We start from the raw sequence: 57,671 nt of genomic DNA, 5'->3' as shown, positions 1-57,671 counted from the left end.
TTCCCCGGCTTTTAGTGCAGGCAATTGTTCTTTTACTTTGTAATGCGGCCAGCCTTCTGAATCAAAAAAATCAAATTCATAAAACCCGTAAGGCTCCAGCAATCTGCAGATCGCGATATGCATTAAGTTTAGTTTTTCATCTTTTTTGAATTCACGGTGTATTTTTCCGAGTTCCTGAACTCCAATTAGGTAAATTATGGCATCTAAATCTAAGTCTTCGCCTTGCGAAAATTGATTTGAAAGTATATCGACGAGCTTTTCCCAGCGCTCTTTTAGTTGTATATCTCTAGACATTATATGATTTTAGATTGTTGATTTTAGATATTAGATTGCTGAAAAATCTGATTCTGAAGGGGGCAGAATCGCAATCTGAATTCTAAAATTTGATTTGCAAAGATACACAGTTCAAATTCAAACACGTTAAAAAAATTAAACACATAGAAACATAGATTTTAAATATTAGATAAATCAAGATTAAAAATGGCTGAACCTTTGCAACACCGAGCCTCTGAACCTTAAAAAAACATATATTTGCGCCTTTATTAAACATACCAAAACATGAGTTTTTTTGATATTATCGTTGCCGCGCTTTTAATTTATAGTCTTTATAAAGGAATTAAAAACGGTCTTTTTGTAGAAGTTGCTTCTTTTATTTCGCTGCTATTAGGGATTTATCTTGCGATTAAATTTTCTTCTTTAATAGCTGGCATGATTTCAAAACATGTTTCATGGAATCCAAGTAATATTCAGATTACGGCTTTTGTCCTAACTTTTATTTTGGTAGTAATTGGTGTTTATTTCCTTGCTAAAATATTAACCGGAATTGCTGATTTTGCAATGCTGGGCTGGATGAATAAATTAGGCGGAGGATTTTTCAGAATCTTAAAAACAATCCTGATTTTAAGTATTTTTATTGCTCTGTTTGAAAAAATTAACTTCAATAATACTTTCGCTAAAAAAGAAACTTTAGATAAATCTATTTTCTATAATCCGGTGAAAAAAGTGGCTGCTTTTGTTTATCCTTCTATTGAAAAATGGTACGAAACTTTTAAAGAAAAGCAGACTGAAAAATCTGAAGAAGAAAAAGAAACTGCTAAAGAAGAATAATATCTGTACGAATAATTAAACCTGTCGGGTTTAATCATATTTATCAATTAGAAAAAAACCTTTATAAAAGTTTAAAACTTTTATAAAAGTTTTTTCTTTTCAAGAAAGATTAATAGCCTCCAGTTTTAACTGGAGGTTTGAGAATAGATATACATACAAGGCTTTAGCCAAAATAATGTATTTAGGCTAAAGCCGTTTGTTGTTGAAACTAAAAAACCTCCAGTTAAAACTGGAGGCTATTCATCCGTTAGTCAGGCTGAGCGAAATCGAAGCACTTTTATATTAATCGAGCCTTCGACTTCTCGCTCAGGGTGACATTAGTTTTCAAAATAAGAATTACCAGTTTATTTCTAATTTCTGGCCTTTTTCCAAAGTGATATTTTGTTTTTTATCCCCGAAAACCAACGTTGTTTTTCCTCCTTTTTTCGAAAAAACAATTACTTTTTCCAGTTTCTTATTGTTCCATGTTATTTCTAATTCAAATCCGCCTCTTGCACAGATTCCTTTTACAGAACCTTGCTCCCAGGCATCTGGTAAAGCAGGAAGTAATCTAATTTCATTTTCATTAGACTGCACTAGCATTTCGGCAACAGCTGCAGCTCCTCCAAAATTACCATCAATTTGAAATGGCGGATGTGCGTCGAATAAATTCGGATATGTTCCTCCGCCTCTTCTTGGCGTTTCTGTTTTCTTTCCATCAGGATCAACGTAACGTAATAACTCCCGGAACATTTTATAAGCACGGTTTCCGTCCCAAAGTCTTGCCCAAAGATTGATTCTCCAGCCTTTTGACCAGCCTGTTGTTTCGTCACCTTTTATTTCCAGTGTTTTTCTTGAAGCTTCGGCTAAATCTGGAGTTTTTAAAGGCGTGATATGATCACCTGGAAAAAGTCCGAATAACTGCGATTGATGACGGTGTTTCGGGTCATTATCATCCCAGTCAAAATACCATTCCTGCAGATTTCCTTTTTTACCAATTTGATACGGATGCAGTTTTGAAAGTGTTTTTTCAAGTTTACCCCTAAATTCAGCATCAATATTTAAAATTTTTGAGGCTTTTATCGTTTTATCAAAGCATTCGCGAATCATCGCTAAATCGGCAGTTCCGCCATACATTGTTGCTCCGACAAAACCATCTGTTAGTTTATATTGGTTTTCTGGTGAAGTCGATGGTGATGTAATTAAATTTCCATTTTTATCTGTTACCATCCATCCAAGACAAAATTCAGCGGCACCTTTCATTAACGGATAACCTTCTTTCTTTAAATAAGTCACATCCTGAGTAAAAATATAATGTTCCCAAATATGTGTACTCAGCCATGCGCCAGCCATTGGCCAGCATGCCCACATTGGTTCTTCTTTTCCAAATTGTCCAACGGGATTTGTCATTGCCCAAATATCAGAATTATGCGCCCCCGCCCAGCCTTCATTAACTCCATAAAAAGTCTTTGCCGTTACTTTTCCGGTTACCGAAAGATTTTTAATAAAACTCAAAAGCGGCAGATGCATTTCTGAAAGATTGGTGTTTTCTGCCAGCCAGTAATTTTCTTCTAGATTAATATTCATCGTATAATTACTGCTCCAGGGCGGACTCAAATACGGATTCCAGATTCCCTGCAAATTCGCAGGAACTCCCAATGTTCTTGAAGAACTTATTAACAAATATCGACCGTAATTGAAATAAAGAATCTCTAGATTTTCATCTTCTTTTCCGTCAGCGTAACGCAGTAAACGTTCGTCTGTTGGTAAATCTGGTGCTGTGGTTTTGCCTAAATCTAACGTTACACGGTTGTAGAATTTTTGATAATCGGCAATATGGGACGATTTTAATTTATCAAATGATTTTATAAATGCTTTATTTAAGTTTTGTAACGCAATCGATTTGTCATTTAATCCCTCCGAAGCAGGGTTCTTGTCAAAACCATTAAAACTTGTTGCAATCGAAACATAAATTACGGCTTCTGTCGCATCTTTTACACCAATTGTATTGTTTCCGGTTACAATTGTTCCATCAGTATTTTTGATTTTCATCAAAGTTGTAAATCGTGTTCCTCTTTCTTTCTGCTGAAGAAAAGAAGGCTGAACCTGATAATTCGAGTGTTCATTAATAGGAGCTGTTCCTTTCATTGTCAAAACATTGTCTGTTACGGTAACTTTTGACTGCAGCAGACTGCTTGAATTAATGTCAAAACTTAGAGCTCCTTTTTGACTGCTGGTTAATTTGATAACCACGATTTGGTCTGGCGCTGAAACAAAATATTCACGAGTAAATTTTACACCGTCAATTTCATAGCTGACTTTTGAAACAGCATTAGAGATATCTAACTCTCTGTAGTAATTCAAAACTTTTCCGTTATTGGAATTTTTGATTTCCATTGTTCCAAGCGGAGCATATTTTTCAGAATTTTTGCCTTGAACTTTTTTATTTAATTCCTCCGCAAGCTTATAATTTTCGTTTTTAAGAGCTTCACGAATTGCGGAAATATTTTTGTAAGCTTCAGGATTCATATTGGCATTTACCGGCTCACCTGACCAAAGCGTAATATCATTCAAATAAATTTTATCTGAATTGACTCCGCCAAAAACTGTTGCACCCATTTTTCCGTTTCCTAAAACTAAGCTTTCTTCAAAGAATTCGGCAGGCTGTTTGTACCATAAAACATGTTTCGATTGTGCCGAAATGTTTGTGCAGTAAGAGGTGAAAAGTAAAATGAGAAAAATTTTTATGAGGTTTGAATTCATTTTGCTGCGTTTTAAATGTTACCAATCAAATGTTCCTACGGAACATTATTGAATATTGACTTTTTAACAACAGATTTCATCCGTTGCTACCGATGTATTGTTCCTAACAAACATTTTTAATTTATTTTTCATTCAAACAAGTTTCAAAAAACTGTTCAAAAGACTTTTTACTTCTCACTAATTACTAAGGACTAATAACTATTTACTCACTTTGTAAACTTCATTCGCCGTAATCATTTCCCAATTATCAGTTCTAAATGGTGATGCAGGAAATTTTTCTTTATTGAAAAGATTAATTTCAGTATCATCGTCTGCCCAGCCATAATGAACTGCCGCAGGATTTTGAACCTGATCGCTTGATACAATTACTTTGTTGTTTTTTATTATCGCTTTCGCGGAATGAAAAACTTTGTCGGCACCCGCAATTTCGAATCCTTTTAGATTTTCAGAATTATCTAAAGCTGTTAATCCCGAACCAATATTATCGAAAGTTAAAATAATTTGATTTCCTGCGATTTCCTGCGATTTGTACGTTGGACCACTGTAAACTCGTTTTTTACCGTAAACATTGTTTAAAGCAATTGCCGCCAAACGTAAACCAACGTCTTGTTTGTTAGTTGGGTGAATGTCTTTTGCATTCCCAATATCTGTCGTAACAGCCATTCCTGTATTTGGCAATTTTAACGTTTCAGATTGTGCTTCACGAAGTTCTGCCCAGCGGCTGCCAACTTTGCTGTTGCCATTTTGCTCATTAAAAGTTGACAATTGAACGAAGTAAAAAGGAAAATCACCTTGTTTAAACTTTGTTCGCCAATCTGTAATCATTAACGGAAATGCTTTTTTGTATTGATTGGCTCTCCAAACATTGGCTTCGCCCTGATACCATAAAACACCTTCAATGGCATACGGAACCAGCGGATTTACCATTGCATTGTATAATAACGATGGATAACTGTTTGGTGACAAAGATGTTTTTACGACAATAACTTTGAATTTCCATCTTCCGTCAAGCGGAATATTTTTACTACCTAAACTTAGTTTTAAATCGGCTGCGTCGCCGTAGATTCCGCCGCCGCCGCTGTTGTCGACAATTCTGACTGCGATTACATTTTTGCCTTCTTTTAAAATATTTGCCGGTATTTCGTAAACACGTTTTACATCGTATTGTGTGTTTCTGCCCACCTCGATACCGTTTAAATACGTAATATCTTCATCGTCGATTTTTGAAAGATGAAGCGTTCCTTTGTTTTTAATATCTTCTGCAGAAAGTGTTATCGTTTTTCGCATCCAAACCACTCCGTCTAAATCTTCTAAAGGCTGATTTTCCCATAAACTTGGTGTATTAAGTTCGCCCCAGGAAGCATCGTTGAATACCGGATCTTTGAAAGTATTTTCATTTTCTGTACTTACCGGAGTTCCCTGAACTTTTTCGATTCTTTCTTTCATTTGTTTGGCGTACAATTTCGAAATAGAATCGACATTCACCATTGGAACACCAGTAATCAAGGTTTTAAACTCATCACTTTTTTGGAATGCTTCACGACTTGTCCATGTTTCGACATTAGTTCCGCCCCAGGAAGTATTTATAATTCCAATTGGAATTTTTAATTCAGCATATAATTTTCTGGCGAAATAATATCCTACTGCTGTAAAATTACCAACAGTTTCTTTATTGGCTGCTTCCCATTTTCCGGCTTTTAAATCGTCTTTTGGTTTTCCGCTTAAATCTTGTGCAACTCCAAAATGACGAATCATTGGATAATTTGAATCGGCAATTTCTTTTTCGGCATTTATGGTTTTTGAAACCCGAAATTCCATATTCGATTGCCCGCTGCAAATCCAAACTTCACCAACCAAAACATTTTTTATGGTGATTTTATTTTTCCCGATAATTATTAATTCGAAAGGTCCGCCGGCTTTTTCAGAATTTAGATTTAAAGTCCATTTTCCGTTTTTATCGGCTGTTGTTTTTTGTATTTGTTTGTTAAAATGAACCTCTATTTTTTCATTTGCATCGGCAAAACCCCAAATTGGGATCGCTTTGTTACGCTTCAGCACCATTCCGTCTGAAAACAGCAAAGGCATTTTGACATTTGCGTTAGTTAAAACACTTATTATCAGAAAAATAAATAAGACACTTTTTTTCATTCCTTTCTAATTTGAATTGTTAAAACCACATAAGTGATATAAGTAAAGTTAAGTCAAAAAATAATTATAAACTTAAATTTTCTTATACCACTTATATGGTTTAGCTCTTTTTTTTTACTGTAATCCTTCCTTCAGAGCTGTTAAAGCCTGAGTATCAAAAACGGTATTATCACTTCTTTTAAAAATCCCGAAACCATTATTTCCAATGCTTCCTTCGTCCCAATAAAAAGGTAATAAACCATTTGTTCGAGCTGTTTTTACAACAGTTTTTAAATAATAAGCTCTCGAAGCTAAATGTAAAGTTAAAGCGTCTCCTGTTAAAGTTGTTCTGCGAATTGCTCCAAATTCTCCAAGCAAAACCGGAACTCCTTTATCAACAAACTGTGTTTTCATTAATTTAAAGGTTTTCTCTAAATCTGCTTCTTCTCCCCAAGTTGCATTTCGTTCTGTATCTGTTGTTGAGTGATAATTTGCTCCCCAATAATAAAACATTTTCCCCCAGGTTTCATCTTTAGTCAAACCTCCAAAATTCCAAGGGCCATAATAATGAACCTCCACCATCATACGGCTTGCTGCTGAATCTGTAGGCAGTGTAGTCATTAATTTGTTTGTTTTTTCGATATCTGTTGATGGCCCCTGAACTACTAAAGTACGATATGCATTTTTTCCTCCGGTAGAACGGACTGCATTAATAAAAGTTTGATGGTACGAAGTTAAAACTGCCATTTGCGCTGCATCTTCAACATTCGGCTCGTTTGCACTGGCAAAAAGTAAGTGCTCGTCAAATCCACGTAAATGTGTTGCGATTTGTTCCCAAAAAGCTTTTTGTTTGGCATTGTTTTCTACTTTTTTAGCTTCGGTAATATTATTTTCCAGCCAGCCGCCGTCCCAGTGAATATTTACAAGAACATACATATCATTGTCAACACAATATTGGATAACTTCTTTAACTCTATCCAGCCATTCTGTTTTAAGTTGTGCTGTTGAAGCATTTGCCATATTCTGATTCCATGAACAAGGAATTCTTATTGCATTAAATCCGTTTGCTTTTACTGCATCGATCAACGCTTTTGTAACTTTTGGATTTCCCCAAGCTGTTTCTCCGCCAATTGCTTCCATTGTATTACCAATGTTCCAGCCTAATTTTATTTTTGTCGCTAATTGTACAGCTGTACTTGACATTCCTGATTGGTCTGCCGCAATTGGGTTTGTATTGTAACTTGGGTATAAACTTGTAACTACCGCAGCACCTGCCTGAGTAATCGAAATTTGAACAGATGAAGTTTCACTTGAGCTAATTGTAATAGTTCCGGTTCTTGCTGCTGTATTTGTGTTTTCTGAAGCTGTTATTTTAACGGTAATGGTTCCAGAAGTTCCTCCAGCCTGACTTATCTGGATCCAGCTTGAACCTGGATTACTAATTGCCCACGCCGTAACATTTGTATTGATTTTTATGCTGGCTTCACTGCCTTTGCTTACAAAATCAATTTTATTGGTGTCGACAGTAAGTGTTTTTACTGCTGCTTTTTCTTCTTCTTTATCAGAACTGCAAGCCCAAAGGCTTAAAAAAGAGAAGCATAAAATACTGCTCAACAGGTAAACTTTAATTGTGTTTTTCATTTTATTTGATTGTTATAGTAATTTCTTTTTTAATATCTCTTGAAGAATTCCCCACTTTTAAAGTGTATTTTCCTGGCTCAACTGTCCATTTTTTTGCAGCAACATCGTAGTAAGCCAGCTCTTTTACAGGAACTTTAATTGTAACTGTTTGCGAAGCCCCGGCTTTTATAAAGACTTTTGAGAATCCTTTTAATTCCTGAGCCGCACGGGCTACTTTAGAATCTGATTTTGCAGTGTATAATTGAACGACTTCTTTTCCATCTGCTTTTCCTGTGTTTTTTACTTCAACAGAAACAGAAATTGTTTCATTTGCAGCATAAGAAACTTTATCTGCTTTAGCATTTTCAAAAGCAAAAGCGGTGTATGATAATCCGTAACCAAAAGGATATAAAGGCGCAATATTTTTAGTATCAAACCAACGGTATCCAATCAAAATTCCTTCGGCATAATTTACTGTTTTTCCCCCAGGGAAACTATTTGTGGCATGTGCTGGTGAATCCATAATATTTTTAGGCATTGTCCAAGGTAATTTCCCAGACGGATTTACTTTTCCTAATAATACATCGGCTAAAGCATTTCCTCCTTCAGATCCGTTAAACCAAGACCAGACTACAGCCGGAGCTTTTTTGCTGATATTTTCAATTTCAAAAGGAGCTCCGGCAACAAAAACTACAATCGTTTTTGGATTAACGGCCAATACTTTTTGAATCAATTCTTCCTGTCCAAATGGTAATTTTAAGTTTCTGCGGTCAGATGCTTCTGTTTCGTAATCACGGTTAGAACCAGCAAAAATAACGGCAACGTCTGATTTTTTAGCGGCTTCAACTGCTTCCTGAACTTTTGCCGGATCTAACTGATCGATTGTTACCGGACCGCTTGAAGTAATATTTCCTAGATTTCCTTTATTTTTTTCATCGTAACGTTCTAAATATCCTTCGGCGTAATTAATTTTAATTGATGACGGAAGTCTGTTTTTTAAACCTTCAAGCGGTGTAATTTCTCTTTTGGTTTTTACTCCGGCACCAAATCCGCCAAGAGCGTTTTTCTTTGTGGCATTATTTCCAATTACAGCAATAGATTTAATTCCGTCAAGCTTTAATGGCAGTGCGTTGTTTTCGTTTTTCAACAAAACTACCGCTTCTGCAGCAATTTTATACGCATCCTGATAATGTGCTTCGGTTGCTATGCTTCCTTTTACACGGTCTTTACTGCCCATCGCTTTTACCTGAAATAATACACGTAAAATTCTTTTTACATGTTTATCGATTTCTGCTTCTGAGATTTCTTTGTTTTTCGCAGCGGCGATTAATTTATCTGCAAGGAAAAATTCATTAAAAGGTTTTGGCGTTCCCATTTCAATATCTAAACCGCTTTGAAGTGTTTTTACTGTAGAATGTACCGCAGCCCAGTCTGAAACTACAACTCCTTTAAATCCCCATTCGTCACGAAGGATTTTGTTGAGCATATAATCGTTCTCACATAAATATTCTCCTCTAAATTTATTGTAAGCACCCATGATTGCATATGCATGACCTTCTTTCACCGTTGCCTCAAATGCAGGCAGGTAAATTTCACGAAGTGTACGTTCGTCAATCTGCACATCGACAAAATCACGGTTTGTTTCCTGATTATTTGCAGCGAAGTGCTTCACGCAGGCCATAACATCATTGTCTTGTAAGCCAACAACTAATGGCACTGCAATTTTTTTATTCAAAAACGGATCTTCGCTCATATATTCATAGGTTCTTCCTCCCAATGGTGATCTTACCATATTGATTGCTGGAGAAAGCAGCATGTCTTTATCTCTGGCACGTAATTCCTGTCCAACACTGTTTCCAAAAGTATAGGCCATTTCAGCATTCCATGTTGCGGCTAAAGCTCCTCCTGCCGGATAATACGTTGCAAAATCATTTGTTAATCCTGCCGGAGCCCAATTGTCGCGAGAAATTTCTTCACGTACTCCAAGCGGTCCATCTGCCATTTTTAACTCCGGAATGCCTAAACGTTTTACACCGCCGCTGGTAAACATACTGTTTCCGTGCAGCATTCCGATTTTTTCCTCAAGTGTCATTTGAGAAATTAATTTATCTATTTCGGCATCATGTTCTGAACCGATTTCTTTCCCCTGATATTCTTTCTGAGCTGTTTCAGAACCAGAACTCTGTGCTTCATTTTTACACGAAACAAACAGCATAACTGCCAATGCTGCTGAGAAGTATATAAATTTGTTTTTCATTGATTGTGGTTTTTTAGTTTTTGAGATTTTATTTAGGAAATTACTGTTTCACGAATCTAAACATATAAACATCATTTTCGTTAATTGCAATTTCTCTGTTGAATATTCCTTTTGAATCGATTTTTATTTTTTCTGTAGAGATCAGACAATCGTTATTTTTTTCTTTGAGAAGTTTTACCTGTTCTTTACTAAGCTGCTTTGGACTCTTCATTGCCAGATAATCAGCATAAACATCATGTGTTTTATAACCAACTTTGTAGATTTCTAAATTGTATTTTCCTTTTGCCAGATTGTCTAATTCGATTTTCACAACGCCTTTTGGTTTCGATGGTAAATCCTGAAGATAATAGGTTTGATTTAAAACTTTATCACCCGGATGTGTATTGGTAAAATCCCAGAATAAAAGTTGTACATCGCCTTTTTCGTTTTTACTAACCCATGAAGCTTTGTCTGCATTTTGAAGTTCTGTTTCTCCTAATTTATTCATTAAATAATACGAGAAATAGGCCGGTTTTTTAATTCCCTGCGTGTTCAATAATCCGAAACCGCCGTGAAAAGGTGTAAATCTTGGCCCGGCTTCTTCAAAAATATCGGTAAAAACCCAATATGACATCGAATTTGCTGCATTGCCCACTTGTTTTATTTTCTGCAAAATATACGCTGCGGAATGATAGCTGTCGTGAATTGGATCTGAAGGTGTGTACGAAGCACTCCACTCTGTATAATGCAATTCTAAATTTGGTTTTGCCGAAGCTGCAATTTGTTTTCTTGAATTTAAAATATCGCCGCTTACGCTGAATTCATCCTGACTTAAAATAGTTCCCGAAGTTCCGAATTCGTCCAGATATCCAGATTTTACGCCATAAGTATGTGTTGAAATAAAATCGATTGGAACATTATTCTTAACGCAAAAATCAATTGTTTCAGGAACCCATCCTGCGCCAGCTGTTGCCGGCCCGCCAACTTTGTAATCTCTATTCACACTTTTTACTGCACGTGCGCTATATTCATATAATTTGAAATAATCTGCCTGAGTTCCTGTCCAGAAACCCGGAGATAAATTTGGTTCGTTCCAAACTTCAAAATACCATGTTTTTACTTCTTCTGCACCATAACGTTCTGTAAAATGCCGGGTTAAATTTTGAATTAAATCTTCCCATTTTTTATAATCTTTTGGAGGCGTAACATTTCCTTTCCACCAAAAAATAGTTTCTTTTCCGCTCGCTAAAGCATTCGGCATAAAACCTAATTCTACAAAAGGTTTCATTTTTAAGCTCACTATATAATCGAACAAAACATCAACATATTGATAATTATATTCGGGATTTCCTTTTTCATCTTCACGATAAACGGCCATATCATCTGTCAATAAACCATGCATTCGAATGTATTTAAAGTCACATTCTTTTTTAACTAATGCCAGTTGTTCCTGCCAGTCGGCGCGCAAGCCTTCATTTGCTCGTCCTGCACCAATACATTCTTTAAACATGGTGCTTAGTTTTCCGGTCTCTTTGTTATAGTCAACTTTTATGGTTCTGTTTTCAGAACTGGTTTTTGCAGCATTTATTTCCTGTCCAAACAATTCAACATTGATTAGTGACAATAAAACAAATAATATCGTTAGGTTTCTCTTCATTGTAATTATTTCACTGTTACTTTTTTATTTAAAAGAATATTATCCGATGCGCTTCCTATTTGAATTTCTATACTATTATTTTCTAATTCAAATTGCTGCTTTGCTGTGTTCCAATATTCTATATCTTTAGCTTTCAAAGTCAAAAAAACATTTTTAGTTTCTCCGGCTTTAAAAAAAACTCTCTGAAATGCTTTCAGTTCTTTTTCAGGACGTTCAACTTTTGACTGTAATTGTTTTACATACAATTGAACTACTTCATCTCCATCTTTATTTCCAGTGTTTGTAACCGAAACCGTAATTTTTAGTTCGCCATTTTTAGCAATTGTTTCAGAATTGGTTTCAATAGTATTGTATTTAAAAGTGGTATAGCTCAATCCGTGGCCAAAAGCATACAATGGTTTTCCTTTGAAATACATATAAGTCCTTCCATTTCTGATATTGTAATCCAATAAATCAGGCAAATCGGTAATATCTCTAACCCAAGTTTGTATCAAACGCCCGGCAGGATTGTAATCTCCAAATAGAACATTGGCTAAAGCTGTTCCTGTTTCCTGACTGTTTTGTGTCATATGTACAATTGCTGGCACGTGTTCTTGTGTCCAGTTTATAGCGTATGGAAAACTACTAATTAAAGCAACTGCCATGTTAGGATTAGCTTTATACACCACTTTAATCAAATCTTCCTGTTCTAAAGTCAGCGATTGACGATCAACAGATTCTTTACCTTCGCTTGGAATGGGGCAATCAGCCCAGCCTGCATTACAAACAGGGTGATTTCCAACAATTACAATTACAGCATCTGCTTTTTTTGCTATTTCGACAGCCTTACCATCAATGTTGTTTTTAGCGTAAAGAATTTCAACATTGTTCCCCAGCCTGTTTTTAATTCCTTCTAAAGGTGTAATAACATAAGGCGGTGTGCCGCTGTACCAATCTAAAAGCACTTCATCTGCCCGCTGCCCTATTACGGCAATTGTTTTTAATTTATCTCTTTGCAAAGGCAGAAATTGTGAATCATTTTTGAGCAGTACAATAGATTTTTGTGCTGCTTCTAAAGCAATTTTTTTATGCACTTCGGTTTTCCAAGGATCAATTGTATCTTTTTCTGTTCCAATTTTTGCATACGGATTTTCCTCTGGGGCATCTAACATTCCCAGTTGAATCATTACTCGATAATTTCCCCTAATAACGGCATCAATTTCTTTTTCCTTTAAATATCCACGTGAAAGTGCGCCATAGACTGCTTCTGTATATTCATCTAAAAACTGATTAATTCCTGCTTTTATGGCTGCCGCAGCCCCAAGGTATTTATCAGCGTAGTATTTGTGATCTGAAAGTAATAACGTAAATGCACCTCCATCAGTACAAATAATTCCGTTTTGTCCCCACTCTTTTTGGGTAATATTTTTCAGCATCGGATGTACCATTGCCGGAATTCCGTTTACTTTATTATAGGCTGCCATATAAGCACGGGATCCTCCTTCAAGAACTCCCATTTGAAAAGGCAGGGCATAATATTCGCGCCAAAGCCTTTCATCAAAATCAGAAGAGGTATAGGTTCTCCCGTTTTCATTGCTATTGGCCAGAAAGTGTTTCATTAACGAAGCTGTCTGCCAATATTTTTGATTATTTCCCTGCAGTCCTTTTATGAAAGCAACCGTCATCATTCCGTTAAAAAAAGCATCTTCTCCATAACTTTCTTCAGTACGGCCCCAACGCGGGTCTCTTGCTATATCTGCATTTGGAGCACGAACTACTAATCCGCCGCGATGGTATTTTTGAAAAGCATAGCGTGTTTCATAACCTTCAACCTGTGCCGCTTTTTGAAGCAAATCTACATCCCATGTTTCTCCTAAGCCATAAGCCTGAGGAAAAGTAGTTGTAGTTAAAGGCTGTTTGTTTTTTCCTCCCCATTCTCCCGGCCCTCCCAAGGCTAAACCGTGCAATCCTTCTACATGATCTGTACCTATAACACCTAATCTTTTAATCGATGGATTAGTACTTAAGGCCTGTACTTTTTCATCAAGTGTCATCAGGGATAACAAATTATCAATACGTTTTTCGGTATCTAATTTAGAATCCTGAAAAGGGTATTGCTTTTGCTGTGACAACACCAAATTAATTGACAAAAGAAAAATAATATGCAAAAGCAGGTTTTTCATTTAAAAAAATTGTGGTTATTTAGTAAAGACTCACAGTTGTACGCCTCTGCCTGAAATTTTTATAAATTCTATTTTTTAATCCTAATCGTTATGTTACGCAAACCCGACAGGTTTCAAAAACTTGTCGGGTTTGATAAACTATATCCTATATTATAATTTTTTAAATCTAATTGCTGTTCCTCCGGCTCCGCCTAATTTTATTTTTAGCAAATCGGCAGCTTTTACTGTTTTCTTTGAAATTGCTACTGCTTCAGGATTATGTTTTTGATCTGTTCCTTCTGCATCGGCATAAATCTGCGCTTCGTATGCTGCGTTTTTATCTAAGAATGATAATGAAATTTCAAGATCTCTTGGTTTTTCATTTGTGATACTTCCTAAAAACCAATCGGCGCTGTTTCTGTCTTTACGGGCTGTTGTAATGTATTGACCAATTTCTCCGTTTAAAACTTTTGTATCTTCCCAATCTGTCGGAACATCTTTTAAGAATTGCAATGCCGGTTTTCCTTCATAATTTTCTGGAAGATCAGCCAACATTTGAATTGGAGAATAAGTTGTTACATAAATAGCCAACTGCTGCCCAACTGTTCCCTGAATTCTTTTCCCCGGATATCCTTGTTTTACCTCAACATCAAAGATTCCCGGTGTAAAATCCATTGGTCCTGAAAGTAATCTTGTAAACGGAATTATGCTTAAATGGCTTGGCGGATTTCCTTCGCTCCAGGCGTTATATTCTTGTCCTCGCGCTGCTTCTCTCGAAACCATATTTGGATAAGTTCTGCGTTCTCCTGTATCTTTTATTGATTCGTGGTATAAAACGGCTAAATCGTATTGTGCCGCTTTTTCTAAAATATACCTGAAATAATTTACTCCAAACTGTCCGAAGTGCATTTCTTTCATGTTTAATTTAGAACCTACATGACCAATTTTTACGGTATGAATTCCTAGTTTTTTGTATAAGGCAAAACCTTCGTCAACTTGTTTTAAATAGTTAATCAAGTTTGAACCTGTTTCGTGATAACCGATTAATTCAATGTTCTTTTTCTTTCCATATTCAACCACTTTTTCTAAATCGAAATTGTCTGCATTTTTGGTGAAACTGAACATATGCATACGATTTTCATACCAGCCCGGCGTCCAGCCTTTGTTCCAGCCTTCGATCAATAAATGATTGAAACCTTCTTTTGCTGTAAAATCAATATATTCTTCAGCATGTTTTGTGGTTGCACCTTGTTTGTCACTTTCCCAAAAAGTATATTTCCCAATATGCATTCCCCACCAAATTCCTAAGTATTTGTATGGTTTGAAATAGCTTGCTGTATTTTTTAATTTGTTTGGTTCGTTCAGATTTAGAATCAAATAAGACATAATTAAATCTGCTGGTTTTTCTCCTATTTGAATGGTTCTCCAAGATGAAGTGAATGTATCTTTTACACGAACTTTAACACCGTCTGACCAAGGCACAAGATCGGTTTTAAGTTGTGTACCAACATTGTTTACCAAAGTTGTACTTGCGTAATCAATTAAGTTTGCTTCGTGAAAACTCAAAGCTAATCCGCTTTTGCTTTCTATAGTTAATGGAGTCAAAACGGTATCTAGTTTACTAACCGGTGCCGCTTCAAATAAATATTCGTCGCGGTTTTCTCTGTTTGCCGGAATCCACCATGCTTTTCCATCTTCTTTTAAGTTAAAAGTCGTTTTTTCATCCATAATGAAAATACTGTCTTTTACATTTTGTTTTGGATATACATATCGAAATGCAACTCCGTCATCGAAAGCACGAAACTGAATTTCCAGTTTACGTTTGTTTCCTGTTTTTTGCTGTAATTCAACCGAAAGCTGATTGTAGTGATTTCTAATGTTTTTCTTTTCTCCCCAAACTTGTTCCCATGTTTCATCAAACGTTGATTTTTTGACATTTTTGATTTCGAAATTGGAGCTGAAATCTTCATTTCCTTTCAGTAAAAATCCTAAATCCGATGGTGTAATCACTTCGGTTTTTCCGTGTGAAACGGCATATTTTGGAGCATTTTTTACAAGCTCAAATTTGATTTTATTTTTTCCGTTTGGCGACGCTAATTCATAAGCGTTTTTATTTTTCTGACTGTATCCAATCGAAACTGAAAGTAATAAAGCGGGAAGAATCAGGTGTTTTTTCATGATATTTTTCTTAATTCATTTTTAATAAATCGGGCGTGGCAGGGCTTTCGCCCGATTTAGAAACTCAACAAAAACTTATTTTTATCCTAAGTTGGGATTTATTTTTTTGCCACAGATTACACAGATTAAAATGATTTTTTTTAATTCTGTGTGTTTATTTTTTCACGCAGATTTTGCAGATTTAAACAGATTTTTAATTCTCAATTTTTAATCCTTTTAATCTGTGTAATCTGTGGCATATATCTTTATTTTATCCACTCTGTTTTAAAAGTGGTTTTTCCGTTTAATGGGTTTGCAGTTACGTCAAAATTGTTTCCGTTTTTAGTCACTTTTATTTCCTGAACTGCGGTGTCGTTTGGTAAAAACACTTTGGCTGTCGCCGAAGTTGTTTTATCACTCGCATATACTTTCAACGTTAATTTACTCCAATCCATATCTTTTGTAGACTGTGCTAAACCAATGTGAGGCAATGCTGTTCCATCTTTTACCAAAACCACGATTGGCACTTCGCCGGCTTTTATTTTGTGCCATCCTGATTGGTATACTTTTTTAGTTTGGTAATCAATCCATGTTCCTTCCGGAAGATAAACGTCTCTTTCTGTTACTTCTTCAAAAAGCGGTGCAACTAAAATACTTGATCCAAATAAATATTCATTGTCAACTAACCAGGCTCCCGGATCGTTTGGATATTCTACAAATAAAGCGCGCATCATTGGTAAACCTTTTTGAGAACTTTCTTTTGCCTGAGCGTAGATATACGGCATTAATTCGTAACGCATATTATCTGCTTTTCTAAATCCTTCAAGGAAATCTTTGCTGTATAACCAAGGCTCGCGCGGAGGTTCTCCGTGGCTTCTTACGTGTGAAGTAAACATTCCGAAAGGCGCCCATCTTCTGTATAAATTCTCCGGGGATTTTGTAGCAAACCCTCCAACATCATGACTCCAGAAACTGAATCCGCTTAGACCTAATGAAAGTCCGCCGCGTAATTCTGCCGACATTGCTCCGTTTGAAGTTTCGGCATCTCCACCCCAATGTAATGGATAACGCTGAGATCCTGCCCATGTACTTCTTGCCCAGATTAAAGTATATCCTTTTTCTTTTTGGGTAATTTCGGCAACAGCTTTATTATATCTTAATGGATATAAATTGTGTTCGTAAAATCCTGTTCTTCCTGAATGGTAAATTCCGTCTGGCGGTGCAGCTTCTCCAAAATCAACTTTGAAAACTGAAACACCTTCGTCGAATAATTTTTTCAATTTCCCTTGATACCAGGTTATTGTTTCCGGATTTGAGAAATCTAAAACGGCATCTTCGTAAGGAAGATTTCCTTTTCTGTCTCTTACCGCAAGGTTTTTGTCCATGATTTCAGGGAACAAAGTATTCTTTGGTGTAAAATATGGTAATTGCCATAGACACACATGAAAACCATCTTCTTTTAAATCAGACATCATTTTTGTTGCATCAGGGAAACGTGCTTTTGCAAACTCGTAATTGTTTCTCCAGTCTACATCAAACCAGCCAGTGTCAAAGTGAATAACATCGGTTGGGATTTTGTATTTACGTAAATCTCTTGCTACATCTCTTCCTTCTTTTTCAGAGAAATAAGTAATACGGCTCATCCAAAAACCAAATGACCAAAGCGGCGGCATTGCAGCTTTTCCAGTTAAATTGGTATATTGATCTAAAACATCTTTTGGTTCTCCAATGAAGAAAAACAAATCGGCTTCGTCATCGCCAATATACATTTCGTTGGCACTTCCAAAATATCTTCCAAAGTCAACAGTTATTGGTGTTGAATGATGCATGAAAACGCCATAACCACGGCTACTCATGTAAAACGGAATTGGTTTGTACATCGTTTCATTCTGGATTCCGTTAGCATCATCTGTCCATAAAACTACTTTTTGACCGCGTTTGTTGAATTGTGTAAATGATTCTCCGCAGCCAAATATTTTTTCGTCCGGTTCTAAGCTAAAAGCTGCGCCCATACTTCTTGAATAATCGCTGTTTCTGCGAACATACGAGAACGGAAGTGTTGGTGTATAGGTGTTTTTAAAATCGGTATCGTGAAGTGTACTTGTCAGCAATTTTCCGTTTTCATCGTAGATTTTTACGTGCCACGGTTTTGTCAAAATTTCTACAACTCCATGTTTGCTTGTGTACTTATGTCCGCCTTCGATTTTAGAATATTTCCATAATTCAGGATGATTTGGCGCAACGCCGTCAACCAACATCAAGGATTCTTTTTGTGGGTGAAATTGTGGCCCTGAAGTAGTTTTTATTCTGATGGTTCTATCTGAAACAAACTGAATTTCGAATGGTAATTCTGGCGAAACTTCGTATTCTGTTGTTGGAAATTCATTTGGTTTTTCTACATCAGGTTTCATCATCATATTGTTGAAAGCCTGACGTGTTTTATAATTGTATCTCAGATATTTTATGGTTCCTTTTCCGGTTGCCGGATCGAAAGAAGCCAATTCATCGGCAAAATAAAAAGTGTTCAGGTAATTCTGAAAATCTTTGCTGATATCTATTGGAGCGTTTAATACATCTGCATTTTGAATTTGCGCCGATGCTTTTGGCGTAAGCAGCAATCCAAAAATACAGATTGAAAACAAAGTGGTTAGTTGTGCGTTTTTCATTAGTTAATTTATTCTATTTGTTAGTTCCTCCTGCAAGGTTTTTTCAAACCTTGCAGGTTTAATTTTTTCTTCTATTTAAAATCTAATTATACATTTTATTCATCCTGCAAGGTTTTCGAAACCTTGTAGGTTTATATTTTTTCCTCTATTTAAAATCTCATTATACCTACAAGGTTTGAAAAACCTTGCAGGAACGTTGACGTTATATTATTATTCTGTTGTAATTACTATTGTTGCGGGTTTTAATCCGTTTGCCTTTGCGGTTAGTTCCAGTCTTCCTGATTTATCTCCAGATTGAACGATTACTAAACATTTTCCATTTAAAGCGGTATGTTTTGAACCTTTATACGATTCATGACTTACGGGATCTCCGCTGCAAACGCCTACGATTTTTCCGTTTCCTGTTAATGAAAAGTTGATTTCGTTATTGGCGTTTGGAACCAGAGTTTCTTTACCATCTAAAATATCTACGGTTACAAATGACAAATCATTTTTGTCTGCTTTAATAGTACTTCTGTCCGCTGTTAGTTTTAATTGCGAAGGATTTCCGGCTGTTTTGATTTCTTTTTCTAAAACAACTTTTCCGTTTTTACGAGAAATTACTTTTAGAGTTCCCGGCTGAAAAGGGACTTCCCAAATTACGTGCAGATCATCTCCTTTTTTGCTTCTTTTTCCAGCTGATTTTCCGTTTACGAAAAGTTCAACTTCATCGGCATTATTATAGTATGCCCAAATGTCGACAGTTTGTCCGGCTTTCCAGTTCCAATGTGGGTAAACATGAAGCACGGTTTTGTCTGTCCATTCGCTTTGGTACATATAATAAACATCTTTTGGGAAACCGGCTAAATCTACAATTCCGAAATACGAACTTACCGACGGCCATTCGTACGGAGTTGGTTCTCCGATATAATCGAAACCTGTCCAGATGTACATTCCCGAAAGGAAATCATGTTTTTTAATAATTTTCCAGGTTGCTTCGTGCGTTGAACCCCAGGGCGCCTGTACCTGATCGTAAGCAGAAACGGTATTACCCGGATTTCCTTCTGTAAATTTAAGGTCCCATCTTACCGGCCATTTTTTAATCGAATCAGAAACCGCATCATAATAACCGCGGGTTTCTAAAGCCGAAGTGGTTTCGGTTGCTATGAAAGGAATTCCAGGGAAATTCTTTTGATGATATTCGTATGTTTGATGTGCATAATTGTAACCAATAATATCTAATGCGACAGAGGCTGCTATGGTATTGTATTGAACCTTTGCTTTATCGAATTGTAAGGTTACATTGTCGATATTCATATTTACCGGAGGGTTCATCGCCGCGGTAATAGGTCTTGTTTTATCGTACTGACGTGTAATTGCGGCTAATTCTTTGGCTATTACTGCGCCGCTTTCGTCCCATTGCTGCGGAATTTCATTACCAATACTCCACATAAAAATACTTGGATGATTTCGGTCACGAAGCAGTTGATCGATTAAATCCTGTTTGTGCCATTTGTCCCAATCGTTTCCGTAATCGTATTTGGTTTTGTTTTTTTTCCACATGTCAAAAGCTTCATCCATGACAATGAAACCCATTTTATCACAAAGGTCCAGAAGTTCCGGAGCAGGCGGATTGTGAGAAGTTCTGATTCCGTTTACCCCCATTTCTTTCAGGATTTCTAACTGACGTTCAATAGCTCTTGTATTGATTGCAGAACCCAGCGCCCCTAAATCGTGGTGCATGCAGACTCCTTTTATTTTAACCTGTTTTCCGTTTAAAATAAAACCTTTGTTAACATCAAATTTAAAATCTCTGATTCCAAAATTGGTTTTGTATTGATCGACGATTTTATCATCAACAGAAATTTCGGTAACAGCTATGTATAGTTCCGGTTTTTCAACTGACCATAAAATTGGTGATTCAACTTCGGCGTTTTGTTTTATAGTTTGATTTGCGTTTGCACCAATCGTTATATTTTGAGTAACTGATGTTACTTTGGTTTCGTCTTTAAAAATAGTTGTAGTAATTACTGCTTTTTTTGAAGCTGCATATTGATTTTGAATATTAGTTTCAAAATTAACAGATGCTTTTTCGGCAGTAACTTTTGGGGTTGTAATGTAAGTTCCCCATTTTGCTACATGAAGTTTATCTGTGGTTTCAAGCCAAACGTTTCTAAAAATTCCTGATCCTGAATACCAGCGTGAGTTTGGTTGTTTTGAATTGTCAACCTTAACAATTATTTCGTTGCTTTTTTCCCCATAATTTAGGTATGGCGAAATCTCATATTGGAAACTAATATATCCGTTTGGACGTTTTCCTAAATAATGTCCGTTTACCCATATTTCGCTGTTTCTGTAAACGCCGTCAAAGGTAATTGATATTGTTTTATTTATATCTTCAGATGAAATTTTAAAAGTTTTTTTATACCATCCTAAGCCTCCGGTTAATGATCCACCCCCATATCCTGCAGGGCTTTTTTCATCAAATTTTCCTTCAATACTCCAATCATGCGGAACATCTAAAGTTCTCCATTTGGTTGAAGCTCCAATTGTATCTTTATCTATTATACTATCATTTAAATGAAAACTCCAATCAGCATTAAAAGAGACTTTTCGGTTAACAAAAGCATCCTCTTTTTTGCTGCAAGAACCAAATAATATGATCCCCGCTAACATCAATAATGAAAGTCTGCTTAAATAATTACATTTGATTTTCATAGATAGTAGTTTAATGGATTATAAAACAAATATAAACATACCGACAGGTGTCTGTATCGATCACCTACCGGTAGTTTTCTTTTTTATAATATATTATGGTTTGGGTTTGTAGTGAAAAACAATCAAACAAACGCCTTCACCAGTTCTACTTTTATCTCTAATAACTGCTAAACGAAGTGATGTTGCTGATAACTCTACTACTTTTACACTATACCAGTTGCTTACATCCCCATAATAATCTCCTCCGTAAAGCATTTCAACACCGCCGTTAAAAGTTAGTTTGTTGTTTGCAATATCAAAGTTGTATGTTCCTTGTTTCGTAGTCTGCTGAGTGCTTGAAAGTGCAGTCTGAGTTACACTTGTATTATACCCTCCGTTTAAGTCCAAATGCATTTCACCCCAATCTTTATTTGGCATTACCCAAGAGTTGCTTGCATAATCAGGAAACCAGTTCCAGTTGTCTCCAGATGCTGCCGGATAATCTAAACCTGCCCATCCTACAGGGTCTGCCATGTTTAATACCCATGTTTTACCAGCTACCCCATTTGTAAGCATACCCCATTTTGGATCGCTGAAATATTCTTCATCATTGTTCGTTACCGTTACCTCAACCGGAGCTGCTTCTACAGAACCTCCCCTTGCATAAGCCGTGTAATAAACTGTATATTTTCCGGCAAATGGAAATACAATTTTATCACTGCTTTTGTTAGAATGTCCTAATTCATTTCCGTTACCGTCGACATATTTCCAATATGAAATTACCGACGGATCTGAATTTGTTAAAATAACTTCATTTGTATTGGAAGGATTTTGTGTTACCGAAAACTTAAGCGTAGATGGTGTTAAAGTCACTGCCGGTAAACTGTCGCGGTCTTCTACAGGCTCGCATGAAAATAACATCGAACCAATAGTTACTGCAGCTAATACTATATATAATATACGTTTCATAATCATTTTATTTTAAGGTTAATTCCAGCCTGGATTTTGAGTAATAGTTCCGTTTGAAAGTATTATCTGAGATTGCGGTAGAGGGAACCAGCCTTGCGTTTCTGTTCTAAATGTTACACTAAATTGAGAATCACCAGTTGAATTATCAATAGCAGCTTTTGCTTTATCTACACCTTGTCTGATTAAGTCAAAATAACGTTGTCCTTCAAGTGCCAATTCTAAACGACGTTCTTCCATAATACGCGCTTGTGTTACAGGAAGTCTATGTAAAGCATTTTTAAAAGCACGATCACGAACTCTATCATAATCTGTTTGTGCCAAGGCCGCATTTGTTGTTAAATTCAATTCAGCCGCCATTAATAAAACATCTGAAAAACGAATTATGGCGTAATCCTGATAGTTATCAATTTGGAAATTTCCTCCGTTTGCTTCAACAACTGCGGTTCCTGCTGCATTTGTAATCGGGCAGTATTTTTTCCATGAATATCCAGTGTATTGGCGCTGGTCTCTGGCTTGCTGATCAAAATTTAAACCTTCACCTGCATAATTAATGATAGTAGCATCTCTACGTGTATCTCCATTTTCATAAGCATTGTATAATTTTGGATTTACTGTTGCTCCACCCCAGCCGGTTGCATATTTTCCTATTGATCCGCCACGCGGCGCAATATTAACCTGAAAACGGTTTCCTTCATTTAAGCTCCAATCTCCTTTTCCTGAACCGTTAAAACGAACGGCCCAGACCATTTCTGTATTGTCTTCTCCAACAAAGTTTTCAAAAGAAGCTGCTAACCAAAGATTAGCAAAATCAGCAACTAAACCATGTCCGCTATTGGCAACCACATCATTAATATAAGTTACAGCCTGTGCTTTTGTTATTACACCAGCCAAATCTGCTTTTTTGTAATAATCTGTGTAGAATAAAAAGGTTCTGGCTAAATAAGCTTCGGCAGCCCACTTTGTAATACGTCCGTAATTTGCATTTCCTCTTTGTGAGTAGTTATCATTGCTTAAATTATCTGCAGCAAATTTCAAATCATTGGCAATTAAAGCGTAAGTAACCTCAGCAGCTTGTCTTGGCAGTTGAAATTCTGTAGACGTAATTGTATGATCTAAAGGAACTATATCTCCAAACATTTTTGCTGCCTGAAAATGAAAATGTGCTCTTAAAAAACGAGCTTCTGCTTCGTATCTGGTTTTTAGCGCCGTATCAGATCCCCAGTTTACTTTATCCAGATTTTCTAATAAAATATTAGCTCTGTAAATTCCTAAATAAGCGTTTTTCCAAGCATCAGCATTCATGTCTTTATTAGAGACAAATAAAAATCGGTCCCATTCAATATCTCCCTGCGCATCTGCAGTACCATATCCTCCAAAACAATCGTCAGAAGCTTGTTCGCTAATTAGCAGAGGTCCGCCGTAAGCTTCGCGCTGTAATATATCATAAACAGCAATTAACCCTTGGTAAGCATCAGTTGGAGTTTTATAAAAATTTTCTTCAACCTTAGTTGTAGAAGGCTCAGTGTCAAGAAAATCCTCTGAACAAGCCCCTAAAACGAATAAGCTTGAAACAGCAAATAATTTTATATATTTTTTCATCGTTTTCATAATTTAAAAGTTAACATTTAGTCCCATCATGTACGTTCTTGGCTGTGGATAAAATCCTACGTCAATACCTTTTGCCCAAGTTTGATTACTGTTTCCGAAACCAATTTCCGGATCCATTCCCTGGTATTTTGTAAAGGTGAATAAGTTATTTGCCGCAACATACACTCTAAACTTACTAAAGAAGTTTAACTTATTTGATAATTTCGTTAAGTCACATCCAATCGTTGCATTCTTGATTCTGTAGAAATCAGCATTTTGAACATACAAATCAGAGAATCTGGTATAATTACCATTTGTATCTGCTCCGTAGGTAACTCTTGGAACTCTGTTAGAACTTCCTTCTGTTGTCCATCTGTTTAAAACATCGGTAGTGTTGTTTGTATAGGCACGAGTTGGGTCGTGAATTCCAAAAACATTTTGACTTCCAGCTACTCCATAAGTGTAAATTGAAATATCGAATGCTTTATATGAAAGATCAAAATTTAAACCATACGTAAAATCAGGATTTGGATTTCCAACCTCAGTTTTATCGTTTGCGTCAATTTTTCCGTCACCGTTCAAGTCCACAAAACGCACATCTCCTGGTACTGCATTTGGCTGTACTCCTGCCGCAACTTCAGCAGCATTCTGGAAAATTCCGTCTGTTTTTAATCCGTAGAAATAACCAATAGGTTTGCCTACCTCAACACGGTTCATCTCATCTGTTCCCTGAAATAACAGGTTAGAATCTCCATGAATAATTCCTTCGCTGTTAGCAACTCTAATTACTTTATTTTCGTTGTGTGAAATATTTCCGTTTACAGAGAAATTCCAGTCTTTTCCAAAATTAGTACGATAAGCAAGCGAAAGCTCCACTCCTTTATTTTGAATATCTCCACCATTTATATAAGGAGCTGTTGCCCCTGCATAAGTTGGGATAGAAGCAAGAACTAACCAGTCTTTGGTTTTTTTATCGTAGTAATCAAATGTTACTGTAAAATTGGTAAACAGAGTAGCATCAAAACCAAAATCTAATTGTTCTGATGTTTCCCATTTTAAATTACGGTTTGATAATTGATCCGGGCTTGCACCTGTTTGTAATGTTTCGTCGGTAGTACCAAAATGGTAACTTTTATTGTAAGTACTTATTGTTGACATATAAGAAAAGGCAGGAATCTGGTCGTTACCATTTTGTCCCCAGCTTGCTCTTAATTTAAGACTTTGCACTACTTTATTTTCTGGAAAGAAACCTTCTTTGTCAACATTCCAACCTGCAGAAACTGATGGGAAATTTCCGTATCTGTGTGAATCTGCAAAATTTGATGAACCGTCTCTTCTGATTGTTGCTGTAAACAAGTATTTATTATTGTAGTCATACAACAAACGCCCAAAATAAGATTGAATCGCATAATCTGAACGGTTTCCTTTTACTGTATTTGATGTTTGATCTGTAGCATTGCTTAAGTAAGCATGTGCAAAATCATCAAAAGTTAAGTTTTTACCGGTTCCTTCCATAAAGTCTGAAGTATTCTTTTTAGCAGAAGTACCTACTAATACATCAAAATTATGTGCTCCGTTTAATGTTCCTTTATACTGAACCGTGTTTTCAAAAATCCAGCCTAATGATTTGGTGGCGTTTTGTGTTACACTCGAAACCGTATTATTATCGTTTGATGAAAGAGAATAAACAGGCCTGAATGAACGGTAAGTATTATCGCTCATATCAACACCAAAACTTGTTCTGTAAGTAAAGTTTCTTAAAAATTTTAATTCTGCAAAAATGTTCCCTACGTAACGGTTTATTTTAGTTTCATTAAAGTTATTGTAGTACAAAGATCCTAAAGGGTTACTGATATCAGCTGAAATAACTGAATGAGCAAAATTTCCGTTTGCATCGTAAGCAGCATCAATAGGCGCAGCGTTTAAGAAGCTTCTGATACCATTATTGTAAATTCCCTGATCTGCAACTCCCGAACTTTTAATATTGGCAAAAGAGAAATTTTCTCCAATTTTCAAGTGATTTTCAATAACTTCTGAAGTTGAGTTTACATTAAAAGTAACACGGTTATAATCTGATTGATTGTTAACTCCGCCAATCATTCCTTCTTGTCCGTAATAAGACAATCCTGTAGAAATTGTAGATTTTTTATCACCGCCACTAATTGTAAGAGAGTGATTTTGTTTCATAGCTCCATCATTAAACAAATCATCTTGCCAATCGTGGTCTGGAAAAGCTGCAATTTGTGCTTGTGTATACAATGGTGTTAAACCAGAATTTACACGGGCCTCATTCATAATGGTGGTATACTCCTGAGTATTTAATAAATCTAGTTTTTTTGCTACTTGCTGAAAACCAGTGTAAGTATTAAATGCCACATTCATTTTCCCGTCTTTTCCTTTTTTGGTTGTTACCAAAATAACTCCGTTTGCTGCTCTTGCTCCATAAATAGATCCTGCAGAAGCATCTTTAAGAACGTCGATCCTTTCTATCGAAGAAGGATCAAGATATCCAATTCCGTTATCTACAACAACACCATCCACTACATAAAGCGGCGTACTGTTTCCAGCTGTTCCAACTCCACGAATGTTCACTACCATTCCTGCGCCCGGTTGTCCTGAAGCTGAGGTAACATTTATTCCTGAAGCCTGGCCTTGCAAAGCATTTACAACATCCTGACTAGCTACATTTTGAATATCTTTTCCAGATACTAATGAAGTTGCCGCAGTATTTACCTTTTTCTTTTGTGTACCGTACCCGATAACCACAATTTCTTTAAGTTCTGCAGTTTCTTCCTGCATTGTAACATTAATAGTTTTTTGAGTTCCTACGGTTACTTTCTGCGTTTTGAATCCAATAAAAGTAAATACAAGTACATCTCCTGTTTTTGCTTCTATTTTAAATTTTCCATCAAAATCGGTTGCAGCAGCCGTTTTTGTTCCTTCGACACCGACACTTGCTCCCGGAATTCCCATTCCGTCAACAGCCGATGTTACAGTTCCACTCACAGATCCGGATTGTGCCTGAGCAAAACCCGACTGTATCATAAATAAGCTAAACAACAGTGTCGTGCAAAACGAGAACATTGTTGTTTTAATACAATATTTGCTTTTCATAGTTAATAAGAGTTGGTTTAAATTAAGTTAGTTACTATTTTTATTTGTAATCAAAGTGTAAGTTTCATTTGAATGTTTTCTGCCCGGAGAATATTTAATTTTTAAAACATTTCCTGCCGCATTTATTATCCGTAAAATTGTTCTTTTTAAAACTTATAGTCATATTGAACTTATCTTATGGTAAATTTGACTACAAGTGTAAAACTTTTTTTCTATTTTAGCAAAATATTAAGGTTATTTTTTTTTAATTCTGATTTATATGGATTCATTTTTATTAATATAACAAGAACAAAACAAAAAGTTACAAAAAAAATATTAAAAAAATTACATTATATCATTTTAATAATCAATAGTTTAAAATATTTTTATTCTAAAATTGGTTTTTCATTATAATTTCAAACAATGGATTGTCAATTTTTTGCTTTGTTAAAAAAATATTAAGTAATTAAAAAAGATAGTTATGCATTTTATTTATTTAATTTGTCAAAATTTATTTCGCACATGGATAAAAAAGTAGATGCCGACTCTGTTGCAAAAAGCGAACAAAATGCAATGAATGCAATCACGATTGACTGCGTTGTTTTTGGTTTTGATGAAGGAAGTGTGGAAGTACTTTTGGTTCAGCACGCAGAAGGTATCAGTAAAGGAAAATGGGGTTTACCCGGCGGATGGATTTATAAAAGAGAAAGCACCGATGATGCGGCGCATCGTTTATTGAACGAACTTACGGGTCTTGATAATATTTATCTGGAGCAGTTAAAAGCTTTTGGAGATCCGGATCGTTTCCCGCTGCGACGTGTTATCACTATTGGATATTATGCACTTGTAAAAAGAGAAGATTATAATATTAAAGCAGGTTTTACAGCCTCTGACGCCAAATGGTATAAGATCAACAGTATTCCTGATTTGATTTACGATCATAACGAAATTTTATCTTATAGTATCAAAAATCTTCGTAACCGTGTTCGTCAGGCACCTATTGGATTTAATCTTTTACCGGAAAAATTTACATTATTGCAATTGATGCATCTTTATGAAGAAATTCTTGGGATTGAAATGGATAAATCTAATTTCCGCCGAAAAATTCTGCACATGAAATTATTGGCTGCATTAGATGAAAAACAGCAGGATGTATCGCATAGAGCAGCAAAATTGTATAAATTCGATCCCGAAATTTATAAGAAACTTACTGAAAAAGGATTTAATTTTGAATTTTAATGCCATTTTCATCTTCAAAACATATAACTGAAACGGATACCGTTATAACTGCTGATAAAAAGGTAGTTATAGACGGCATAAGTATCGATTGTGTTATTTTTTCATTTGATAAAAAAAATCTTGAAGTTCTTTTAGTTCAGCATGCCGAAGGAGAAAGTATTGGAAAATGGGGACTTCTTGGAGGAAATTTACAACTTGAAGAAAGTGTGGATAATGCTGCTCTTCGAATATTATATGAACTTACGAGTCTTGATAATATTTATCTGGAACAACTAAAAGCTTTTACTGATCCGGATCGTGTAAAAACAGAAAGAGTTATTACCATTGGATATTACACCTTGGTAAATCGGGAAGATTATAACATTCAAGCCAGCAATACAGTAATTGAAGCTAAATGGCATAAGATTAAAGATGTCCCAGATTTAATTTTTGACCATAATGAAATTCTTGAATTCAGTTTAATGCAGCTCCGTAACCGCGTTCGTCAGGCTCCTATTGGTTTTAATTTACTTCCTGAAAAATTTACTTTATTGCAATTAATGCACCTTTATGAGGAAATCCTGGGAATTGAATTGGATAAGTCTAATTTCCGCCGAAAAATTCTGCATATGAAACTGCTTTTGGCACTCGATGAAAAGCAGCAGGATGTTTCGCACAGAGCCGCAAAACTCTATAAATTTGATGCCGAAATCTACAAGAAACTGACTGAAAAAGGTTTTAATTTTGAGTTTTAATTAGAAAATTAAATTCTACGATTTAACTATCCATCGTACATCATTCCAGAATCCAAAACTTTGCGCTATCTTTGCCCCTTAATAAGAGGCGTTAAAACAATTGTTATAACGCACTGCATCCAAAAAAATACTTTAAACTCGATTAGAGAACTGATATATTAAAATGAAGAAGATACGTAACTTTTGCATTATTGCACACATTGACCACGGTAAAAGTACACTGGCAGACCGATTATTGGGCGCTACTCAAACTGTTACAGCTCGTGAGGAAAAAGCACAATTGCTTGACAACATGGATCTGGAGCGCGAGCGCGGTATTACCATTAAAAGTCACGCCATACAAATGGAATATACTTATAAGGGTGAAGAATATATCTTAAACTTAATCGACACTCCGGGACACGTTGACTTTTCATACGAAGTTTCAAGATCGATTGCTGCCTGCGAAGGTGCGCTTTTGATTGTCGACGCGGCACAAAGTATTCAGGCGCAGACTATTTCTAACTTGTATCTGGCTTTAGAGAATGATCTGGAAATTATTCCTGTTTTAAACAAAGTTGATTTACCAAGTGCAAATCCAGAAGAAGTAAGCGACGATATTATTGATTTATTAGGATGTAAATTAGAAGATATTATTCACGCCTCTGGAAAAACAGGTTTTGGTGTTGAAAATATTTTGGCAGCTATTATTGAAAAAATCCCAGCTCCAAAAGGAAATCCTGAAGAACCATTACAAGCTTTGATTTTTGACTCGGTTTATAATCCGTTTCGCGGGATCGAAGTAATCTTTAGAGTTGTAAATGGTGAAATTAAAAAAGGTCAGAAAATTAAATTCATGGCTACAGACAATGAATATTTTGCTGACGAAATTGGAACTTTAAAATTAAATCAGGTTCCTAAAAATGTAGTTTCTGCCGGAGATGTTGGCTACTTGATTTCTGGAATTAAAGAGGCGCGCGAAGTAAAAGTTGGTGATACAATTACGGATGCAAAAGTTCCGACTACGAATATGATTACTGGTTTTGAGGATGTAAAACCAATGGTATTTGCGGGAATTTATCCTGTTGATACTGAAGATTATGAAGATTTACGTTCGTCAATGGAGAAATTACAGCTAAACGATGCTTCGTTAGTATTTACTCCTGAGAGTTCTGCTGCGTTAGGATTTGGTTTCCGATGCGGATTCTTAGGAATGCTTCACATGGAAATTATCCAGGAACGTTTAGAGCGTGAGTTCGATATGACTGTAATTACTACGGTTCCTAACGTTTCGTACTTGGCTTACACCAAAAAAGAACCGGAAAAAGCTTTGATCGTAAATAATCCTTCTGACTTGCCAGAACCTTCAAAACTGGACAGAGTTGAAGAGCCTTATATTAAAGCTACAATTATTACTAAATCTGACTTTGTTGGAAACGTAATGAGTTTATGTATTGAAAAACGTGGCTTAATTACGAATCAAACTTATTTAACGACTGAAAGAGTTGAGTTGAATTTTGATATGCCTTTGGCCGAAATTGTATTTGATTTTTACGATCGTTTAAAAACGGTTTCTAAAGGTTATGCTTCTTTTGATTACTCTCCAATCGGGATGAGAACTTCGAAATTAGTTAAACTTGATGTTCTTTTAAATGCTCAAACGGTTGATGCGCTTTCAGCATTAATTCACGAAGATAATGCATACAACATCGGTAAAAAAATGACCGAGAAATTACGCGAGTTAATCCCAAGACAGCAATTCGATATTCCGATTCAGGCAGCAATTGGAGCTAAAATTATCGCTCGTGAAACGATTAAAGCACTTCGTAAAGACGTTACCGCAAAATGTTACGGAGGGGATATTTCGCGTAAGCGTAAACTTCTTGAAAAACAGAAAAAAGGTAAAAAACGTATGCGTCAGGTAGGAAACGTTGAGATTCCGCAAGAGGCGTTTATGGCTGTTTTGAAACTTAACGATTAATTTTTTTAGAAGAAAGAATCGAGATAATAGAATATAGATTTAAACCCAATGACTTAATGTTATTGGGTTTTTTATTTTTTTTGTTATGGATTTTGATTGTGTAGACGTGATAGGAATCATTTCTTTGTCGATACACAGGACGTAGACGCACTGCTGTGCGTCTCTACAGATATACTTTGTGGTAATTCATTTCTACCACGCCCTATTTCTCCATACAGAATTGTAGAGACGCACAGCAGTTCGTCTACGCAAAGTATGTCGGCAACAGCAAAAACCAAACGGAATAAAATATGGACTTGGATTGCGTAGACGCACTGCTGTGCGTCTCTACGGATATACTTTGTGAAAATATATTTTTATTACGTTTATTTCTTTACACAAAATATCTCAAAATTTCATAAAAGAGAAAATTAAAACCTTTGTATCTTTGATTCTTTTCAACCGAAAAAAACTTAGCATCTTAGAACCTTAGTAACTTAGCAACTCCAAAAAAATGCTCGACGAAAGCCCAAAACGATTTGACCGAATTGTTGCCATCCTGATTCAATTACAATCTAAAAAAATTGTAAAAGCACAGGAATTGGCAGATCGTTTTGACTGCAGCCTGCGAACTATTTATCGGGATATTCGAACTCTTGAAGCTTCGGGAGTTCCTATTTACAGCGAAGCCGGAGTTGGTTATGCGCTGATGGAAGGCTACAGACTTCCGCCCGTAATGTTTACGCGTGAAGAAGTAAGCAGTTTTATTGCTGCTGAAAAACTGATGCAGAAATTTACTGATCCATCTTTAGGAAGTCATTATGCTTCGGCAATGTATAAACTGAAATCTGTTTTGCGAAGTACAGATAAAGACTGGGTTTCGAATATTGAATCCCGGGTTGTTATGCAGACTGCTGAGCCAATGTTCAACGATAATTCGCCAAATACTTTAGCAGTTCTTTTTGAAGGTATAGCAGAGAAAAAACAAATTTTACTTTCGTACAAGACGTATGAAACAGATGCAATTACACAGAGAAACATAGAGCCTGTGGGTGTTTTTCACGATAATAACAATTGGTATTTTTTAGGTTATTGTCATTTACGACAAGATTACCGTCAGTTTAGAACAGACAGGATTCAGGGCATTCGAAAAACAGATTACGATTTTACAATCGAACACGATGCTTTAGAAACCTATTTGACTAAAACAGAAACCTGTCCTACGACAAAAGTCCGCATCTTAATTGATAAGAAAATTGCAAGATATTTGTCAACTGAAAAAAAATATCACGGCTTTGTTTCTGAAAAAGAAATCGACGGAAAAATAGAAATGACATTTATGTGCCGCGATATTGACAGCGGTTTTCCGCGCTGGTTTTTAATGTTTGGAGATCATGCCACAATCCTGGAACCGGAAAGTTTAAAAACCCGAACTTTAGAATTACTGGAAATTAACAGACAAAGACTTTTATAAAAAAACTCCCGAGAGATTATCTTTCGGGAGTTTTTTGTTTTATTTCTGTTTTACAACATTATAAAAATTATAATCTGTATTTGAGGCGTCTGTAATGCCAATATTTCGGCCCATTGTTACAATCTGGCCTCTGTGATAGGTTCCGTGATTGATAACCTGGATTAAATAATCGGCAATTGGCTGTTCGCATTCAAACCACGGATTAACGATTTTAACTTCTTTACTTAAATCTTCTTCTGACAATGAATTGATAAGATGTTTCAGTTTTGTCGATGAATTTAGTAACCCTGCAAAGATTTCTTCTTTAGACAATTCGGTTTCCGGTTTCTTTTCTGACATATCAGTTTCAGCAATAACAGAAAACCAATATTCTTCTGTAGACCAAATATGATCTAACGTTTTTATAATAGTTGAAAAACTCGAAGGTACTTCTGCATAAAGCAGTTCATCAGATTTCGGCGAAAGCCAATTCACAAATTGCTGGTTTACCCATAAATTATAATCTGCATAATTGGACATTATCTTTTTTAAACTCATAGCCATTAATTTTAGATTTATTCAATAAAGTTACAATTTTATCAGATTATCTTTCCCAAAAAAATGGCGGTTCGATATTTAAAGCTCTTAAATATACATAAGCCTGCCCACGGTGATGAACTTCATTATCAATAAAATACAAGATATTTTGAATAATAGGAAACTCATATTGTCCGAAAAGATTAAATGTCTGGCTGAAATCTTCAATAGATAATTGTTCCCAATATTTATTGATTTCTGCTGTTGCTTCATCCCATTTTTCAAGATACTGTGCTTTAAAAATCAATTTTTCTTCTGCTTCTGTGTAAGGCTTGCTTTCGCGATTTACAATTCCTTTTAATGCCGGAGCAGCGATTGCCAAAAGTTCATCAACTAATTTTGCAAAAGGACGCATACCGCCAATCGAAAATTCAAAGAAATCTTTCTCAGGAAACAATTCAATTAAACGACGTGTAAGGGCACGGTGACCTTGCCAGTGTTTTAACAAATCTTCTGATGTAATTACTTGTGCTTCTAACGTTTTCATAATTTTAAAGTTTTTAAATTTCTATACTTCAAAAGTAAAATGGGCTGGTGACAACAGTTTGTCAGCAGGAAAAAAATATTTTAAAATATTTTTTTCCTGCTGTAAAAATACACCGTAGAGACGCACTGCTGTGCGTCTCTACGGTGTATTCCTACGAAATAAACATGCCAGAAAAAAACTTAGAACCTTAGCGTCTCAGAATCTTAGCAACTTTAAAAAAAACCTTTGTACCTTTGCCCCTTACAAACTTTGGAACTCAAAAAAAATGATCGAAGATAAAAATCCGCAGCGTACCAGTATAGCACAATTAGGCGAGTTTGGCCTAATTGACCACTTAACCCGAAACTTTGATGTAACACAGGAATCTACTTTAAAAAGTATTGGCGATGATGCCGCTGTTCTTGATTTTGCAGCTAAAAAAGCCGTTGTTTCTACCGATTTATTAATCGAAGGTGTGCATTTTGATTTGGCTTATATGCCGTTGAAACATTTAGGTTACAAAGCTGTTGTGGTAAATTTGTCTGATATTTGTGCAATGAATGCGAAACCAACTCAAATTACGGTTTCTGTTGCGGTTTCTAATCGTTTTCCGTTAGAAGCCTTAGAAGAATTATTTGAAGGGATTACGCACGCTGCAAAAGAATATAAAGTTGATGTTATTGGCGGTGATACTACCTCATCTCAAAAAGGATTAATTATCAGCATTACGGCTATTGGTGAAGCAGATGCAGATGAAATCGTTTACAGAAACGGTGCTAAACAAACTGATTTACTGGTTGTAACCGGAGATATTGGTGCAGCATACATGGGATTACAGGTTTTAGAGCGCGAAAAACAGGTTTTTCAGGTAAATCCGAATAGTCAGCCGGATTTAGATCCTTATACGTATTTAGTCGAAAGACAATTGAAACCAGAGGCCAGAACTGATGTTCGTACGCTTTTACACGCTCTTGAAATAAAACCAACTTCGATGATTGATATTTCTGACGGATTGTCTTCAGAGATTATTCATTTGTGCAAACAGTCAAAAGTGGGCTGTAATTTATATGAAGATAAACTTCCTTTAGATCCTCAGTTTATTTCGACTTGTGAAGAATTTAATATTGACAGTACAACTGTTGCCATTAATGGCGGGGAAGATTATGAACTTCTCTTTACAATTGATATTAATGATTTTGATAAAATTAAAGGAAATCCAAACTTCTCTATTATTGGCCACATGGCCGATGAAAGCGAAGGGGTTCATTTAGTAACCCGCGCCAACACAAAAATTGCTTTAAAAGCTCGTGGCTGGGATGCTTTGAGTGAGTAGTTTTCAGTCACAGTATTTAGCTCAGATTCATACTAATTTATAATATCCTAAAAGGCTTAAACCTATTAGGATATTTTTTATAATCAATATGATTTCTTAAATCTAAAATCTGCACTCTAAAATCTAAAATTCTAAAAGAGTCCTTTGCATTTTGCTTCTTTTACTAAATCGTCATCAGAGCCGGATCGTATTTTAAGTAATTCTTTCAGGCTGGTTCTTCGTTTTTCAATTTCGATTAAGGAAATAGGAATGTATTGCGGCATTTCCTGAACTTCTGTTCCTTTAGATAAGTGAAATAAAATCTGTTTATCAAACTCATCAATTTCTATTGAATTATGAGGGGATTGATTGAGCATTTTAACTACAGACTGACTGTAATATTTTTCACTTTTCATTACTTTATCAAATGCAAAAAGCAATTCATCAAAAGTCAGATCGTTTTTAATAATTAATCCGTTTGGGTTAATTGTTCTTATAATGGTTTTGATCTTGAGCAGTTCTGTATACATTGTCAATAAAACAATCTTGCAGTACGGCATTTTCTTCAAGATTAATTTTGCCAGATCTTCGCCGGAAAAAAGATTTTTTTCTTCATAAGCCGGCATACTGATGTCTAAAAAAGCGATTTCAAACTGCGGCGTATTTTCGTCTTCTAACAAGTCATAAGCCGATTTGCAATCGTGTGCCTGTGCAATTACAAAATCATATTCTTTTGGATTATACCGGGTTATTGCATTTTTATACCCTTCGATAATAAAAGGGTGATCATCAACAATTAAGATGTTTGGCTGAATTAATTCCGAATTTGGGGCTTTGAAATTAAGTGTCATTTGTCTGTAGGTTTATTTTTTGATCAATTGGAACTTTCACAATCAGAAGTGTTCCTTCTCCTTTAGCAGATTTTATAACAGCGATGCCTTTGCATTCTGCCGCTCTATATTCAATATTATGCAATCCAATACCTTTTTTGGTGCGTTTGGTATTAAACCCAATTCCGTTATCCATAATTGACAATACCAGATGATCAATTTCGCTTTTAAATTCAACCTTAATCGTATCTGCCTTTGCATATTTATTACAATTTTGAAGTGCTTCCTGAACAATTCGGTACAAATTTATTTTGACCATATTGTTTACAAGCTCCCATTTTATATGCGAATCAAAAGATGTTATCAATTTTGAAGGATATGTATTTCTCTGATTTTCAAATAGTTTTTTTAAAATTACAACAAAGTTATTTATTAATTCAGATTTTTCCCTATTGAGGTCATGCGAAATTTCCCTGATATCTTCTTCGATATGTTTTAGTTCTGCCAAATATTTTTTTCGTTTTGCTGCGGCTTGCTCTTCATCCATTTTATCCAGACTATCAAGACTGATCCGAATACCAAACATTCGTCCTAAAACGCCGTCGTGTAATTCCTGGGCTACTTTTTTCTTTTCTTTAATTCGGGTTAACTCAATTTCATTTTGCTGCGAAATCATTAAATTATAAACATCTTCATTTGCAATTTGCTGCTGTTGTTTAAAAAGTAATTCCCTGTTTTTAGCCTGCTGTGTTTTGTAAACATAAAAAAATAAGCCCAGCAAAGTACAAATACTAAAAACATATATCAATGTTTTATTCTTTTCTTGTAAACTTGAATTTTGATCTTTTATTTCATTGGTCTCATATTCTATACGAGAAAATTTTTCTCCCATTTTTCGTTCTGCTTTCAGCATTTTATCATTAAGCTGAATGTATTCTTTAGAATATTTCGACGCATTTTTAGGATCAACAATAGCTGTTTGTTTAAGTGCTTCTAGTGTGTTAATTAATTTACTGCTTGTACGAGACAATGCTAAGGCTTGTTTTGAAAACTGCAATGCTCTAAAAGTATCCTTTTTAAAAGCAAAATACTCAGACAAATGTATTTTACTTGAAACTACTCCTGACGAAAGGCTTAGACTGTCCCTAATTTTCAAAGATTCATAAAACAAATCAGGTAAGTTATCTGATTCTCTTAATTTAAATTTAGAATAACCCAGATTATCCAGCAAAATTGCATACAGGCTTGCTCTGTCTTCAAATAGTTTATCTTGTTCTAAACCTCTTTCAAAAAAAACTTTTGCTTGTTTATAATTCCCCATTTTCATATATATAAAGCCTACATTATTTAATGAAGCAGCTTTATACTGAAATATTAAGGGTATAGATTTATCTTCTAAAGCCTTTAAAGCTTTATTTTGAAACTCTAAGGCTTTTGTATATTCCTCTCTTTCATTGTATAATATTCCTAATAGATTATAACTTTCATAATAAAGATCATTTACTTTTTGCTGCTTTTTTAAGCTGCTTAAGGCTTTAAAAACAGCAATTTCACTTTCAAAAAAATCGCCTTCGTTATACTGCAGACTTGCTTTATTTAAAAACGTTTTGGCCAGATTGTATTGGTCATCTAATTTTAGATAAAGTTTTTCTGCTTTATAATAATGCATAAAGGCGCTGTCTGAAATAGATTGCGAAGCATAATAATCTCCCAGATAGGTATAGGCTTTCGCCATATGCAATGAATCTTTAGACTTTTGGGTTCTCTCTAAAATTAGTTTGGTGGTTTTTAAATAATCTTTCCAATCGCTCATATTATAGTAACGATTAGCAACTTTAAACAGGTTTACTTTATTAAGCGAATCATCTTTCTGGTTTAAGATTATGCTTAATGCTTTTTGATTATAACTCTGTTTGATGCTTAAAGGCAGATTATTCTCGTTTGCTAATGAAAGATATGTAGAAAGGCTATCTATTGAAGAAATTGTATTTTCGTCTAATTCTGCTTTCTTGGTACAAGCCATAAAAACAAAAACAAGAAGTAATAGTATTTTACAATTTTTTTTCAATTGCGATTTTTGTGTTTCATCAAAAATACTAAAACTATAGACACAAAAAAAGGCTGCCAAAAAATTGACAGCCTAAATGTTTATTCAAAATGTAGTTAATCCACTTTTTTATCTGTACCGATAGATTGATTAACGCTTGCAAAATCTAATTGCTTATTTCCGTTTAGTGATTGATCATTTACTCTTTGAAAATCATGCTTCTTCTGTCCCCCTGTCGCACCTCCGTCAATTGGCAGGACGATACTCAATTCTTCATTTGAAACAATACTTGGAGTTGTTGGATTTGCAAATGAAGTTGCTGCTACTACTAATGAAAATAATCCGAATGTTAAAGCTGTCTTTTTCATAACTTAATGTGTTTAATTTGATTTTTTATTTGGGGCTTTTGATTCCTTTGTCAGCGAATCTGTGTGTAAAACTACCACCATAATCAAAAAAAATCTATACAAAAAAATAGCTTCGTGGTAAAACATACCCAATTGATAGTCAATGGGTATCAAATTTATGTAATTACCTAATTACTAGACCTCTAAATAATTTCCTGCAGAAAAATCAGTGATAATTAAATCAACGTTTGATTTATAGGTTTTTGAAAAAGGAATCTTTTTCGTGGAATTTTTTATGTAACAAACTGAATTTCCGTTATGAATTCTTGCAATGTAGCTGCGATTAATAATATAACTGTTGTGAATTCGAATAAACGGATAGCTTAAAACCTGCTCAAAATGCTTCAATGTTTTGAAAGCAGTTATCATATCGCCTGAATTCAAATAGATATCTGTCGAATTATTATCGGCTTGAAAATAACAAATATCATCTGCATTTATATAACGATGGTCGCCATATGATTTAATACAGATTACAAGCGGTTCCTGTGCCTGCAGATTTATGTTTTGACCTGGAATTGCTGCAGGAATGTTTTCTTCCTTTAAAACAAGAATTTCATTGTTAGTACTAATTTCAGGTTTTGTTTCTATAGATCGCATCTCTTTTGGCTCTAAAAGGTTTTTTTCAAACTTTAAAAGTGTTTTTAGTAAATCTATGTGAGTTAAAGGTTTTAAGATGTAATCAAAAACGTTGTATTGAATGGCTTCAAAAGCCAAATCTTTTCTGGTTGTGGTTACAATGATTTTTGGGATAATTGATAAATACCGATACAATTCGCCAATAAATGAAAGTGATAACTGACTTGATGAATCTTCGGGATCAATTTCTAAAAAAACAAATGAAGGACGGTGTTCTAAAACCAAATTAAGTCCCTGATGGTAATTCGTAGCTGAAGCTATAAAAGTTAATTCTGAAAAACCTTCTGCAACGATTCTGGTTCTCAAAACACTTTCAGCGTCATTGTCAACAATAATATACGAATACTTCTTCAACTCTAATTTTTATTGATTTTTCTTAACTTCCCAATAGCGTTTCATCAATGTTCTTTAAAAAATATTTTAAGTATAGAAAATGCCCAATTAAAATTAAGCATTTCAATTATCTAAACATTTTATTGTTAATACATTAACCAATTATGTTAATACATAAGGATGAAATGCTAAAATAGTCGCCGAAATGCATGGTTTAAAATTAAAAAAATCCCAAACTCCACACAGGAATTTGGGATATTTATATAACGTTAATTAAAAAATTACATTTTCATCAGCCAGTTTTTCATCGAAACTTCGTTTTCAATAATACCTCTTAATTCAGATATCTTAACGCGATCTTGTTTCATTGTATCTCTATGGCGAATTGTTACTGTTTCGTCTTCAAGAGTTTGATGATCTACTGTAATACAAAATGGTGTTCCTAATGCATCTTGTCTTCTGTAACGACGTCCTACTGCATCTTTCTCATCATACGCCACATTGAAATCCCATTTTAAATCTTCGATGATTTTTTTAGAAATTTCCGGTAAACCATCTTTTTTAACTAAAGGCAATACCGCTGCTTTTGTTGGAGCTAAAACTGCTGGCAATTTTAGCACTGTTCTTTCAGATCCGTCTTCTAAAGTTTCTTCCTGCAACGATGTTGCAAAAACTGCTAAAAACATACGATCAAGACCTACAGACGTTTCTACTACGTATGGCACGTAATTTTCGTTTAGTTCAGGATCAAAATATTGCAGTTTTCTTCCTGAATATTGTTCGTGCGCTTTTAAGTCAAAATCCGTACGAGAGTGAATTCCTTCTAATTCTTTAAAACCAAAAGGGAAATTAAATTCGATATCTGCCGCCGCATTTGCGTAATGCGCTAATTTTTCGTGATCATGAAAACGGTAATTCTCTTTTCCTAGTCCTAAAGATAAATGCCAGTTTAAACGCGTTTGTTTCCAATGTTCGTACCATTGCATTTCTTCTCCCGGACGTACAAAAAACTGCATTTCCATTTGTTCAAATTCACGCATACGGAAAATAAATTGTCTTGCAACAATTTCATTTCTAAAAGCTTTACCTGTTTGAGCAATTCCAAAAGGAACTTTCATACGGCCTGATTTCTGAACGTTTAAAAAGTTTACGAAAATACCCTGCGCTGTTTCAGGACGTAAATACAAATCCATTGCAGACTCTGCAGAAGCACCAAGTTTAGTTCCGAACATTAAGTTGAACTGCTTAACATCTGTCCAGTTTCTAGAACCTGTTTCAGGATCAGCAATTTCAAGCTCTTCGATTAAAGCTTTTACATCTTCAAGATCTCCATTCCCTAAAGAACGTCCTAAACGCTCTCTAATTTCTCTTTCTTTTGCTAAATATTCAACTACTCTGGCATTTGTAGTTACAAATTCCTGTTCGTTGAATGCATCACCAAAACGAGCTTTTGCTTTGTCGATTTCTTTTTGTGCTTTTTGGTGAATTTTTTCAGCAAAATCTTCAACTAAAACGTCAGCTCTATATCTTTTTTTAGAATCTTTATTATCAATTAACGGATCGTTGAAGGCATCAACGTGGCCTGAAGCTTTCCAGGTTGTTGGATGCATTAATATTGCAGCGTCAAGGCCTACAATATTTTCATTCATCTGAACCATTGATTTCCACCAATATTCACGGATATTCTTTTTTAATTCGACGCCATTTTGTGCATAATCATATACTGCACTCAATCCATCGTAAACTTCGCTTGACGGAAAAATAAATCCGTACTCTTTTGCGTGCGAAACCACATTCTTAAATATATCTTCTTGTTTTGCCATAGTAATGCAAAAATATAAAAAGTACTTATAAAAAAAAGAAAAATAAAAAAGATTGAAGTTTAAATTTGGTTAGTTTTGTAACTAAATTCTTTCTATTTGTGTTTAATTTTTTAATTGACCTGTTTTTCCCTAAAGTTTGCTCAGGATGCCGTGCGGTTTTAATGACAAACGAAACTGTTTTATGCACGAATTGTCGTCATGAACTGCCTCTTACTCAATATCATTTAGATTCAAATAACGATGCCGTTAAAAAGTTCTATGGCAAAATTGAAGTTGAGCATGTTTCTGCCTTTGTTTATTTTAACAAAAAAGGAATTGTTCAGGAACTCATTCATAACCTGAAATATAAAGGCCATGAGGAAATTGGGGTTGTTTTAGGAAATTGGTATGCGGAGGATTTAAAGGAACTAAAACTCAAAACGAATTTTGATATGGTAATTCCGGTTCCTTTACATCCGCGAAAATTTAAGGAACGCGGCTATAATCAGGTTGCCACTTTTGGGAAAGCTTTAGCCGAAGGTTTGAAAATTCCCTATAATAGTTCGGTTTTATATCGAAAGAAATATTCTAAAACACAATCAAAAAAGAACCTCTTAGGAAGATCTGAAAATATCGAAAATATCTTCGATGTAATTTCAACCGAAGAAAACCATAACAAACATTTTTTAATTGTTGATGATGTACTTACGACCGGAGCAACACTTGAAGTTTGTTCCAGAGCATTATTAAAAATTCCCGGAGCAAAAATCAGTATTGTCTGTATGGCGATGGCGAACTCTTAGAATGAAATTCCAAATTCCAATTAAAACTTGGAATTTGGAATTTGGAATTTAAAATATTGAGATTTAAATTAAAATATTGATTTTTAAAACTTTAGTTTACAATTATTTTCTTAACTGTTCTTCTGTTTCCATCGATAACGGTTACTAAATAAATTCCTGCTGAAACATTTGGAAGCTGAATGTTTTGATTAAAATCTCCCGATACTTCAAAGGTTTTCTTGTAAACACTTTTCCCTAAAATATCGTGTACAAAAACCTGAACATTATTTGATTCACTTGCAAATTGAATTGTGAAACTTCCTGTATTTGGATTAGGATAAAGCGCAAAATCTATGCTTTCGAAATCGTCTGTACCTAAAGTAAAAGTTTTAGTACAGATATTTACTGATGCCGAATTTATTGTTCCAAACATTCCTGAAACAGCGTCACGAACTCTAAATGTCCATGTTCCTTCTTGAGCCTGATCATTAAATGCGCGTAATTCGTCAACCGGAATAACTATTTGTTCTGTTGTTTTACTGCAGTCTAATGCATTTCCAGAATCATCAAAATTAAAAATTAAAGTTGAGTTTAAACTTGGACATGATTTATTAAACAAACGTACAGTTGTTCCTTGTGGGTTTATGATTTGAATTTCGAGATCTGATAATCGTTCGTGAGTAACATTCACCGAAACATTTACATCTGAGATTGTTCCTGTTGAAGCTGGCACACTCACTGTTTTTGCTGTATAACTTGTTGAATATGGAATACTAAAAGCATTTCCAAAACTATATGTGTTACAGCTTGTCGATGATGTATACCCAATGGCAAATGCTTTACTGTTTAAGGCATAATAGATATTTTCAGTTGGCTCAATAAGAAGTCTGCAATTTGTAGATGAAGGAACACTGGCAGGCAGAACGATAACTTCTGAGCCATCATTTTGAGTATTAGCTGCTAAAGTTGTTGGAAATGTTAATCCTCCATCTGTAGAAAGTTTGATATTTACTAACGAAGAACCCTGTAGATTATTGGTATTATTAACGCTCCAGGTAATAGTCTGGCTTGAACCTTGCTGCCAGCTCACATCATCAGTACTATGCGACGTTATGGCAAAAGGTCCTGCTGTCGAAACCACATTAACAACCATTGCATCTGTATTTGTCTGGGCTGTACCTAATGCCGCATTATCCCTGCCTGTTAAAGTAAAATTTAATGTTCTTGCTATAGATGAAACAGATTCCCAGGTTGTTGTTAATTTATTTTGCAGCACAGAATCAAAACTTGGCATATAACGAACCGCAGAACTTGTTGGAGCAAATGATCTAAATAAAGGCCCATCTGGTTTCGTTGGATATGCAATACTATTTGCTCCAGATGTTGTAACAGCATTATCATATTCTTCCCAGGTATAAGTAACAACATCTCCCTCGGGATCTGAGCCGGTTCCTTTTAAAATAAATGGTGTACTAATTGGAATCGTATAATCAATTCCTGCATTAATTACAGGCGGGTTATTTGTTAAACTCGTGCTAACCGGACAGCTTTTTCCAGCAAGTGTATTCTGAATCTGCCAAATACTAGCATAAGCAAAATAGTCGTCAGAATTATTTTGTATATCGTAATCACCTGTAACCCCGGCATAACCCATTATTGTAGAACCGCTTCCCGGCTCAACATTCACAGATGTTCTTTCACCTGAGTCATACGAAAAAGTATGATTTGCACCCAATTGATGTCCAAACTCATGTATCACAAAATCAATATCAAACGTATCACCTTCTGGCCTTCCGTCTGAAGGAGAAGTAAAAGCGCTTCCTTTTGCTAAAGGATCATCTGTTGTTGGATTTGAACAAATACAGCCTATACAACCGGCATTACCTCCTCCTCCAGAAGCTCCAAATAAATGTCCGATATCATAATTATTATTGCCTATAACATCTGTCAACGTTGTTTGAACTTCTTGGTTCCATGCTCCATCAGCACCGGCAGAAGCATTAGAATAAGGATCTGTTGAGGCATCTGTATAAATTACAGCATCATTGTTCGCAATTAAAACCAGTTTCAATGCCAAATCTTTATTCAAAACGCCATTCACTCTTGTTAGTGTAGCATTCATTCCTGCTAGCGCTAACGCTTTTGTCCCTCCAAAATAGGCTGTATATTCTCCTGTACAGGACAATGCTAAACGAAGCGTTTTAAAAACTTTTGTATTTGATGCTGTTTTTGCAGTCTTTCCTTCTTTATTATTTACAACAGCATCTATAGTCTTACATACTAACTTTAGTTTTGAAGCTGCATCTTTAGAAGAAAATAAAACATATTCTTCTTTATTATCTGGGTTTTGCTCTATAAACTCAGTAGCTTTATCTGCTCTAAAAAGCATTGTTTGAATACCTCTTGGAGAGAGACTAAAATGTATTTTTGCCGACTTGTCGTCTAAACCGCTTCCTTCGTAAGCTCTAATTTCCGGGTATTTTGCCTGTAATTCCGGATCAAAATTAGAAGATTCCCAAACCTGAAATTTTTCTAAAACCCCTTTTGCATTAGGAATTGTAATTTCGACATTCGTACTTAACGAAGATTTTTCGGTTGTTTTGGCAAGTTTTGCCGTTAAGAATTCTGTATTTAATTTATAATACAGTTTTTCAGAATCTGATATTGACGCTTTTTTTCCAGAGACTGAAACCGAATTAACTTTTTGCCACAGCTCATCACTTTGGGCATGAATTTTTGCAAACGAAAAGATAATCAGAAAATAAAGTAAATGTTTCTTCATGCTTAGTGATATTTTATAAAATCAAATTTAGTCGAATTAAATTAAATTCTTATATCTAAACGACATTTAACGTTTTTTAGTCGACGAATCAGGATTTTTTTCGACAAAAGAAGTATAATATTCCTAAAAAATCAATTAAGCTTAGTACAAAATTTAAAATAGATAGTATAAATTTGCAGCATCTTAAATAATTTGTTTTGAAGCTCTTTCATTCTATAAGCGATTTTCATTCAACCAAGAAAACGATTTTAACTCTTGGTACTTTTGACGGCGTACATATTGGTCATAAAAAAATTCTGGAAAGAATTACTCAAAACACCGAAAATGGGAAATACGAAAGTTTAGTACTTACATTTTTTCCACATCCGAGAATGGTTTTACAAGAAAAATCAGAAATAAAACTTCTCAATACGATTGCTGAAAAAACAAAACTTTTAGAAGCAACTGGAATTGAAAATTTAGTTATTCATCCGTTTAACGAAAGTTTTTCAAGATTAACTGCCGAAGAATTTGTTCATAGCATTTTGGTTAATCAATTTCATATTCAAAAAATAATTATTGGGCATGATCATCGATTTGGAAGAAACAGGACTGCCAACATTGATAATTTAATTGCCTTTGGGGCTGAATATGGTTTTGAGGTTGAACAGATTTCTGCCGAAGAAATACAAGATGTTTCTGTTAGTTCTACTAAAATTAGAAAGGCTTTGAACGAAGGAAATATGGAACTGGCCAACGAATATCTGGGCTATGACTATTTTTTGAGCGGCGAAATTGTAAAAGGAAAACAATTAGGAAGAACAATTGGTTTTCCAACGGCAAATATTCAAATTGACGAGGAATACAAGTTAATCCCAAAAAATGGTGTTTATGTTGTGAAAACCCTGATCGATAATTTGGAAATTTTCGGAATGATGAATATCGGTTTTAATCCAACTGTAAATGGCCAAAAACAAACTATTGAAGTAAATCTTTTTGACTTTGATACTGACATTTACGGCAAAAAAATTGAGGTTTCATTATTACGATATCTTCGTGAAGAACAAAAGTTTGGTTCTGTAGATTTGCTGAAAGCTCAATTAAATCAGGATAAACAAGCTGCTTTAACTTTTGTAAGTAAGCTTCAGTAATTAAAAATATATAGTCCCTATGGGACAAAATAAAATACCTAAAATAATATTCTACCGATATAAAATCTCTACAAGATATACTACATATACTCCATTAGGAGTTAAATAATCGGCAGTAAACATATTACCCCTGCATTAATGTCCTGTAAGGACTTCACACATTTCAAGAAAAACATTTTTCCAAAACGCTATTTCTTGATCTATAACATTTTACCAATTTTAAATCATCATAGTTATTTTTTTAGTAAATTTGATATATAACTCTGTTTATCAAACATATACTTATTAACTTCTTAAAAAATAACCACTATGAAACTACCTAAAGAAATAACAAACGGTTTTTTGATATTCCTCGGAATAGGCATTTATTTTTTATTGATGAATGTATTAGGTTTAGCAGATTTGTTTTACCTGCGTACCCTTAATGTATTTTTCTTATTTTATGGCGTAAACAGAACGATGGTGATGAATCTTCATGAAGGAGAAACGAGTTTTGTATCAAATGCAGTTTCTGCATTAACAACTTCTGTAGTTGGCGTGGCGTTAAGTATTCTTGGATTATTGATCTACAGTTATGCCCGAGGCGGTGACGCTTATGTACAAACATTATCTGAAACATTTATGTTTGGAGGCAATCCCTCTGTGCCAACTTATTGTATTTGTCTCCTTTTCGAAGGGCTTGCTTCATCGGTAATTGTCACTTTAATGATGATGCTGTATTGGAACAATAAATATGCTGCCGATTAATTATTCAAAATAAAAACAACCATTTAAGCGCTCAAAAATCATAAAAACCTACATTTATATGATTTTTGAGCGCTTCTTTTTTGAAAAACTTATCAAATATTCAATTGCAACAACCGCTATTGTTCGTTAGAAAATTTAATTACATTTGAAGCTTCAAAAACATTGTATCCATGAGCATTACAAAACACAACTGGACAAAAGACGAAATCATCGCAATATATAACAAACCTTTGATGGATTTGCTTTATGAAGCTGCAACAATTCACAGACAAAAACACGATCCAAACGTAGTTCAGGTTTCTACTTTATTATCAATAAAAACAGGCGGATGCCCTGAAGATTGTGGTTATTGCCCACAAGCTGCAAGGTATAATACGGGAGTTGAAGGAAATGACCTGATGACGGTGAGCCATGTAAAAGCCCAGGCCTTAAGAGCTAAATCCAGCGGATCTTCCCGCGTTTGTATGGGAGCTGCCTGGAGAAATGTAAAAGACGGCGAAGAATTTGATCAGGTTTTAGAGATGGTTCGTACTATCAATAAACTTGATATGGAAGTTTGCTGTACTTTAGGTATGCTTACAGAAAATCAGGCACAGCGTTTGGCAGAAGCAGGTTTATATGCCTACAACCATAATTTAGATACTTCTGAAGAATATTATAAAGATGTAATTTCTACCCGTGGTTTTGAAGACCGTTTACAAACTATCGAAAATGTTCGTAAAACAAATGTTACGGTCTGCAGCGGTGGAATTATTGGAATGGGAGAAAGTATTGAAGACAGAGCCGGAATGCTTGTCGCACTTTCTACTTTAAATCCGCAGCCGGAATCTGTTCCAATTAATGCTTTAGTTGCCGTTGAAGGAACTCCGATGGAAGAAGAAAAACCGGTTGAAATCTGGGAAATGATTCGTATGGTTGCTACAACAAGAATTGTAATGCCGGAAACCCAGGTTCGTTTATCTGCAGGAAGATCCAACATGACTCGTGAAGGTCAGGCAATGTGCTTTTTTGCAGGAGCAAATTCAATTTTTGCCGGAGATAAATTATTGACTACCCCAAACCCTGATGTTAATGAAGACATGAAGATGTTTGAAATGTTAGGGTTAGTTCCTCAAAAACCTTTTATAAAAGTTTCGCAGCCAAAAACAGTAGAAGCTGCCGATTCTCAATTTAATTCTTTAGGAGAAAAACCGAGATGGTCCAGACCCGGACATACAATTGAAAGAAATATTGAGGCTTCGATCAAATCAAAAATTTAAGTAAAAGAGTTAAAAAATCTCGATAAATATTTTTAAATTGCTTATGACACAGAGTTATAAGCAATTTTTTTATTTATAAAATGAAGTTAAAACAAATCCAAAGGGTAAAAAAAATCTCTAAGGAAGATTTTATTTCCCAATATGTAAAAAAACAAATTCCAGTTGTTATTGAAGAACTAACTGAAGACTGGCCAGCTTATCAAAAATGGAAATTATCTTATATTAATGATATTGCGGGTAATATTACGGTTCCCTTATACGATGATCGGCCAGTAAACCACGAAGAAGGTTTTAATGAGGCTCATATGACAATGAAAATGAGCGATTATATCCACCTTTTAGAATCAAAACCTACCAATTACCGTATTTTTCTCTATAATTTAATGAAAGAAGTACCACGGTTGAAAAATGATTTTTTATGGCCGGATATTGGGTTAAAACTCGTTAAGCAGTTACCAATGCTGTTTTTTGGCGGCGAAAATGCCAGGGTATTTATGCATTACGACATTGATTACTCGAACATTCTGCATTTTCACTTTCATGGAGAAAAACAATGTATGCTTTTTGCACCAGACCAGTCAAAATATATGTACAAGGTTCCGCATGCTTTAATTTCGAGAGAAGACATTGATTTTGATAATCCTGATTATGAAAAATTTCCGGCGCTTAAAAATGCTGAAGGATATATCACTAATCTTAAACACGGAGAAATGTTGTATATGCCCGAAGGTTATTGGCATTATATGAAATATTTGACACCTGGTTTTTCAATGAGTTTACGATCTTTTCCTAAAAACATTACTAATTTATCAAAAGCTGCATATAATGTTTTTATTATGCGCTATTTTGATATTATGATGCGAAAGTTTAAAGGGCAGAAATGGATTGATTATAAAAATGAAAAAGCAATTCAAAATACCCATGAAAACCTTAGAAAGAGTGCTTAATAAAAAACGGCTGCAGGATTAATTTTGCAGCCGTTTTTTATTTCGGTTTATAAATTTAATGAAAAGTAATTTTTCTGGCTGCCGTATTTCCGTTTTCCAAAGCCACTTTTACAATCAAAACCTGGTTTGCTGACTGAAGATTTGGAATCTGTAATTCGGTATTTCCAATCTTTTTATTGTTGTAAATCAATTTTCCTGAAACATCAAAAATTGTAACTTCTTTTATAAAATCATTTGTTGAATTTACCTTAATGTTTTTATTCTTAACCGAAACAAAAAGATTCTTTCCCTGATTTTCAAAATCATCAACTCCTAAATCTGCTGAAGCATACTTCAAAACAAAACGATCCAGAAAAGTTCCTGTTGATGTACTGAAAGTGTAAGCACTTGTTTGCAGGTTGTGTGTCTTGTTTGTCAATTTGTCTTCTAAATAAATGGCATGATTTGTTAAATCACCATCTGAATGATCAATCGCAATGGAAAATTCTCCTTCAATGTTAGATTTGTAGCCTAAAGGAACAATGTCAGAATCTATAAAAGGCAGGGCACGCCCTTGAACCGTTAATTTTCTTCCTTCATTAATGCTGTAAAAATCTAAATAAATATTACCATCTATGGTAACTCCATCGTAATTATTATCCCAGGTATTGGTCGCCCCTTCTACATATCCTATCAGCAATTGTTTAAAAGCTCCTTGTGTATTTGTCAAATTAAGCCAAACTCTGTGTCTTTCAATCGTTTCTTTATTGCTGTCTGCTGTTTTAAAAAACTGACTATTATTTCCGGGAACTCTCATAGAATTAGTAAAAACAGCATTTAAAGCAGTTTTTGATTTTACGAAAAAAGCCTGACCTGCTGCGATGTATCCTAAAGGAGCGTTTTGATTTCCGGGTGAACCAGCTCCCTGACCAGCCATGCTTCCAACGGTTATACTTCCTGTTAAATTATAAATTGCATAATCATTACTGCTATAATTATACTGAGCGTCTCCCAAAACAACATTGCTTGGTAAGGAGTTATGTGTCCAAAAATATAGGGTACCATATAAGTTTACCGAATTATCGAAGATAAATTGATCTGCATATATTGCTGAAGGATATGGATTGCCCAGCAAATGGAATTTCTCTACTGCAGCTAAAGGAACGGTAATTGTGCCATTATTAGGAACTCCTTCTAAAAATGAATTATAAATGGAAGGAGAATTAATATCGAAATTTTGTGGCGCCCTTACAATGTAACCTTGACCAGGAACCATTTCTGAGGTTCCGTTGTAATTAATTATCCAGCCTGTAACCGGGTTAAAGCTATAGTACTTATCAGCGAGTGTATTTGGCGATAAATCATGCAGTGTATACGCCGGTGTACGCACAATTGGTGAAGACCAATAGGTAAAATCATATCGCCTAACTGCTGTAGTATTTCGTTTATATATAATGTTTCCTGTATTTACGACATTGTTAACCTGCATTAAGCTGGCATTATTTTCAAAAGTCAATAACCCTCCGTTATTGTTAACTGAATTGGTAATCATTAATGTATGATTAGAATTTACTGTAACATTGGCACTTGCATCAACAACACAAGAACAGCCGCTCAAATCACTGGTTGTAGTATAATCGCCTGAAAATCGAACAGCATCTGTAGCAATCGGCGGACTTCCGGTTGACCAGTTTGTACCATTCCAAATATTTGTAACCGGGGCTTTTATCTCAAGATTAATAGTTGGTATAGAGGGACAAATATTTATATCATGTATCGTAAAAGTATAATTTCCGGGAGCCAAATTTGTTATAGTGTAACTAGTTCCTGATGAAGTATAGGTTTGAAAAACTGTTCCATTTTGTGTAATTGTCCAATTTGGTGATGCTAGTAAGCCACTCAAATGTACACTTCCGGTTGGGGTAACACAAGTTGGCTGCGTAATAACTGCAAATACCGGAGTAGATGGTTTTGGCTCAATATCAATTCTTGTTTCTATTGCAAATTCTTCCGGGCAAGTTCCGTTTTTGACCACAGCCCTGTAGCTTGTACTAGTTGTTAATACACCTGGCTGATAAGTATCTGAAGTATTAGCGAAAGACTGCCATACATAGGGTATAGCTTCGGCATATTCCCATCTTACAATTGTTCCGGTATAATTGGTTAATGTTAATAACGGACTTGGATCTCCGCTGCAAATGTGAATTCCTCCATGTACTGCACCTCGTTCTGTTTTGGTTACCGTTGTAGTATTGCTCGCACTCGTATTTGATGCGCATCCTATTGAGGAATAATCTACAGTTACAGTTTTGTTTCCTATTGTCAGCCATTGTAATGTTACCGAGTTACTAGCTGTAGATATTCCGCCTGAAGTAATAATATAATCAGTATTAAGAACTCCCGGAACATTCCAAATATAATCTGATTGTCCGCTTTGTGTTGTATAAGTAACATCTGTACTCACACAAACAGAAGCTGCAGGCTGTGCTGTAAATGTTGGCGACGGCAATGGATTTACCGTTACCGTTGCAGCAGCAGAATTTGCAACTGTACAAACTCCATTTTGCACAACAGCCCTAAACTGAGTTGTCTCAGTAAGCGATCCGGAAGTATATGTATTTGTTGTATTAGTAATATCGTTCCAAGTTGAAAATGGATTTACGGAATACTGCCATTTTTGAACTGTACCCGTTTGTCCTGCTAAAGATAAAGCTGCACTTGTTGCACCGGCGCAAATTGTTGTTCCTCCTGTAACAGTTCCTCCTACCGATGGCGAAGAAACTGTTATTACTACAGAATTTGACGCTGCAATATTAGTATTACATACACCAGAACTTAAACTAGTAACCGTTATTGTACTTGGTCCGGGTGTTGTAAAACCTGTTGCAATAAAAACACCCGTTCCTGCTGTGGTTACAGTCATTACTGCGGTTAATGCCACAGCTGATGGGCTGCTTCGATTATAAGTTACTGTATATGTTCCTGTAGGCAATAAAGCTGCACTGGATGTTAATGTTACAGAAGAGGTTTCTACTGAAGTACAAGCATCTGCAGCTGCAATACTGCCGATTCCATACGTTGGGCAGGTATAAGTTATAATAACCTGACCATTTGCACCAGCTCCGCCATTTTGAGGGCCAGCCAGAGCAGAACACATTGAACCACTTCCTCCTCCTCCTGGTGAAGTTCCATTATTTCCTACTGCTGTGCCTAAAACTAAACTTGGTACCGATGGTCCTCCAGCACCTCCTCCAGGCGATGCTCCATCGCCTCCTTTTCCTGATGTAAGCAAAAGTGCAGCTAAAACATGTCCACCAGAATCTCCGTTCCCTCCAGAAGCTGTTGTCGTACCTACAGAATTTGAAGCTAGTCCGCCTGAACCGCCAGCCGGTACACCACCAGCAGTATTACCATTACCTCCAGCTCCACCGGCTGCATAAATAACGGCTTCAAAACCTGTAATAGTCGAATGCCCGCCTGCAGCACCATTTGCAGCCGTACCTGCTGTTTGTCCTGCAACCACTACACTTAAAGTATTACTGGCCGTTACATTAATATTGCTTCTTGCATAAGCGCCGCCTCCGCCTCCGCCTCCGCTTCGTCCTTCAAATAATCCTGAACCGCTTGCTCCGCCTCCGGCACCTCCTCCGCCCCAAGCTTGTACATCCATAACAGTTATACCTGCCGGCACAACTACTGTACCGTTAGAGGTAAGTGTATGCGGCGGCTGGGCCCATAAAGAAAAACAAACAAATGAAAATAAAAGGGAGAGTTTTGTCTTTTTTAATGAATTATTCTTAAAATAATTATCTAACAAAGAAAAACAACAAATTAAAAATTTCGGTAAAACTAGAAAGATTGGTAATTTTTTTTCCATTGCACTATTTTTTAATTAAAAGAAAAAGACTGAAACTCAGATAAAATCTGTTTAGTTAATTCTAAATACCTCAAAAAATAACATGAATCTCAGAAACAAATCTGAAAATCACACAAAAAAATAGTAATAGCTGTTAGTTTTCGTGGTATTTAAGTAAGCAGCATTGTGTGGCAGATAGAAAATTATGACCGCATTTTGTGTAGAAAGAAATACAAAATGCTTATCAACGGCTTTTAGGTATCATTTGTCGAACGATTACCACAACAAGGTACGATTTTATTTACAACTCAAACAAGTGATTTAAGTTAAAAATTAAGATTTTAACACTTTTTATTTCACAATTGAATAAATTATGAAAATAACTGTTAAAGGAAATGCCAATTATAGTGATAAAGTCCCGTATTACAATCCATTATTTTGAACATAAGGAGTTAAAAAAAATCGCTCCAACACCCAGTATATAAGAAGTTTATATAGAATTTAGAATATAATCTTTTGTGTCTGCCGGGATTTATCTTCAAAAATTACCCTGACTAATAAAACCTGATGACTGCATACCAAATTCGATATTTCGAATTCTGCATTATCTATTTTTTTATTTTCGAAAAGTAACCTTCCATAGATATCATAAAGAGAAACACTTTTTAGATTTCCTTTGGCTGATTTTATATTGATAATTTTATTCTTTACAGATACAAATAATTCCTTTTCAGTTTTCTCAAAATCGGCAATATTTAGTTTTTCATCCATAAAGTGAAGTACAAACCTATCCGTAAACAACCCTATTTCAGTATTGAACGTATAATCTTTTTGAGTTAGATCTAAAGTGCTATTCAGGAATTTATCTTCTAAATAAACTGGCTGATGACTTAAGCCGCCATCTGCGTGATCTATTTGAATGGTAAACTTTCCGGAAATTACTGTTTTAAACCCTAAATTAATTTCATCTGATTCCTGAAAAGGCAATGCCCTTCCCTGAATGGTTAATTTTTTGTTTTCGTTAATACTATAAAAATCGACAAATTGATTCCCGTTTAAGGTTTCAGCGTCATAATTTAGATCATAAGAATTTGTAGCACCAGGAAGATATCCAATTAAAATCTGTTTAAATGCACCATTATCATTTTTAAGATTCAGCCATAATCTATGTTTAATTACTTCTTTTTTAGTTTCTGCTTCTCTTTTTACAGATTTAAAAAACTTATTGTTTGTTCCGGAAATCCGCATACTATTATTGAATTCCAAAAAACCTAACTGATTACTTTTAACAAAAAACCCTTGTCCAGAAGCTATTTTACCATTGGGAATTGTTTCGTTAATGCCATTAGAAATCGCTTTTGTACCAACACCGCCAACTAAATTATAAACGGCGTAGTCATCTGATGTGTATTCTAAATTTGTTATTGGTGTATTATGTGTCCAGAAGTAAAGCGCTCCTTTGGTTTTAAATTCATTTTTACTCAAAAAATCATCCGCATCTATGGCTGATGGATACGGGTTTCCAATTAAATAAAACCTATTGTTTTCTTGTAAATCAACTTCAACTTTTCCATTATTTGGAACACCAATAAAAACCCCTTCATATATTGATCGTTCAAACTGAGAAAATTCCTGGGGAGACCTTATCGAATATCCTTTTCCTAATGACATATAACCTGAAGGTTCTTCAATTTTCCAGCCCGGCAATGTAGAATTATATGACAAGTATTTATCTGATAATGTGTGAGGTGAAAGATCAAGTAGTTTTTGATTATCAACCGGCGAAGACCAAAATGTATAATCAAACTTTACAACTGGATTTGTTTTTCTTTTCATCTGGATAATTCCAGAATTTATCATATCATCATCAGATTGATACAAACTGGCTGAATCTTCTAAAACTAATGTTCCCAATCCTGAATATGCAAATTCAATTCCTAAAGCATTGCTGTTTAAAAGTGTTACAGTTTTTCCTTTTTCAATACTGCAGCTGCAAACATTGGAAGAATTTAAATTTAAAAAATCTTCTTTAAAAAGTATTTCCTTTCCTCCGGACGGATAACCGTTTGACCACGAACTACCGTCCCAAACTGTTGATTCGAGACAAAGTTTTAACCGACAAATTCTATGTTTGGAAAATCCTGAAACAGAATTAAAATTTCCTCCAATTAAAAGTCTGAAATCGGATGTAATATTTAATGCAAAAACTTTATTATTAACCGAAGCATTAAAAGTATTATCAAGATCTCCTGTTTTTTGTAATCTTATTAATCTCGGGGAAGTATAATTTTTATATGTTCCTGAAAAGGTTCCGCCAACTAAAATACGATCATCCGGCTGTACTAAAATTGCACGAACATCTCCTTTGTTAAAACCAATCCCTGAATCAAAATTAGTATCTAAACTTCCGTTCGAATTTAAACGAAGAATACGTTTTTGTGAGCTTCCATTATATATTAAAAAGGAACCGCCAACAATTATTTTCCCGTCTGATTGTAATGCCAGCGAGTAAACATTTTTATCAAACCCGGCTCCAATATTGAAACTAGTGTCGATACTTCCATCTGTATTTAATCGAACCAAACGCGAGAATGGCTGACCGTTAAAAGTTGTAAATCTTCCTCCTGCCAAAATTTTTCCGTCTGGCTGAATAAGAATATCCTCTATTATGGCATCTGCACCAAGACCTGTATTAAAAGCTGGATCATTTGAACCATCGGGCAGTAACCTTACAATTCTAATTTTTGAGAGATCATTGTTATAGCGTGTAAAATTTCCTGCTATAATAATTTTATTATCAGATTGTAATGCCATGGCATAAATTTGATAATTGAATCCTGAACCAATATTAAATGTATTATCTATTGATCCGTCTGGAAAAATTCGAATAATTCTATTACAAGACTGGTCATTATACTTGGTAAAATTTCCACCCAAAATAATTTTATCGTCTGATTGAACAACAGCTGTTTTTATTAAATTATTTGCCCCGGTCTGCCCCTTGTTAAAATCGGGGTCAAAAGCTCCGTCTTCTAACAGTCTTGCAATTCTAAAAGCCGGATTATTATTAAATTTGGTAAAGTTTCCAAGTACTACAGTCTTTTGATTCTCTAATGGAATCATTTTTAAAACAGAATTATCGAAACCAATCCCGGATGCCAAATAACTGGTATCAGGTTCTCCTTCAAAATTAACTTTTGCCAATCTTCCCTGATTTTGTCCATCAAAAACAGAAAATGATCCTCCAATAAACCATGATCCTTCTGAGTCGTTAGCAAGAGTCCAAACTGTAGATGCAGGTCCCGCACCCATATCAAAATCAGGTTTTACAGTTCCGTCTGAGTTTAAGAAAATAACCCGGTTAACATTTACGCCATCATATCGGCTGGTAAAAGATCCGCCAGCCATAATATTGCCAGCATTATCTATTTTAATAACTTCAACTGCACCGTTGTTAAAACCAGATCCAAGAAAACTAAAATCGCGTGTACCGTCCTGATTGAGACGCACTATTCTATTGGCAGTAATTTCATTGTATGATGTAAAACTTCCTCCTAAAAGTATCTTGCCATCGGGCTGGACTTCAATAGCATTTACATTACCATCAAAACCAGTCCCTATATTAAAATCCCTATCGACACTTCCATCCGAATTTAACCTGATAATTCGATTAGAAGCTACTTCATTAAAAGATGTAAAATTGCCTACAGCTAAAATTTTATCATTAGGCAAAACCTGAACTTTTGAAATCTGTAAAGCAGATCCTATGCCTATTTTAAATGAAGTGTCTAGTAAGCCGTTTGACAGCATTCGTGCAATTCTGTTTACTGCCGTATTACCATATTTTGTAAAAGTGCCAACAATTATAATTTTCCCATCGGACTGCAAATCTATATCATGAACAATTCCTGCTCCTGAACTAGCAGCAACGACTGTACTAAAAGATGAATCATATGAACCGTCGCCGTTAAGACGAACAAGTCCGCCCGCACTCCTTCCGTTATAAGCTGTAAAGTTTCCTACTGCAAGTATTTTACCATCGGGCTGAACATTAGAAGAATAAACTTTGCCATTAAAACCAGCTCCAGTATCAAAACTTTCATCTATTGTTCCGTCAGGTTTTAAACGGGTTAAGTATGAAGAAGGAATTCCGTGCAGACTTGTATATTCACCTCCAACAATCAGGTTATTATCTGATTGTAAAAAGAGAGTTCGGACAGTCGCATTAAATCCATCTCCTTTTGAACCGTCGTCAATTGTGTTAAAAGTATTATCTACTTTTCCTTGCTGAGCAATAAGGATGTTTGTGAAAGGCAAAAAAATAAGGAACAGTATATATTTTATCAAAATCGTAAATAGTCGGTTAATATAATTTGTAAGAATTAACCGAAATTAAAAAACTTTACAAAATAATACAATACCCACTTTTAGTGATTTTTAATTAAAACAAAAAATCCATTCCGCAAAACGGAATGGATTTTTTTATTGGAGGATTTTTTTTCTATTTAAAGATAATCTTTCTGGTTGCCTCGGCTTTGTTTTCAAGAGTTGTTTTTACCAGCAAAACCTGATCAGCAGCCTGCAGATTTGGGATTGACAATTCTGCTGTTCCTACTTTATTTTTACTGTATAAAAGTCTGCCGGTAATATCAAATATGTTTACTTCTTTAATATTTTCTTTAGAAGATGTTACTTTGATTGTTTTATCTTTTACAGAAACCAAAAGTCCGTCTTTTACATTTTCAAAATCCCCTGTTCCTAATGTTTTATTAGTATAACGAAGCGTGAAACGGTCTGTAAAAGTTCCTATTTCGGTAGTAAATTTATAGTTTCCGGCTTTTAGGTCATAAACAGTCCCCGTTGTTTTATCTTCAAGATAAACCGCCTGATTGTTCAGCAGGCCGTCAGTATGGTCTATAGAAATGGTAAATTCTCCGGCAACGGCTGTTTTATAGCCAAGGGGGATTAAATCAGTGTCTTCAAAAGGAAGTGCACGTCCCTGAACCGTTAATTTTTTTGCATCGCCGATACTGTAGAAATCTACATAAGTATTTCCGTTAAGGGTTGCCGCATCATAATTTTGATCCCAGCTGTTTGTTGCCCCGTTTATATAACCAATTAATGCCTGTTTAAAAGCGCCTTCGGCATTAGTAAAGTTCAGCCATAAACGGTTTGCTTCACCGGCTGTTTCTGAAGTTTTAAAGAACTGGGTGTTATCACCTGCAATTCTCATATCGTTTGTAAAAACAATATTGCTTCCCGTACTGGCTTTAAAGAAAAATCCCTGCCCCGCTGCAATGCTTCCTGTCGGGGCTGCTGCACCGCTTGTTGTTGCAACACTTCCCGTTAAGGTGTAAACAGCATAATCAGCTACAGTATAATTGTATTTTGCATCTCCAGCCACACTCCCGTTTGGAGGCGAATTATGTGTCCAGAAATATAAAGCACCGACACCTGTATCATTTATTAGTTTATCGGCATCAATGGCTGACGGATATGGGTTTCCAATTAAATTCCATTTAGCGGCTGTCGGTGTAAAAGTAATATCTCCATTGTTAGGAACCCCAGTAAAAGAGGCTTGATAAACGGCAGAAGTATTGATGTCATACTCCT

At 35.2% G+C, this 57,671-nt stretch carries 35 protein-coding genes (1 of these 35 running past the window's edge); 11 read left to right on the top strand and 24 right to left on the bottom strand.

Going from position 1 to position 57,671, the window contains the following annotated elements; translation table 11 throughout:
• On the bottom strand, positions 1-294 hold the 5' portion of the coding sequence (locus LUU93_RS13795; protein ID WP_232681723.1) for a hypothetical protein. The gene continues 63 nt to the left of window position 1, outside the view; only the first 294 of its 357 coding nucleotides appear in the window; the start codon lies at positions 292-294; the stop codon falls past the left edge of the window.
• A gap of 264 nt (positions 295-558) precedes the next feature.
• On the opposite strand from LUU93_RS13795, the gene LUU93_RS13790 reads away from it, so the two are divergent.
• A complete protein-coding gene (locus tag LUU93_RS13790) occupies positions 559-1,107 on the top strand; it encodes a CvpA family protein (RefSeq protein ID WP_232681722.1) in 549 nt (182 codons plus the stop codon).
• Between the two features lie 336 nt (positions 1,108-1,443).
• Here LUU93_RS13790 and LUU93_RS13785 read toward each other — a convergent pair whose 3' ends face one another.
• The 12 genes from LUU93_RS13785 to LUU93_RS13730 all read right to left on the bottom strand — a co-directional run bounded on the left by LUU93_RS13785 (position 1,444) and on the right by LUU93_RS13730 (position 26,799).
• The gene (locus LUU93_RS13785) at positions 1,444-3,849 is read right to left on the bottom strand and encodes a glycoside hydrolase family 95 protein (RefSeq protein ID WP_232681721.1); all 2,406 of its coding nucleotides are present in this window, start codon (positions 3,847-3,849) and stop codon (positions 1,444-1,446) included.
• A 198-nt stretch (positions 3,850-4,047) separates the two neighbouring features.
• The gene (locus LUU93_RS13780; RefSeq protein WP_232681720.1) at positions 4,048-5,997 is read right to left on the bottom strand and encodes a sialate O-acetylesterase; all 1,950 of its coding nucleotides are present in this window, start codon (positions 5,995-5,997) and stop codon (positions 4,048-4,050) included.
• A 114-nt stretch (positions 5,998-6,111) separates the two neighbouring features.
• Positions 6,112-7,617, bottom strand: a complete 1,506-nt coding sequence (locus tag LUU93_RS13775; RefSeq protein ID WP_232681719.1) for a cellulase family glycosylhydrolase — start codon at positions 7,615-7,617, stop codon at positions 6,112-6,114.
• 1 nt (position 7,618) lies between these two features.
• Complete coding sequence (locus tag LUU93_RS13770) at positions 7,619-9,853, bottom strand: glycoside hydrolase family 3 C-terminal domain-containing protein (protein WP_232681718.1); 2,235 nt, start codon at positions 9,851-9,853, stop codon at positions 7,619-7,621.
• Positions 9,854-9,893: 40 nt separating this feature from the next.
• A complete protein-coding gene (locus tag LUU93_RS13765; protein WP_232681716.1) occupies positions 9,894-11,489 on the bottom strand; it encodes a GH39 family glycosyl hydrolase in 1,596 nt (531 codons plus the stop codon).
• Between the two features lie 5 nt (positions 11,490-11,494).
• Entirely contained in the window at positions 11,495-13,651 is a 2,157-nt protein-coding gene (locus tag LUU93_RS13760; RefSeq protein WP_232681715.1) for a glycoside hydrolase family 3 C-terminal domain-containing protein, read from the bottom strand.
• Between the two features lie 150 nt (positions 13,652-13,801).
• The gene (locus tag LUU93_RS13755; RefSeq protein ID WP_232681714.1) at positions 13,802-15,808 is read right to left on the bottom strand and encodes a glycoside hydrolase family 97 protein; all 2,007 of its coding nucleotides are present in this window, start codon (positions 15,806-15,808) and stop codon (positions 13,802-13,804) included.
• A 245-nt stretch (positions 15,809-16,053) separates the two neighbouring features.
• Positions 16,054-18,453 (bottom strand): glycoside hydrolase family 31 protein, encoded by a 2,400-nt coding sequence (locus LUU93_RS13750; protein ID WP_232681713.1) that lies wholly within the window; start codon positions 18,451-18,453, stop codon positions 16,054-16,056.
• 210 nt (positions 18,454-18,663) lie between these two features.
• The gene (gene galB / locus LUU93_RS13745; protein WP_232681712.1) at positions 18,664-21,150 is read right to left on the bottom strand and encodes a beta-galactosidase GalB; all 2,487 of its coding nucleotides are present in this window, start codon (positions 21,148-21,150) and stop codon (positions 18,664-18,666) included.
• Between the two features lie 93 nt (positions 21,151-21,243).
• Entirely contained in the window at positions 21,244-22,098 is an 855-nt protein-coding gene (locus tag LUU93_RS13740) for a hypothetical protein (protein ID WP_232681711.1), read from the bottom strand.
• A gap of 18 nt (positions 22,099-22,116) precedes the next feature.
• A complete protein-coding gene (locus LUU93_RS13735; RefSeq protein ID WP_232681710.1) occupies positions 22,117-23,697 on the bottom strand; it encodes a RagB/SusD family nutrient uptake outer membrane protein in 1,581 nt (526 codons plus the stop codon).
• 12 nt (positions 23,698-23,709) lie between these two features.
• On the bottom strand, positions 23,710-26,799 hold the full coding sequence (locus LUU93_RS13730) for a SusC/RagA family TonB-linked outer membrane protein (RefSeq protein ID WP_232681709.1): 3,090 nt from the start codon (positions 26,797-26,799) through the stop codon (positions 23,710-23,712).
• Between the two features lie 501 nt (positions 26,800-27,300).
• Here LUU93_RS13730 and LUU93_RS13725 point away from each other — a divergent pair.
• From LUU93_RS13725 to LUU93_RS13710, 4 genes are all read left to right on the top strand, one after another.
• The gene (locus LUU93_RS13725) at positions 27,301-28,017 is read left to right on the top strand and encodes an NUDIX hydrolase (protein ID WP_232681708.1); all 717 of its coding nucleotides are present in this window, start codon (positions 27,301-27,303) and stop codon (positions 28,015-28,017) included.
• Complete coding sequence (locus LUU93_RS13720) at positions 28,017-28,751, top strand: NUDIX hydrolase (protein WP_232681707.1); 735 nt, start codon at positions 28,017-28,019, stop codon at positions 28,749-28,751. Before LUU93_RS13725 ends, LUU93_RS13720 begins: the two co-directional genes overlap by 1 nt.
• A gap of 163 nt (positions 28,752-28,914) precedes the next feature.
• Positions 28,915-30,711, top strand: coding sequence for a translation elongation factor 4 (gene lepA, locus LUU93_RS13715; RefSeq protein ID WP_232681706.1), 1,797 nt, complete (start codon positions 28,915-28,917; stop codon positions 30,709-30,711).
• 493 nt (positions 30,712-31,204) lie between these two features.
• Positions 31,205-32,164: a helix-turn-helix transcriptional regulator gene (locus LUU93_RS13710; RefSeq protein ID WP_232681705.1), complete on the top strand. Its 960-nt coding sequence runs from the start codon at positions 31,205-31,207 to the stop codon at positions 32,162-32,164.
• Positions 32,165-32,203: 39 nt separating this feature from the next.
• Here the strand turns inward: LUU93_RS13710 and LUU93_RS13705 are convergent, their stop codons facing one another.
• Positions 32,204-32,701, bottom strand: a complete 498-nt coding sequence (locus LUU93_RS13705) for a DinB family protein (protein WP_232681704.1) — start codon at positions 32,699-32,701, stop codon at positions 32,204-32,206.
• 46 nt (positions 32,702-32,747) lie between these two features.
• Positions 32,748-33,227 carry a DinB family protein gene (locus tag LUU93_RS13700; protein WP_232681702.1) on the bottom strand — a complete coding sequence of 160 codons (480 nt, stop codon included), beginning with the start codon at positions 33,225-33,227 and terminating at the stop codon, positions 32,748-32,750.
• A gap of 265 nt (positions 33,228-33,492) precedes the next feature.
• On the opposite strand from LUU93_RS13700, the gene thiL reads away from it, so the two are divergent.
• Positions 33,493-34,539: a thiamine-phosphate kinase gene (thiL, locus tag LUU93_RS13695; RefSeq protein WP_232681701.1), complete on the top strand. Its 1,047-nt coding sequence runs from the start codon at positions 33,493-33,495 to the stop codon at positions 34,537-34,539.
• 131 nt (positions 34,540-34,670) lie between these two features.
• Here thiL and LUU93_RS13690 read toward each other — a convergent pair whose 3' ends face one another.
• The 5 genes from LUU93_RS13690 to LUU93_RS13670 all read right to left on the bottom strand — a co-directional run bounded on the left by LUU93_RS13690 (position 34,671) and on the right by LUU93_RS13670 (position 40,597).
• On the bottom strand, positions 34,671-35,369 hold the full coding sequence (locus LUU93_RS13690; protein ID WP_232681700.1) for a response regulator: 699 nt from the start codon (positions 35,367-35,369) through the stop codon (positions 34,671-34,673).
• On the bottom strand, positions 35,359-37,416 hold the full coding sequence (locus LUU93_RS13685; protein WP_311202632.1) for a tetratricopeptide repeat-containing sensor histidine kinase: 2,058 nt from the start codon (positions 37,414-37,416) through the stop codon (positions 35,359-35,361). Before LUU93_RS13685 ends, LUU93_RS13690 begins: the two co-directional genes overlap by 11 nt.
• A gap of 95 nt (positions 37,417-37,511) precedes the next feature.
• Positions 37,512-37,763, bottom strand: coding sequence for a hypothetical protein (locus LUU93_RS13680; RefSeq protein ID WP_232681699.1), 252 nt, complete (start codon positions 37,761-37,763; stop codon positions 37,512-37,514).
• Between the two features lie 174 nt (positions 37,764-37,937).
• On the bottom strand, positions 37,938-38,795 hold the full coding sequence (locus LUU93_RS13675; RefSeq protein ID WP_232681698.1) for a LytR/AlgR family response regulator transcription factor: 858 nt from the start codon (positions 38,793-38,795) through the stop codon (positions 37,938-37,940).
• Positions 38,796-39,055: 260 nt separating this feature from the next.
• Entirely contained in the window at positions 39,056-40,597 is a 1,542-nt protein-coding gene (locus tag LUU93_RS13670) for a glycine--tRNA ligase (RefSeq protein ID WP_232681697.1), read from the bottom strand.
• Between the two features lie 161 nt (positions 40,598-40,758).
• On the opposite strand from LUU93_RS13670, the gene LUU93_RS13665 reads away from it, so the two are divergent.
• Positions 40,759-41,379, top strand: coding sequence for a ComF family protein (locus LUU93_RS13665; RefSeq protein ID WP_255669487.1), 621 nt, complete (start codon positions 40,759-40,761; stop codon positions 41,377-41,379).
• A gap of 91 nt (positions 41,380-41,470) precedes the next feature.
• Here the strand turns inward: LUU93_RS13665 and LUU93_RS13660 are convergent, their stop codons facing one another.
• Entirely contained in the window at positions 41,471-44,140 is a 2,670-nt protein-coding gene (locus LUU93_RS13660; protein WP_232681695.1) for a zinc-dependent metalloprotease, read from the bottom strand.
• Positions 44,141-44,337: 197 nt separating this feature from the next.
• On the opposite strand from LUU93_RS13660, the gene LUU93_RS13655 reads away from it, so the two are divergent.
• From LUU93_RS13655 to LUU93_RS13640, 4 genes are all read left to right on the top strand, one after another.
• Positions 44,338-45,270, top strand: coding sequence for a bifunctional riboflavin kinase/FAD synthetase (locus LUU93_RS13655; RefSeq protein ID WP_232681694.1), 933 nt, complete (start codon positions 44,338-44,340; stop codon positions 45,268-45,270).
• A 309-nt stretch (positions 45,271-45,579) separates the two neighbouring features.
• Positions 45,580-46,017: a hypothetical protein gene (locus LUU93_RS13650; protein ID WP_232681693.1), complete on the top strand. Its 438-nt coding sequence runs from the start codon at positions 45,580-45,582 to the stop codon at positions 46,015-46,017.
• A 170-nt stretch (positions 46,018-46,187) separates the two neighbouring features.
• Entirely contained in the window at positions 46,188-47,276 is a 1,089-nt protein-coding gene (gene bioB, locus LUU93_RS13645; protein ID WP_232681692.1) for a biotin synthase BioB, read from the top strand.
• A gap of 80 nt (positions 47,277-47,356) precedes the next feature.
• A complete protein-coding gene (locus LUU93_RS13640) occupies positions 47,357-48,223 on the top strand; it encodes a cupin-like domain-containing protein (protein WP_232681691.1) in 867 nt (288 codons plus the stop codon).
• A 55-nt stretch (positions 48,224-48,278) separates the two neighbouring features.
• On the opposite strand, the gene LUU93_RS13635 is transcribed toward LUU93_RS13640, so the two are convergent.
• The 3 genes from LUU93_RS13635 to LUU93_RS13625 form a co-directional block, all read right to left on the bottom strand.
• A complete protein-coding gene (locus LUU93_RS13635) occupies positions 48,279-52,079 on the bottom strand; it encodes a RemA C-terminal-like gliding motility protein (RefSeq protein WP_232681690.1) in 3,801 nt (1,266 codons plus the stop codon).
• 480 nt (positions 52,080-52,559) lie between these two features.
• Complete coding sequence (locus LUU93_RS13630) at positions 52,560-56,375, bottom strand: RemA C-terminal-like gliding motility protein (RefSeq protein WP_232681689.1); 3,816 nt, start codon at positions 56,373-56,375, stop codon at positions 52,560-52,562.
• A 184-nt stretch (positions 56,376-56,559) separates the two neighbouring features.
• Positions 56,560-57,671: RemA C-terminal-like gliding motility protein (locus LUU93_RS13625; RefSeq protein ID WP_232681688.1), on the bottom strand; the 1,112-nt coding region annotated here is incomplete at its 5' end.

The sequence above is a fragment of the Flavobacterium soyae genome (assembly GCF_021245985.1).
GTDB lineage: Bacteria > Bacteroidota > Bacteroidia > Flavobacteriales > Flavobacteriaceae > Flavobacterium > Flavobacterium soyae.
The sequence above is the reverse complement of the archived record's forward strand: the minus strand, read 5'-3'. Positions and strand labels throughout refer to the sequence as shown.

Coding starts and splice junctions, on each gene's coding strand:
- LUU93_RS13750 (WP_232681713.1), bottom strand. CDS start 18,453: ATGAAAAACGCACAACTAACCACTTTGTTTTCAATCTGTATTTTTGGA.
- LUU93_RS13720 (WP_232681707.1), top strand. CDS start 28,017: ATGCCATTTTCATCTTCAAAACATATAACTGAAACGGATACCGTTATA.
- LUU93_RS13775 (WP_232681719.1), bottom strand. CDS start 7,617: ATGAAAAACACAATTAAAGTTTACCTGTTGAGCAGTATTTTATGCTTC.
- LUU93_RS13755 (WP_232681714.1), bottom strand. CDS start 15,808: ATGAAAAAACACCTGATTCTTCCCGCTTTATTACTTTCAGTTTCGATT.
- LUU93_RS13640 (WP_232681691.1), top strand. CDS start 47,357: ATGAAGTTAAAACAAATCCAAAGGGTAAAAAAAATCTCTAAGGAAGAT.
- LUU93_RS13670 (WP_232681697.1), bottom strand. CDS start 40,597: ATGGCAAAACAAGAAGATATATTTAAGAATGTGGTTTCGCACGCAAAA.
- LUU93_RS13660 (WP_232681695.1), bottom strand. CDS start 44,140: ATGAAGAAACATTTACTTTATTTTCTGATTATCTTTTCGTTTGCAAAA.
- LUU93_RS13705 (WP_232681704.1), bottom strand. CDS start 32,701: ATGAGTTTAAAAAAGATAATGTCCAATTATGCAGATTATAATTTATGG.
- LUU93_RS13680 (WP_232681699.1), bottom strand. CDS start 37,763: ATGAAAAAGACAGCTTTAACATTCGGATTATTTTCATTAGTAGTAGCA.
- LUU93_RS13785 (WP_232681721.1), bottom strand. CDS start 3,849: ATGAATTCAAACCTCATAAAAATTTTTCTCATTTTACTTTTCACCTCT.
- thiL (WP_232681701.1), top strand. CDS start 33,493: ATGATCGAAGATAAAAATCCGCAGCGTACCAGTATAGCACAATTAGGC.
- lepA (WP_232681706.1), top strand. CDS start 28,915: ATGAAGAAGATACGTAACTTTTGCATTATTGCACACATTGACCACGGT.
- LUU93_RS13740 (WP_232681711.1), bottom strand. CDS start 22,098: ATGAAACGTATATTATATATAGTATTAGCTGCAGTAACTATTGGTTCG.
- LUU93_RS13710 (WP_232681705.1), top strand. CDS start 31,205: ATGCTCGACGAAAGCCCAAAACGATTTGACCGAATTGTTGCCATCCTG.
- LUU93_RS13790 (WP_232681722.1), top strand. CDS start 559: ATGAGTTTTTTTGATATTATCGTTGCCGCGCTTTTAATTTATAGTCTT.
- LUU93_RS13735 (WP_232681710.1), bottom strand. CDS start 23,697: ATGAAAAAATATATAAAATTATTTGCTGTTTCAAGCTTATTCGTTTTA.
- LUU93_RS13690 (WP_232681700.1), bottom strand. CDS start 35,369: ATGACACTTAATTTCAAAGCCCCAAATTCGGAATTAATTCAGCCAAAC.
- LUU93_RS13665 (WP_255669487.1), top strand. CDS start 40,759: ATGACAAACGAAACTGTTTTATGCACGAATTGTCGTCATGAACTGCCT.
- LUU93_RS13650 (WP_232681693.1), top strand. CDS start 45,580: ATGAAACTACCTAAAGAAATAACAAACGGTTTTTTGATATTCCTCGGA.
- LUU93_RS13765 (WP_232681716.1), bottom strand. CDS start 11,489: ATGAAGAGAAACCTAACGATATTATTTGTTTTATTGTCACTAATCAAT.
- LUU93_RS13760 (WP_232681715.1), bottom strand. CDS start 13,651: ATGAAAAACCTGCTTTTGCATATTATTTTTCTTTTGTCAATTAATTTG.
- LUU93_RS13770 (WP_232681718.1), bottom strand. CDS start 9,853: ATGAAAAACAAATTTATATACTTCTCAGCAGCATTGGCAGTTATGCTG.
- bioB (WP_232681692.1), top strand. CDS start 46,188: ATGAGCATTACAAAACACAACTGGACAAAAGACGAAATCATCGCAATA.
- LUU93_RS13635 (WP_232681690.1), bottom strand. CDS start 52,079: ATGGAAAAAAAATTACCAATCTTTCTAGTTTTACCGAAATTTTTAATT.
- LUU93_RS13725 (WP_232681708.1), top strand. CDS start 27,301: ATGGATAAAAAAGTAGATGCCGACTCTGTTGCAAAAAGCGAACAAAAT.
- LUU93_RS13780 (WP_232681720.1), bottom strand. CDS start 5,997: ATGAAAAAAAGTGTCTTATTTATTTTTCTGATAATAAGTGTTTTAACT.
- galB (WP_232681712.1), bottom strand. CDS start 21,150: ATGAAAATCAAATGTAATTATTTAAGCAGACTTTCATTATTGATGTTA.
- LUU93_RS13730 (WP_232681709.1), bottom strand. CDS start 26,799: ATGAAAAGCAAATATTGTATTAAAACAACAATGTTCTCGTTTTGCACG.
- LUU93_RS13700 (WP_232681702.1), bottom strand. CDS start 33,227: ATGAAAACGTTAGAAGCACAAGTAATTACATCAGAAGATTTGTTAAAA.